This window comes from Segatella baroniae DSM 16972 = JCM 13447 (genome assembly GCF_000426585.1).
GTDB lineage: Bacteria > Bacteroidota > Bacteroidia > Bacteroidales > Bacteroidaceae > Prevotella > Prevotella baroniae.
Window position 1 is genome coordinate 230,687 of the sequence record NZ_AUFQ01000003.1, and the last position, 57,671, is coordinate 288,357.

45 protein-coding genes and 1 tRNA gene (1 of these 46 cut by a window edge) are annotated in these 57,671 nt (G+C 51.7%); 15 read left to right on the forward strand and 31 right to left on the reverse strand.

Features of this window, described 5'->3' with window-relative positions; translation table 11 throughout:
* The 8 genes from gyrA to K334_RS15005 form a co-directional block, all read right to left on the reverse strand.
* Positions 1-947, reverse strand: partial view of a DNA gyrase subunit A gene (gyrA, locus tag K334_RS0104020; RefSeq protein ID WP_025880446.1) — the beginning only. It extends 1,690 nt beyond the left edge of the window; only the first 947 of its 2,637 coding nucleotides appear in the window; its start codon is at positions 945-947; the stop codon falls past the left edge of the window.
* A 299-nt stretch (positions 948-1,246) separates the two neighbouring features.
* Positions 1,247-2,515 (reverse strand): NADH:ubiquinone reductase (Na(+)-transporting) subunit F, encoded by a 1,269-nt coding sequence (gene nqrF / locus K334_RS0104025; protein ID WP_025880445.1) that lies wholly within the window; start codon positions 2,513-2,515, stop codon positions 1,247-1,249.
* A gap of 17 nt (positions 2,516-2,532) precedes the next feature.
* Positions 2,533-3,159 carry an NADH:ubiquinone reductase (Na(+)-transporting) subunit E gene (nqrE, locus tag K334_RS0104030; protein WP_021588530.1) on the reverse strand — a complete coding sequence of 209 codons (627 nt, stop codon included), beginning with the start codon at positions 3,157-3,159 and terminating at the stop codon, positions 2,533-2,535.
* A gap of 3 nt (positions 3,160-3,162) precedes the next feature.
* Positions 3,163-3,786, reverse strand: coding sequence for an NADH:ubiquinone reductase (Na(+)-transporting) subunit D (locus tag K334_RS0104035; RefSeq protein ID WP_021588556.1), 624 nt, complete (start codon positions 3,784-3,786; stop codon positions 3,163-3,165).
* Positions 3,787-3,812: 26 nt separating this feature from the next.
* Positions 3,813-4,451, reverse strand: coding sequence for an FMN-binding protein (locus K334_RS0104040; RefSeq protein WP_025880444.1), 639 nt, complete (start codon positions 4,449-4,451; stop codon positions 3,813-3,815).
* 11 nt (positions 4,452-4,462) lie between these two features.
* The gene (locus K334_RS0104045; protein WP_025880443.1) at positions 4,463-5,614 is read right to left on the reverse strand and encodes an NADH:ubiquinone reductase (Na(+)-transporting) subunit B; all 1,152 of its coding nucleotides are present in this window, start codon (positions 5,612-5,614) and stop codon (positions 4,463-4,465) included.
* 5 nt (positions 5,615-5,619) lie between these two features.
* A complete protein-coding gene (locus tag K334_RS0104050; protein ID WP_025880442.1) occupies positions 5,620-6,972 on the reverse strand; it encodes a Na(+)-translocating NADH-quinone reductase subunit A in 1,353 nt (450 codons plus the stop codon).
* Between the two features lie 1,124 nt (positions 6,973-8,096).
* The gene (locus tag K334_RS15005; protein ID WP_161625372.1) at positions 8,097-8,312 is read right to left on the reverse strand and encodes a hypothetical protein; all 216 of its coding nucleotides are present in this window, start codon (positions 8,310-8,312) and stop codon (positions 8,097-8,099) included.
* Between the two features lie 21 nt (positions 8,313-8,333).
* Between K334_RS15005 and K334_RS0104055 the strand changes: the two genes are divergently transcribed.
* Together K334_RS0104055 and K334_RS0104060 are read left to right on the forward strand one after the other, a co-directional pair.
* Positions 8,334-11,588 (forward strand): translocation/assembly module TamB domain-containing protein, encoded by a 3,255-nt coding sequence (locus tag K334_RS0104055; RefSeq protein ID WP_161625373.1) that lies wholly within the window; start codon positions 8,334-8,336, stop codon positions 11,586-11,588.
* Between the two features lie 449 nt (positions 11,589-12,037).
* A complete protein-coding gene (locus K334_RS0104060) occupies positions 12,038-12,418 on the forward strand; it encodes a rhodanese-like domain-containing protein (RefSeq protein ID WP_025880441.1) in 381 nt (126 codons plus the stop codon).
* A gap of 11 nt (positions 12,419-12,429) precedes the next feature.
* Here K334_RS0104060 and K334_RS0104065 read toward each other — a convergent pair whose 3' ends face one another.
* Both K334_RS0104065 and K334_RS0104070 read right to left on the reverse strand, forming a co-directional pair.
* Complete coding sequence (locus K334_RS0104065) at positions 12,430-13,104, reverse strand: Crp/Fnr family transcriptional regulator (protein ID WP_025880440.1); 675 nt, start codon at positions 13,102-13,104, stop codon at positions 12,430-12,432.
* A gap of 30 nt (positions 13,105-13,134) precedes the next feature.
* Positions 13,135-14,619: a glycoside hydrolase family 10-like protein gene (locus K334_RS0104070; protein WP_025880439.1), complete on the reverse strand. Its 1,485-nt coding sequence runs from the start codon at positions 14,617-14,619 to the stop codon at positions 13,135-13,137.
* A gap of 77 nt (positions 14,620-14,696) precedes the next feature.
* On the opposite strand from K334_RS0104070, the gene K334_RS0104075 reads away from it, so the two are divergent.
* From K334_RS0104075 to K334_RS0104085, 3 genes are read left to right on the forward strand one after another with little or no spacing between them, the layout of a single operon-like run.
* A complete protein-coding gene (locus K334_RS0104075) occupies positions 14,697-16,799 on the forward strand; it encodes a DUF5686 family C-terminal domain-containing protein (RefSeq protein WP_027444555.1) in 2,103 nt (700 codons plus the stop codon).
* Between the two features lie 21 nt (positions 16,800-16,820).
* On the forward strand, positions 16,821-20,003 hold the full coding sequence (locus K334_RS0104080) for a UvrD-helicase domain-containing protein (protein WP_027444556.1): 3,183 nt from the start codon (positions 16,821-16,823) through the stop codon (positions 20,001-20,003).
* A complete protein-coding gene (locus K334_RS0104085; protein ID WP_025880438.1) occupies positions 20,000-22,894 on the forward strand; it encodes a PD-(D/E)XK nuclease family protein in 2,895 nt (964 codons plus the stop codon). The genes K334_RS0104080 and K334_RS0104085 overlap by 4 nt, the downstream gene beginning before the upstream one ends.
* On the opposite strand, the gene K334_RS0104090 is transcribed toward K334_RS0104085, so the two are convergent.
* The 4 genes from K334_RS0104090 to K334_RS0104105 form a co-directional block, all read right to left on the reverse strand.
* Positions 22,861-23,550, reverse strand: coding sequence for an HAD family hydrolase (locus K334_RS0104090; RefSeq protein WP_027444557.1), 690 nt, complete (start codon positions 23,548-23,550; stop codon positions 22,861-22,863). The two genes, K334_RS0104085 and K334_RS0104090, sit on opposite strands and share 34 nt — an antisense overlap.
* Positions 23,547-23,879, reverse strand: a complete 333-nt coding sequence (locus tag K334_RS0104095) for a cupin domain-containing protein (RefSeq protein ID WP_025880437.1) — start codon at positions 23,877-23,879, stop codon at positions 23,547-23,549. The genes K334_RS0104090 and K334_RS0104095 overlap by 4 nt, the downstream gene beginning before the upstream one ends.
* 144 nt (positions 23,880-24,023) lie before the next feature.
* Positions 24,024-25,652, reverse strand: a complete 1,629-nt coding sequence (groL, locus tag K334_RS0104100; protein WP_021588500.1) for a chaperonin GroEL — start codon at positions 25,650-25,652, stop codon at positions 24,024-24,026.
* Between the two features lie 60 nt (positions 25,653-25,712).
* The gene (locus K334_RS0104105; RefSeq protein ID WP_021588508.1) at positions 25,713-25,982 is read right to left on the reverse strand and encodes a co-chaperone GroES; all 270 of its coding nucleotides are present in this window, start codon (positions 25,980-25,982) and stop codon (positions 25,713-25,715) included.
* Positions 25,983-26,686: 704 nt separating this feature from the next.
* Between K334_RS0104105 and sppA the strand changes: the two genes are divergently transcribed.
* The 7 genes from sppA to tatC all read left to right on the forward strand — a co-directional run bounded on the left by sppA (position 26,687) and on the right by tatC (position 32,790).
* The gene (sppA, locus tag K334_RS0104115; protein WP_025880435.1) at positions 26,687-28,456 is read left to right on the forward strand and encodes a signal peptide peptidase SppA; all 1,770 of its coding nucleotides are present in this window, start codon (positions 26,687-26,689) and stop codon (positions 28,454-28,456) included.
* 13 nt (positions 28,457-28,469) lie between these two features.
* Positions 28,470-29,651, forward strand: coding sequence for a tetraacyldisaccharide 4'-kinase (gene lpxK, locus K334_RS0104120; protein WP_025880434.1), 1,182 nt, complete (start codon positions 28,470-28,472; stop codon positions 29,649-29,651).
* Positions 29,536-30,345, forward strand: coding sequence for a purine-nucleoside phosphorylase (locus K334_RS0104125; protein WP_081658022.1), 810 nt, complete (start codon positions 29,536-29,538; stop codon positions 30,343-30,345). The genes lpxK and K334_RS0104125 overlap by 116 nt, the downstream gene beginning before the upstream one ends.
* Positions 30,346-30,383: 38 nt before the next feature.
* Positions 30,384-31,448, forward strand: a complete 1,065-nt coding sequence (gene thiL, locus K334_RS0104130) for a thiamine-phosphate kinase (RefSeq protein ID WP_027444558.1) — start codon at positions 30,384-30,386, stop codon at positions 31,446-31,448.
* Positions 31,449-31,589: 141 nt separating this feature from the next.
* Positions 31,590-31,662, forward strand: a tRNA-Phe gene (locus tag K334_RS0104135).
* A gap of 127 nt (positions 31,663-31,789) precedes the next feature.
* The gene (locus tag K334_RS0104140; protein ID WP_021588522.1) at positions 31,790-31,996 is read left to right on the forward strand and encodes a twin-arginine translocase TatA/TatE family subunit; all 207 of its coding nucleotides are present in this window, start codon (positions 31,790-31,792) and stop codon (positions 31,994-31,996) included.
* Entirely contained in the window at positions 31,996-32,790 is a 795-nt protein-coding gene (tatC, locus tag K334_RS13455) for a twin-arginine translocase subunit TatC (protein ID WP_025880431.1), read from the forward strand. Before K334_RS0104140 ends, tatC begins: the two co-directional genes overlap by 1 nt.
* Positions 32,791-32,801: 11 nt before the next feature.
* On the opposite strand, the gene tsaA is transcribed toward tatC, so the two are convergent.
* The 15 genes from tsaA to K334_RS0104225 form a co-directional block, all read right to left on the reverse strand.
* Positions 32,802-33,485, reverse strand: coding sequence for a tRNA (N6-threonylcarbamoyladenosine(37)-N6)-methyltransferase TrmO (tsaA, locus tag K334_RS0104150; RefSeq protein ID WP_025880430.1), 684 nt, complete (start codon positions 33,483-33,485; stop codon positions 32,802-32,804).
* Positions 33,482-34,147 carry a phosphatase PAP2 family protein gene (locus tag K334_RS0104155; RefSeq protein WP_025880429.1) on the reverse strand — a complete coding sequence of 222 codons (666 nt, stop codon included), beginning with the start codon at positions 34,145-34,147 and terminating at the stop codon, positions 33,482-33,484. The genes tsaA and K334_RS0104155 overlap by 4 nt, the downstream gene beginning before the upstream one ends.
* A gap of 9 nt (positions 34,148-34,156) precedes the next feature.
* Positions 34,157-35,992 (reverse strand): LTA synthase family protein, encoded by a 1,836-nt coding sequence (locus K334_RS0104160; RefSeq protein WP_025880427.1) that lies wholly within the window; start codon positions 35,990-35,992, stop codon positions 34,157-34,159.
* A 13-nt stretch (positions 35,993-36,005) separates the two neighbouring features.
* Positions 36,006-36,857, reverse strand: a complete 852-nt coding sequence (locus tag K334_RS0104165) for a patatin-like phospholipase family protein (RefSeq protein ID WP_027444559.1) — start codon at positions 36,855-36,857, stop codon at positions 36,006-36,008.
* 405 nt (positions 36,858-37,262) lie between these two features.
* Positions 37,263-39,206 (reverse strand): NAD(+) synthase, encoded by a 1,944-nt coding sequence (locus K334_RS0104175; RefSeq protein WP_314826599.1) that lies wholly within the window; start codon positions 39,204-39,206, stop codon positions 37,263-37,265.
* 15 nt (positions 39,207-39,221) lie between these two features.
* Positions 39,222-40,421: a DUF2027 domain-containing protein gene (locus tag K334_RS0104180; protein WP_025880423.1), complete on the reverse strand. Its 1,200-nt coding sequence runs from the start codon at positions 40,419-40,421 to the stop codon at positions 39,222-39,224.
* Between the two features lie 21 nt (positions 40,422-40,442).
* A complete protein-coding gene (locus K334_RS0104185; protein ID WP_027444561.1) occupies positions 40,443-41,699 on the reverse strand; it encodes an S-adenosylmethionine:tRNA ribosyltransferase-isomerase in 1,257 nt (418 codons plus the stop codon).
* A 28-nt stretch (positions 41,700-41,727) separates the two neighbouring features.
* On the reverse strand, positions 41,728-42,423 hold the full coding sequence (locus K334_RS0104190; protein WP_021588512.1) for a phosphatase PAP2 family protein: 696 nt from the start codon (positions 42,421-42,423) through the stop codon (positions 41,728-41,730).
* Between the two features lie 12 nt (positions 42,424-42,435).
* On the reverse strand, positions 42,436-45,021 hold the full coding sequence (locus K334_RS0104195; RefSeq protein ID WP_027444562.1) for a BatD family protein: 2,586 nt from the start codon (positions 45,019-45,021) through the stop codon (positions 42,436-42,438).
* 33 nt (positions 45,022-45,054) lie between these two features.
* Positions 45,055-46,749 (reverse strand): VWA domain-containing protein, encoded by a 1,695-nt coding sequence (locus tag K334_RS0104200; protein WP_025880421.1) that lies wholly within the window; start codon positions 46,747-46,749, stop codon positions 45,055-45,057.
* An 11-nt stretch (positions 46,750-46,760) separates the two neighbouring features.
* Positions 46,761-47,759, reverse strand: coding sequence for a vWA domain-containing protein (locus K334_RS0104205; protein ID WP_025880419.1), 999 nt, complete (start codon positions 47,757-47,759; stop codon positions 46,761-46,763).
* Between the two features lie 20 nt (positions 47,760-47,779).
* On the reverse strand, positions 47,780-48,844 hold the full coding sequence (locus K334_RS0104210; protein WP_036889935.1) for a BatD family protein: 1,065 nt from the start codon (positions 48,842-48,844) through the stop codon (positions 47,780-47,782).
* A gap of 11 nt (positions 48,845-48,855) precedes the next feature.
* A complete protein-coding gene (locus K334_RS0104215; RefSeq protein ID WP_025880417.1) occupies positions 48,856-49,725 on the reverse strand; it encodes a DUF58 domain-containing protein in 870 nt (289 codons plus the stop codon).
* The gene (locus K334_RS0104220) at positions 49,725-50,720 is read right to left on the reverse strand and encodes an AAA family ATPase (protein ID WP_025880416.1); all 996 of its coding nucleotides are present in this window, start codon (positions 50,718-50,720) and stop codon (positions 49,725-49,727) included. Before K334_RS0104220 ends, K334_RS0104215 begins: the two co-directional genes overlap by 1 nt.
* Before the next feature lie 265 nt (positions 50,721-50,985).
* Positions 50,986-51,537, reverse strand: coding sequence for a 30S ribosomal protein S16 (locus K334_RS0104225; RefSeq protein WP_025880415.1), 552 nt, complete (start codon positions 51,535-51,537; stop codon positions 50,986-50,988).
* A 207-nt stretch (positions 51,538-51,744) separates the two neighbouring features.
* Here K334_RS0104225 and K334_RS13465 point away from each other — a divergent pair, with 207 nt between their 5' ends.
* On the forward strand, positions 51,745-53,061 hold the full coding sequence (locus tag K334_RS13465) for an MATE family efflux transporter (protein ID WP_025880413.1): 1,317 nt from the start codon (positions 51,745-51,747) through the stop codon (positions 53,059-53,061).
* Here K334_RS13465 and coaW read toward each other — a convergent pair.
* Positions 53,058-53,891, reverse strand: a complete 834-nt coding sequence (gene coaW, locus K334_RS0104235) for a type II pantothenate kinase (RefSeq protein ID WP_025880411.1) — start codon at positions 53,889-53,891, stop codon at positions 53,058-53,060. The two genes, K334_RS13465 and coaW, sit on opposite strands and share 4 nt — an antisense overlap.
* A gap of 153 nt (positions 53,892-54,044) precedes the next feature.
* Between coaW and ligA the strand changes: the two genes are divergently transcribed.
* Positions 54,045-56,018: an NAD-dependent DNA ligase LigA gene (gene ligA, locus K334_RS0104240; protein ID WP_036889937.1), complete on the forward strand. Its 1,974-nt coding sequence runs from the start codon at positions 54,045-54,047 to the stop codon at positions 56,016-56,018.
* Here ligA and K334_RS0104245 read toward each other — a convergent pair.
* Entirely contained in the window at positions 56,015-56,770 is a 756-nt protein-coding gene (locus K334_RS0104245) for a nucleoside-specific channel-forming Tsx family protein (RefSeq protein ID WP_025880408.1), read from the reverse strand. The genes ligA and K334_RS0104245 overlap by 4 nt on opposite strands.
* Positions 56,771-56,879: 109 nt before the next feature.
* Here K334_RS0104245 and trmD point away from each other — a divergent pair, with 109 nt between their 5' ends.
* Positions 56,880-57,566, forward strand: a complete 687-nt coding sequence (gene trmD, locus K334_RS0104250; protein WP_021588503.1) for a tRNA (guanosine(37)-N1)-methyltransferase TrmD — start codon at positions 56,880-56,882, stop codon at positions 57,564-57,566.
* The last annotated feature ends 105 nt before the right edge of the window (positions 57,567-57,671 follow it).

A 57,671-nucleotide genomic window follows, 5' to 3' on the forward strand; every position in this document is an offset into this window, starting at 1 on the left:
TTTGCATTGGCTTCCCGCTTGACATCTATGACGATACGCATGCCTTGACGGCCCGACTCATCGTTCGCGTTGGAAATGCCATCAAGCTTTCCTTCTTTTACCAATTCTGCAATATACTCTATCAGTTGTTGCTTGTTGATGCCGTATGGGATTTCCGTAATGACAATCTTATCGTGGTCTTCGCCGCTCTCAATGTCGGCAGTAGCCCTGATGATGATTCGCCCCCGCCCTGTCTCATACGCATCCTTGACGCCTTGAAGCCCATAAATCGTTGCCCCTGTAGGAAAGTCGGGGGCGGGAATATACTGCATCAAGCCATCTGTGTCAATATCAGGATTGTCAATGTATGCACAGCAGCCATCGATGACTTCACCGAGGTTATGGGTGGGAATGTTCGTCGCCATTCCCACGGCGATACCGTTTCCTCCATTGACCAACAAATTGGGGATTCTCGTGGGCATGACCGTCGGCTCCTGAAGCGTGTCGTCGAAGTTGTTGGTCATATCCACGGTATCTTTTTCAAGATCGTCCATGATATGCTCGCCCATCTTTGACAATCGGCACTCCGTATAACGCATGGCTGCGGGAGAGTCTCCATCCACGGATCCAAAGTTTCCTTGTCCATCAACAAGTTTGTAACGCATGTTCCAATCTTGCCCCATCCGGACTAAAGCCCCATACACGGAGCTGTCTCCATGGGGATGATATTTACCAAGTACTTCTCCAACGACACGGGCGCATTTCTTGTATGGACTCGTACTGGTGTTGCCAATTCCAAGCATTCCATACAGGATACGTCGATGAACAGGTTTGAATCCATCACGCACATCAGGAAGAGCACGGGCAACGATGACGGACATGGAATAATCTATGTATGAAGATTTCATCTCTTCCTCGATGTTTATCTTCAAGATGCGGTCTTGGTCAATTGTCTGATTTTCGTCCATTTATTTTTTCTTTTTTCTTATTTAAGAGCTCGCCCTAAATACATAAGAATCTCTTTTAAGCACATTTCCTTTTGATTTAAGACGTTTTACTAATTTTTCAAGTTGCTAAATTATACAAAATAACTGGTATATTCAAATTATTGGAATTAATTCACGCGAATTTACAAATTATTTGCAGCTTATGATAATGTGCAAGAAGCGGAATCATAAAAAAGGAAGCTAAAATTTTAGCCTCCTTGCATTCGGTTGGTTCTTATACGCCCTTTGGCCAACAACCCTTGCTCAAGATTGAAGAATGATCAGCCAAAGTTGTCATACATGATTGCATCTTGTTCAACGCCAAGGCTGTCAAGATAATCAGTAACGGTCTTAATCAGCATTGGGGGGCCGCAAAGATAGTATTCGCAATCTTCGGGAGCCTCGTGGTCTTTAAGATACGAATCTCTAATGCAGTTGACGGCGAAACCTTCATAGTATTTCACTCCTTGCTCGTCAGCGACAGGATCCTTCCTGTCAAGCGACAGATGAAAGTGGAAATTGGGGAATTCCTTTTCCAACGCCCAAAAGTCTTCCAGGAAAAAGGCCTCTACCAAAGCACGTGCGCCATAGAAGAAGTGCATTTCTCTGTCTGTAGTGTGCAGTGTCTTTGTCATGTGCATGATTTGGGCTCGCAATGGTGCCATTCCAGCGCCTCCGCCTATCCATATCATTTCTTTTCCAGAAGTGAAGTTAGGATGGAAATCTCCGTAAGGCCCGCTCATGAGCACTTTGTCGCCAGGCTTTAAGCTGAAGATATAAGAAGAACCAATGCCTGTCGGTACGTCCTGAAATCCAACTTGCGGTCTGGGCAAGAAGGGTGTGCTTGCAATACGAACAGTCAATGTGATGATGTCTCCTTCCGCAGGATAGTTTGCCATGGAATAAGCGCGCACAGTCGGCTCGGGATTGTGCGCTTTCAGGGAGAACAAGTTGAACTTTTCCCATGTCCCTATATAATCTTTTCCTATGGCCTCTTTGTCAAAGTCTTTGTCATAATCGATGCAATCGTATGCGGGTATCTTTATCTGTGCATACGACCCTGGGATAAAGTCCATGTGTTCTCCTGCCGGCAACGCGACTTTAAACTCTTTGATGAACGAACTCACATTCGTGTTGGATATGACTGTACACTCCCACTCTTTTACCCCCATGACACTTTCGGGCACCTTTATCTTCAGGTCGCCCTTTACCTTGCATTGGCAACCTAAACGCCAATGGTCTTTTATTTGTTTGCGGGTGAAGTGCGAACGCTCGGAGTCGAGAATCTCTCCCCCGCCTTCCAAAACTTGAACCTTGCACTGGCCACAACTGGCTTTTCCTCCACATGCGGATGGAAGGAATATGCCGTTTTCATTTAGGGTGGACATCAATGAGCCTCCTTGTCCCACTGACAGTGTCTTGTCTCCGTTTATCTCTATACTTACGTTACCACTTGGACTTAAATACTTTTTTGCCACCAGCAAAACGATGACCAAGAGGATTATCGTAACCAAAAATACTCCGATACTTACTGATATAAATTCTGTCATAAAGAAAATCCTCCGCCTTAAAATTTCAATCCGCTAAAGCATAGCATGGCCATGGCCATGAGCCCTACCGTTATGAATGTTATGCCTAACCCTTGCAATGGTCGAGGGACATCGCAATATTCCATTTTTTCTCTAATGGCACCCATTGCGACTATAGCCAATGTCCAACCAAGACCGGAGCCAACAGCATAAGCAACACTGTCAAGCACACTCGTTATCGCCTGCGTATTAGAGGGTTCCATCAAAATACGTTGCTGCATGAACAATGAAGCCCCCATGATGGCACAGTTCACGGCAATGAGCGGTAGGAATATACCCAAGGCACTGTAGAGAGATGGCGAATATTTTTCCACGACCATTTCAACCAGTTGGGTAATACCTGCTATAACTGCAATGAACAGAATGAAACTAAGATATGACAAATCGACTCCCGGAACGATACAATCAGGTCCCAAGACTTTGGTTTGAAGGAGATAATCGACAGGTACGGTAATCAGTAAAACAAACGTTACCGCCAAGCCCAATCCCAAAGAGGTCTTTACATTTTTAGATACGGCCAGATAGGAGCACATACCCAAAAAATAAGCAAAGATCATGTTGTCAACAAAGATTGAACGAAAGAATAAATTAACCAAGTGTTCCATGTACTATTTCTCCTTATAAAAAAAAGCACGATGCACCCAGATAACGCAGCCCACAAGAATGAGGGCCATTGCAGACATTGTCATCATACCATTATTCATATAACCAACTTCATACGCGCTTTCGGGAATGATTTGGAAACCCAACAAACTGCCGCGTCCCAACAACTCGCGCACGGCACCTACGATTACGAGAATCATTGCATAGCCCAAACCATTGCCAACGCCATCCAAGAAACTTGGCCAAGGTTTGTTGTTCATGGCAAATGCCTCCAGACGCCCCATTAAAATACAATTTGTTATAATCAGTCCTACATAGACGGAGAGCTGCACACTCACGTCATATGCCACCGCTTTCAAAACTTGACTTACTATCGTTACCAGAGCGGCAACAACAACTAATTGCACGATAATACGTATTCGATTGGGAATCGTTTTACGAATGGTCGCGATGATTACATTGGAAAATGCTGTAATAATCGTAACTGCAAGTCCCATGACAATGGCTGGCTTCAGTTGCGAAGTGACGGCTAAAGCAGAACAGATTCCAAGAACCTGCACCATTATAGGATTATCCAGATTTAATGGATTGCAGAAAGCCTCTTTATTTTGTTTGCTAAATAATGACATAATATTTATTTTCTATTTGCACAAAACTATTTTTCTGGAGACAATGCCGCTTCTGAGATAAGACGTGGAAGTTTATACTTCGCCAAGCAATCCTTTAACATTTCATCTACACCATTGGAAGTTAAAGTCGCTCCCGTCACGGCATCGACCTCATTTTCAGGATTCTTGACAACCTTCTTGACACCCAAGACAATATCAGAAGAGCCTACCTTGAAGACCTTTTTGCCTATAAACTTTTCTTGCCATGCTTGGTTATCCTTGATTTCCGCTCCAAGACCGGCAGTTTCACTTTCATGATTGAAATAGGCACCATAAACAGTATTCATATCAGAACCATCAATTGCGATGAAGCCGGATATGCCGCCCCATAATCCCATCCCCTTGAGTGGAAAAACATAAACAGTCTTATTCTTCACCTTGCATTCGTAATATACTAGACCGTCTTTATTCAAGGCCTTAACCGTTTGGTTATAAGTCTTTTCTGCTTCTTCGTTCGACAAACTACGAATATTCAAAGAATACAAAATCTGTTTCTTTTGATCCAAGGCCACATTGATGTCCTGCATCGGTTTTAGAGCCGTATAGACAAATGCCAACAGAAAAGCGACGACAACAACCAATACGGCAGAATAAACGACTGTATATGAGTTTGTGTTTGTTTTCATACTTTTTCTCCTTACTTAATACGATTTGCTCTGCGCGTGATATTTCTATCTACAACATAGTAATCTATGAGGGGCGCAAACATATTCCCAAAGAATATCGCAAGCATCATGCCCTCGGGATATCCGGGGTTCATAACTCTTACGATAATAGCCATCGCCCCTATCAAAAATCCATATATGTATTTGCCAGTTTCTGTTCGTGCAGAGGTTACCGGATCTGTAGCCATGAAAACGGCGCCAAAGCAGAAACCACCTAAAAAAAGATGTTCGTACCACGATATGGATGTCATCCCCATGGCTTTAAAAACAAGCGCCAACGCAATGCCGCCGGCAAACACGCTTCCCATTGTCTTCCATGATGCAATGCCAGTCCACAATAATATAATGGCACCGATTGCAATGGCAATGACGGAAGTCTCTCCAATAGAGCCAGGTATGAGTCCTATGACCATATCAGAGATGCCTGCATTCGGTGCAAGTCCCTGCCCTATTTGACTGAGTGGAGTTGCCATTGTAAAGCCATCAGCGAGATTGTTGCCCAATCCCAGGAGTGAGTTTTGCGCAACCCACACCATATCTCCTGTCATTTTTGACGAATAAGAGAAAAACAAGAACATACGTGCCCCGACGGCGACATTGAAGATGTTCATCCCTGTACCTCCGAAAATCTCTTTACAAAAAATCACGGCAAAAGCACAAGCTAGCGCGAGCATCCACAACGGCGTCGTGACAGGTATGATTAAAGGAATGATAATGCCAGACACCAAATAGCCTTCCTGTATTTCCTCGTGCTTCCATTGAGCCCAAGCAAATTCTATCCCCAAGCCAACGATGTAGCTGACTAAGATTTTAGGCAATACGGCTAAAAAGCCATAGCAAAAGACTTCCAGAAAAGAAGCACTTGCCAATGTGCCGGCTGCCAGATAGTTTTGATAGCCAACATTATACATGCCGAAAAACATGGCAGGCAAAAGTGCTATTACGACCATGCTCATGATACGCTTTGAATCGATGGCGTCATGGATGCTGGAGCCACTCTTCGAAGTTGTGTTCGGCACGTAAAGAAATGTTTCCAACCCATCAAATACGCTCTCAAATACGTGAAGTTTTCCTCCCTTTTGAAAGTTTGGTTTAATTTTATCGAGATATTTTCTTAAACTCATAGTCGTCATGCGTTTTCTTTTCGTAATGTGTTCAGTCCCTCGCGAACAATCTTTTGCAGTGGCATTTTCGAACTATCCACAAATTCGGCCAGGGCGAAGTCTTCCGGACTTACTTCATAAATCCCCAGCTGCTCTTGCCTGTCGATGTTACCGGCAATAATGGACTTTATAAGATACTCTGCATAAACATCCATAGGGAGCACGCTGTCGTATTCTCCGCTCATAATCATGTGACGCTTACCGCCCTTGACACGTGCGTCCAAATCATATTCCTTGTTTTTGCCAAACAGCCATGAAAAATAACTGCGTGAAACCGAGAAATTATTTAATCGGGGACTGATCCATCCTAAGATTTCATTTACATTGTCTCCCTCTGGAATACATGTGATTTCTGAAGTATGGGCTCCTACATAGTCTTCGAGGGAACTAACGTTTCCTGTCAACGGGTTGCCGTTAATGATTCGAATATGTTCACTATGCAACAATCGCCCTTGCAATATTGTGGAGAATGGTGCGCCGACAATGGTTTCGACATAGCAAGGATGGATAACTTCACTCCCTCCAATGGCGATGCGTTTTTGTAAATCGACCTTCCCCGTCAAAAATAGTCGACCAAAGAAAATCACAGACGCAGGATCCACTGTCCAAACAACTTCACCTTTATTAATAGGAAGAATATGATTGATTTGAACTCCAACGTTTCCAGCTGGACAGGGACCGTCGAAAGCATTGATTTCAACGTCTTTTGCGTTGAGCAATGCCGTGCTCTTTTGCTCAACGCTGACGCTCAAATAAACCTTGCCCATCGTGCTCAAGGCCGTCAGGCCTGTTTGAAACGCCTCCTCATTGCCTTCAAGCTCCGTTTCAAAGTCTGCTGCCAACGGCATGTCCCTAAATGCAGAAACAAAAATAGCCTTTGGCTCTGTTGTAGGGTTTGTGGAAATCGCGTATGGCAACTGATTGACATAACCAAACAAACCGGCTTCCAACAATGCTTCCTTGACTTTCTCACCACTCAAAGAAGAAACGTCCTTTTTCCCAAAGTCTATATAACCTTGCTCACTGTCAGTCTGCACTTTAATACAGAGGACTTTTCGTCTATCGCCCCTTATGATGGCTGTAACTTTACCACTAACAGGTGAGGCGAACTTTACTTCAGGAAAATTCTTGTTGACAAACAATGCACTGCCAGCCTGTACTTGCTCTCCCTCTTTAACGACCAGTTTAGGAACGACCCCCTCAAAAGCAGCAGGCACCAAAGCCACTTCCGCCGGCAGTTCGGTCGAAATCTTTTCCTTGGTAGCCTTGCCTTTAAGGTTTAAGTTTAAGCCTTTACGTAACTTAATGACATTCACCATAGTTTAGAAACTACATTTATTTAAATACTTCAAAATAATCAAACCATCTTTTTTGACATAAGACCCAAGATACATATTGCCCGAAATCTCGTGCAAATATAATCAAAATTAAATGTATGTAAAAATAAAACAACTTTTTATTTTAGTATTCACCATTTAAAATGTAATTTTGTAATACAAATTCAGAACGATTTCAGCTGAAAAGGATAGCTCATATATTAAATGGCTTTGTGTGGACTTTGGTATCAATCTACATCGCCTGTATTCTATTACTGAACATTCCAGTAGTACAGAATGCCATTGCTCATACGGCAAGTACTGCTTTAGAAAAGAAAATAGGAGCAAGAGTCGTCCTTAAACGTGTGGATTTGGGAATCTTCAACCGCGTGATTATCGACGGATTCGAAGTTTACGACCGCCATCAAAAGCCCCTGTTGAAGTCAAGCCGCTTGTCGGTAAAACTCTCTCTCTACGACCTGCTTTGTGGAAAGATAAATATAACATCCGCGCAATTTTTTAATATGTATGCAAATATATATAAAGAAACGGCGACTTCCGACTTGAACTGTCAGTTCATTATCGATGCGTTTAAATCGGATGAAGATGCGACAGAGACTTCCCTGAATTTCGACATAAAATCTCTGGTGGTACGAAACAGCGGGATAAAATTCGACAATTGGCATTCACCCGTTGACCGTACCCAACGGAAACTGGATTTCAACCATATAGACATTCGTCATCTAAACGCCCATCTGAGCTTCGCTGTCCAAAAGGATGGCAGTATCTCGGCCTCGCTCAAGAATCTTTCGTTTCAAGAACATTCAGGGCTTGTTGTCAAGGACCTCCATTTTGGGCTGTCTGCCAAAGCTGGGCATTGGCAGGTTCGGGATTTTACCTTGCGGCTGCCCGAATCCTTTGTCAAACTATCAGATTTCTCTCTGTACCATTCCACCACCGACCGCTCTTGGCATGCCATATCATTAAATAATAATGTGCAACTGAATGGTAAGGTTTTCCTACCGGACATGGGCTGTCTGATTCCAAGTTTGAAACAGGTTCGGTATCAATTCAACTTCTCCTCAAAATTTGGTTTCAGCAACCAAACGGCCACTATCCTAAACCTTTCACTCCATAGTCGACAAATGGGAGTGAGGCTGGCTGTTTCGGGAATGGTGAATTTCCATAAAAGGCAGAACAGCCCACACGCCGATATCAAATTGCATCTGCTTGATGTCAGACAGCAGGGGATTGACGAATTGATTGCGCTCGGATGGCTTCCCCTGCCTTTCAAAAGGCTTCATGCCCTCACGCTGCGTGGGCAAGCCAAGGGCCATGTGCATGATTTTTCGATAAACGGCTCCTTGTCGACTGATCTTGGGAAAGCAGATGTCAACTTCTCCAAAATCGGTACGCATGTGACAGGACAGATTACCGACGGACATTTCGATTTAGGAAGGCTGTTTGCCAAACCCGCATTAGGTTCTGTCAATGTGCAGGCATTCGTGAAAGGCGACTTGTCAAGGGGCAAACTTGATTTAAAAGGGCAAGGAAGTTTGTCCAACTTGGTTTACAACGGATACACTTATCGAAGTTTGGATTTTAACGGACGCTATCTCAAGAGTGCCTCCGATACGCATCTGGAGGCCTCTCTCGATATGGACGATCCGAATGGATCCATCAAGACAAGTGGAACTTATCTGACGAAAAAAAACATACCGACAATTGATGCAACCATTCAGGTCAAGCGATTCTGTCCGTCAGTCTTGAGATTGACGAACCGATGGGGCGATAGTCGTTTTGACGCAGATATAGCAGCCAATTTCTCTGGACGTTCACTGAACGAGGCTTTGGGATTTCTGAGGATATCCGATTTCTCCATGACAGGGCAAAAAGGGGATTTTGCTCTAAAAAGCCTGCACGTAGATATTGGAAAAGAGCAGGGCAAGAAAAATGTTTCTGTGACAAGCGACTTTGGAACTCTGAATCTTCGGGGCAACTTTGATTACACCCAATTGCCTTTTACGTTAAGCAACCTCGTCAAGAGCTACCTGCCCTCCATGCCCGGCCTGTCGGCGACAAAGACAGAGATGGGTGCAGATAATGATTTTAGCATAACGGCGCATTTGAACAATTCCGATTTCATATCAAAGTTTTTCACCATCCCCGTGAACATTTTTCAGCCGGCCGACTTGCAAGGTTATGTGCACGGCCGCCAGAAACAGGTTGCGTTGAATGTCAGTCTTCCACATTTTGAGTATAATGGCAATAGATTCAAAAACGGACACATTGTCGTTTCCTCACCTAATGACTCTCTGAAGATGGTCACCTCTTTCATTAGGGAAGAGGAAGAAGGCAAAGAACTTTCCGTAGCCATCAAAGCAGCGGCAGTCAAGGATTATCTGTTGTCCACAATAGAGTTCGACAACGGCAGGACAAAGCGGTTGCGAGGAGCCCTCAACGCACAGACATCCTTCTTCTTCAATGAGAAGAAACAAGCCACCGCACACGTGAAGGTATTGCCGTCGCACATATTTGTGAGCGATTCAACGTGGAATATCGAACCCTGCGACATTGTTTATTCAAAAGACAATTTGATTGTCGACCATTTCGCCGTTGAGCACAACAAACAACACATCATTGTTTCCGGGCTGGCTTCGCGAAACAAATCGGACAAGCTCATACTGGATTTGAAGGAGGTCGATGTCGGTTACTTGCTGAATCTACTCAATTTTCACGCCGTTTCTTTCGGCGGAGAGGCAACGGGTGTCGCAAGTATATCTTCGATTTTTCACCATCCTGAGATGGAAGCGCAATTGAGCGTTGACAAATTCAAGTTCCAAGAAGGCAATCTGGGCCTCCTTCGGGCAAAAGCAGTTTATGACAGCAACGAAGGCAAGATCAATATAGACGCCGTTGCAGAACAAGATGGCGACCGAAAGACTCTGATCAACGGATTCGTCTCGCCTTTACACGACAATATAGACCTGACCATTCGAGCCCAAAAGACCAACATCAAATTTCTGAAAAGCTTCTGCGGCAGTTTCATGGACGACATCAATGCTTCCGCAGTGGGAGCAGTCCGACTTGCCGGCCCGCTGGGTGCGATGAACTTGACAGGAGAGTTGGTAGCGGACGGAACGATAAGAATCATTCCGACCAACACCACATATCGGTTAGCCAACGACACGATAAGGATGATTCCCGACCATATTATCCTATCCAGAGACTCCGTATACGACAGGAATGGCAATTTGGGGATTGTCAATGGCGTTTTGCGACATCAGAATTTGACCCAATTAACATACGATTTGAATATAACGGCACGGAATCTGCTTTCTTACGACACCCACGAATTTGGCGACAACACTTTCTACGGGACCGCCTACACATCAGGCACCTGCCATGTCTACGAGCACAATGGAGAAATATCCTTGGACATCGACGTAACTCCTGAGCGGGGGTCGCAGTTCGTTTACAATACCGCAAGCCCTGGCGGAGTCGGCAACCAAGAGTTCATTCATTGGAGGTCGCCCCTCCCCCCCACGCTCCAGCAACATGACAGTTTATCTGTCGGTCATGTTGCCGATTCGGACGAGAAGGAGGACACTCCCTCGAATATGCGAATCAATTTCCTCATCAACATGACGCCCTATGCCTCACTGAAGCTGTTGATGGATGACAAAACAGGAGATTATATATCTTTATATGGAAATGGCGTGCTTCGTGCCAGCTATTTCAACAAGGGTCGCTTTGAGATGTATGGCAATTATGTCATAGACCATGGAACATACAAACTCACCATACAGAACATTGTCAAAAAAGAATTTCTCTTCAATCAAGGTGGAACCATCGCCTTCGGAGGCGACCCTTATGCGGCAGCACTCGACCTAAAGGCTCAATACACGGTTCCTGCGGTAAGTTTAGCAGACCTGAACATGGGACAGAGCTTTACGACCAACAATGTGAAGGTGAATTGCTTTATGAACATTTCCGGAACACCGGCCAATCCCAGGTTGGATTTCTCTCTCGACATCCCAACGCTCAACAACGAGGCGAAACAAATGGTCTATAGCGTTATCAACAGCGAAAACGAGATGAATCAACAGGTGTTGTATCTGTTGGCTGTCGGAAGATTCTATTCGCAGAACAACCAAAATGCCGAAGACATGCCGAGAGGGATGCAGCAGAGTCAGACCAGTCTCGCCATGCAGAGCATTCTGAGCGGAACGGTCAGCCAACAAATCAACAATGTACTTTCATCTCTCACGAAGAATGACAATTGGAATTTTGGCGCCAACATATCCACGGGCAACGAGGGGTGGAACAATGCCGAGTATGAGGGATTGCTTTCCGGTCGCCTCCTCAACAACAGATTGTTGGTCAACGGCCAGTTCGGCTATCGGGACAACCCGGCAACCTCCACCAGCTTCATTGGCGATTTCGAGGCCAAATACCTGCTTACGCCGAATGGAAACTTTTCCATTCGCGTGTACAACCAGTCCAATGACCGATATTTCACCCGCAACAGCTTGAACACACAGGGTATAGGGCTTGTCATTAAAAAGGAATTCAACGGCTGGAAGCACCTTTTCAAGAAGAAGAAAAAGAAGAAGTGACAGCCTGAAGCGCTCCCCAGAAGACGTGCGCGATTGTCGTTGGATTATTTTGGACTCCATCCACTGCTCCTGAAACTCTTTACCTTGTTCATCAGACCATTCACATGAAATAAGGTGTTGCCTTCATTTATTCCCTTTTCAAATCCGACAGCCATACTCTACCCTTGAAAGTTTCTCTGCGAATAATTCATCAGCGAAATCATTTGTCCGAGCGGAAAGGCTGCGATTGCGTGATGAAAGCTGTGCTTCGGGCGAGCGGAAAGGCTGCGATTGTGTGATGGAAGCTGTGCTTTTAGCCCATGAAAGCAGTGCTTTGGGCTCCTGAAAGCAGTGCTTTGGGCGGACGAAAAGGCAGCGGTTGGAAATGAGCGGCATGCTTTTGCACGGTTCATGCGGGTTTGTCGGCAATTATTCGTACATTTGCAGCACGTAAATTAAAGAGAAACGAAATGAAAAAGAACATCATAGCACTCATCGGCGCCATGGCTTCACTCTGCGGTTGCGGCAATCCCAACATCAAGACGGTGGACGCCGACCAGTTTGAGAGCCTACTGCTACGCCACAAGATACAACTGGTGGACGTGCGCACACCCGAGGAATTTGCCAACGGCTTCATACCGTCGGCCGTCAACATCGACGTGAAGCAGGACGGATTCAGCGAAAAAGCCGAGCAGATTCTGAGCAAGGACAAGCCGGTCGGCGTTTATTGCCGCTCGGGCAAGCGGAGTCTGGTGGGCGCCAACATGCTGGTGAAGTCGCAGTTCAAGGTGGTCAACCTGAAAGGTGGCATTATCGAGTGGATGGAAAAAGGCAAAAGAATACAAAAATAAGGGGAAACGGCCTACAAGGAAAGCCGTTTCCTGTCCAATATCCTAATCTCCTTGCCCTTGACAAGGATAATGCCTTCTTTCTCCAAGTCGGCAAGCACGCGGAGCAAGGAGAACTTCTGAATGCCGAACGAATCGGCGATGGCCTGGCGCGAATGGTGGAGATGGATGGTGTCGCCGCCTTGCTCGCCCGCCGTCTCCAACAGGAGACAGGCCACTTTCTCACGGATGGTGAAGAGACTCAGCACCCGCATCTTCCGGGTGAGGAAGACGTCGATGTTGCTCAATATGCGTATGAAGTTCATGCGGAGCGTCTCGTCGACGTCAATCAGGCGTTGGAGGTCGGCCGGCCGCAGGCGCAAGACGGTGACCTCGCTGTCGGTCTCCACGCTCACGGGCATGGCATTGTCTTTCGCGAAGACGAAAGCCGGGGCCACCAGGTTGCCCGGCCGGAGCCTGCTGACCTCTATTTGCTTGCCCGACACCGACGACATGCGACAGACAAGCGTGCCCGTCAGCACGATGTCGGCCCACTCGCAGGGCATGCCGGCCAAGGCGTAGACGTCGTGGCGGGCGAACCTGACGAGCTTGTAGTCGACACCGCCCAACGCAAACGCTATCCCAGCGGGGGACAGTCCGGCGAACAAGGGACATTTCGCAAGGGCTTCCATCAATTGTTCGGACGACATACGATGCTATGAAAACAATGATTCATCTACTTAAAAACGCACTTTTCGTTTGGCGCCCTTGCTCTCGTTGCTCATCCGGTCGAGGGCGGTGACGACATAGACGCTGCGGCCCTGAAGCGCGGAAGCCGGCAGTCGGTACATCGGGCGGTGCGTGATCTCGACTATCTTGGAGGCGTCTTCCAGATTGACATGCTCCTTTGCGTCAAACCGATAGACGACATATTTGGCCGCCACATCATCCCACTTGCGGCCCTTCGGGGCCGTCCAGAAGAGCACCGGGCCGTCTTCGGTGTCCAGCAGCTTGAGCTTGCGCGGCTTCTTGGGTGCCTTTCCGTCGATGAAAGGCATGGCGGGCATGAGCGCGGGATACTTCCAGTAATAATCACGAAGCGTACTTCCGATGTTGCCGACGTTGTCGACGGCAGCCTTGGCATACCAAAGCACCGTTCCCTTCACGTTGCGCATCTGCTGATGGAGCTTGTGCTTGGCAGGCAACTGGTGGCTGGAGGGATTGGCGGGGTCGGCAAACTTGGCCGTCCTGACGATGTCCTCGCCGATGAACAGGGGGCGTCCGGCGGCATGGCGGTTCCACCAGGTGATGAGCGTCCGGTAGTCGGCGGCCTTGTTTCCTATCTCCCAGTAAATCTGCGGTACGGTATAGTCCACCCATCCCTTGTTGATCCAGAAGAGAACGTCGGCATAGAGGTCGTCGTAATTGGAGAGTCCGTTCGTGTCGCTGCCGTTGAGCGGGTCTTGTTTCTTGTTGCGATAAATGCCGAAAGGCGAGACGCCGAACTTGACCCATGGCTTGATGGAATGTATCGTGTCGTTCAATTGCCGGATAAAAAGATTCACATTGTCACGCCGCCAGTCGGCAATGTTCTTGAAACCGTTGTTGTATTGGCGGAAAGTCTCCTGGTCGGGAATCGGCAGTCCGGCAGCCGGATAAGGATAGAAGTAGTCGTCGATGTGGAAGCCATCTATGTCGTAACGGCGTACAATGTCGGCGGCGACCCGGCAAATGTAGTCCCGATTGGCGGGCAACCCTGGATTGAGAATCAGCTGTTGGTCGTAGCTGAACGTGCGTTCCGGGTCTGCCACGCCGACATGGTTGGCCGCCAAGAGGCCCGTCGACTTGGTCTTGGCCCGATAGGGATTGATCCAGGCATGCAGTTCCATGCCCCTACGGTGACACTCGTCGACCATCCATTCCAACGGATCCCAATAGGGAGACGGCACCTGGCCCTGCGTTCCCGTGAGAAAACGGCTCCACGGCTCGTAGGGGCTGGGATAAAGCGCGTCGCACTCGGCCCTCACTTGAAAGATGATGGCATTGACACCGTCGCGCCGCAGCTCGTTCAGCTGGTAAGACAATGTGGATTTCATCTGTTCGGTGCCCATGCCTTGGAACTGGCCGTTGACAATCTGAATCCAAGCACCACGGAATTCCCGCTTGTTCTGTGCGCCCAAAGGAAGCGCCAAGAACAAAACAAGGAACAAAAGACAGTTCTTCATCTTGCTATTTCTTATTTCGGCACAAAAATAAGTATAAATTTTGGGAATCTGAAAAAAAACTCTACATTTGTAACTAAATGAAAGTACGCCACATTCATCATAGAACACGCATCCATCTACTGCTGGGATTCTTGTCGGCAATGCACTTTCTGCCGTCGATGGGCGTCGAACGGCCCGACTTGTCCATGGTGAAACGCATCTTGAACTACGCCCAGCATGTCGACACGACAGGCTGCTACGGCACCACCACCTACGCCTATACGAAATACACGCTGAACGTCAGCCGCAGAAACGCGGCCCTGCTGGTGGTCCCCAGCATGTATGCCATCGCCCACGGGAAAAGGCGCAAGTACATCACGGAGACCTATGAGAAGGTGTGTCTGAAAGGGATTGGCAAATACGAGACGCGCAAGGTGCTCGACATCACGACCATTCCACACAGACGCCACAGCATGACGACGGTCTTGAAATACATGACTCCGGACTTATACCATGAAACCATCATAGAGAACAGCATATTCTCGCCCTTTCATGTCAACAACATCAGGTTCTACAAATACTATGTCACCTTTCTCTCCAACGGCACGGCGCGCGTCGCCTTCAAGCCGAAATACACCAACACACAGCTGGTTGTGGGGCAGGCCATCGTGAACGCGGTCGACGGCAGGGTCATCAGCGCGACACTGAGCGGCGAATACGACATGATCAGATTCAACATGAACCTGTACATGGGCGAAAAAGGCTTCCGCTCGCTGCTCCCCAAGGACGTCCGGCTGTTCTGCAACTTCAGCTTCATGGGCAGTCGGACGAAAGGCAGCTTCAGGGCGGTCTACAACTTGCCTGAAATCAAGCCTGAAGACATGGCCGGAGAAAGCGACGCGGAACGCATGGAGCAAATAAGACCCGTGGCTTTGAACATGGAAGAAACGGCCATCCTGTCAACCTACGAGGAAGACATGCGGAACAGCCGGGCCGCGCAGGACTCCATCAAGAGCAATACTCCCAAATGGAAAGAACGCCTCTGGGACATGATCGGCGACAACCTGATCAACCGCATCAAGAGCAACTACGGCAACAAGAACCAGGGATATCTCCGAATAAACCCCATCCTGAACCCGTTGTACATGGGCTACGACCACAAACGGGGCTTCACCTATAAGTTTGATGTAAGGACACAATACCTCTTCACACCCAACCGCGAACTGAACCTGCGCTTCAAATCGGGTTACGCCTTCAAACAGAAACAGTTCTATTTCACCCTCCCCCTCTATTTCTATTACAACAAACGAAGGAACGGCTACATCAATATGGAAGTTGGCAACGGCAATTGGACGCGCTACCAAAGGGTGACGAAGAAGGCGGAAGACATCATTGAAGACGACGCGAAGAGGCAACAGCGGACACCCGGCACCGACAAGGACGAGACAACGGTGCGCGAAGACCGGAAGGCTTTCTTCAAAGACACCCGCCTCAAGCTCTCCAACAACTACGACATCAGCGACAACTGGAGCTTCCAGGTGGGGCTCGTCCACCACAAGCGCACCGCTGTGGAAAAGGATTTCTACAGAAAAGCCAAGCTGCCCGCCGTCTATCAGTCCGTGGCGCCGACCATGGAGTGGCAGTGGCGGCCCACAGGGTGGCACGGCCCCTACATAACGCTGGACTGGGAGCGTGGTATCAAGAAGTTCCTGAACGGCGATATCAACTATGAACGGTGGGAGCTGGACGGCCAGTGGATACTGAGGCCGACGCGCCTGCACAGCATACAGATGCGACTGGGCACCGGATTCTACACACGAAAAGAGGGATATGCCTATTTCCTGGACTATTCCAACTTCAGAGAGAACAACATTCCGGGTGGATGGAGCGACGACTGGAGCTGTGACTTCGCACTGTTGAACAGCGACGAGTACAACACTTCCAATTGGTATGCCCGCAGCAACCTCACGTATGAAAGCCCCATACTGGTCGTTTCGCGCCTGCCATGGTTGGGAAATTTCGTCGAAATGGAGAGAATCTACGTCAACGGACTGTTCGCGAAAGACCTTCATCCCTATCTGGAAGCCGGTATCGGCTTTACGACCCGCCTGTTCAGCATGGGCGTATTCGTGAACAACAGCAACGGAAGGTTCAAGGAAGTGGGGTGCAAGTTCGGTTTTGAACTGTTCAGACGCTGGTAGAAAGGCAGAAAGGATAAAGAAATGGCAAGTTTGACGATATATAGAGCGAGTGCGGGGGCCGGCAAAACATTCACGCTGGCCGTCGAGTATATGACATTGTTGATCAACAATCCTTATGACTTCAAGCGCATTCTGGCCGTCACGTTCACCAACAAGGCCACGGAAGAGATGAAGCTGAGGATTCTTTCACAGCTGTATGCCCTGGCCTATCTCACCGGCGCGAAGAAAAACGACTATCTGTTGCAGATTCAAGACAAGACGGGACTGGGCGAAGGCGTCGTCAGAGAACGGGCGAAGATGGCCCTGCATCTCCTACTCCACAACTTCAACTACTTCAGGGTGGAGACCATCGACAAGTTTTTCCAAACCGTCTTGCGCAACCTGGCACGCGAATTGGAATTGAACGCGAACCTGACGGTGGCCCTGAACGATATTCAGATTGAAGAGAAGGCCGTCGACGAAATGATAGAGGAACTCGACGGCAAGTCTCCCGTGCTCCACTGGATTATGGAATACATATCCGATTCCATGCAGGACGACAAGTCGTGGAACGTGATTGACAAGATCAAGGACTTCGGAAGAAACATTTTCAAAGACGAATACAAGGCGAACGTTGCCGGAATCAATGAACGTTTTCATGAAAAAGGCTTCTTCAATGCCTTCAAAAAACAATTGAAAAGCATTGAAGAAGAAGGCGACCGACACATCAAGGAGCAAGGAGATGCGTTCTTCGAACTGCTGGAACAGCACGGGTTGCAGGAATCGGATTTCAAGAAAAACGCCGTCAATTATTTCACAAAGCTGAAGACCGGCAGATATGTGGACGAGGGAGAGAAGAACATTGTCTACAACAAATCCGCGCGAGAGGCGGCCGAAAGCGCGGACGGCTGGGTGCGGAAAGCCGACAAGACGGCGGGGAACGCAGCCTACGAATTGGCCGAGAGCCGGCTGGTGGAGTTCATTTCCGAGTCGGAAACACTAAGAAAAAGGCAGTTGCGGCAGATTCTCAGCGCCCGCATGATTCGACAACACATCGACCAGTTGCGTCTGCTGAAATACATCGAAGAGAAAGTCAGGGACATCAACAACGACCATAACCGTTTCCTCTTGAGCAACACGCAAACGCTGTTGCACGACTTGATAGGTCAAAGCGATTCTCCGTTCATCTTCGAGAAAATCGGTGTCATACTGGAACACATCATGATAGACGAGTTTCAGGACACGAGCAACATCCAATGGAACAACTTCAAGGTGCTCCTGAAGGAGTGCATGAGTCACGAAAACGCGTTCAACCTGATCGTAGGTGACGTCAAGCAAAGCATTTACCGATGGCGTGACGGCAACTGGCGGTTGCTGAACAAGCTGGAGCAGCAGTTCAATCCACAGCAAATCGAGTCGGAAACGCTGGCTACGAATTATCGTTCGGACGCCAACATCATTCATTTCAACAACAAATTCTTCATGTTTGCCCGGCAAGAGGAATACAATGCGCTCGCCAAAGACACGCCCGCAGAAGCCGAAGAACTGTTGAAAGCATATTCGGATGTGGCGCAACGGATTCCGCCAGGCAAAGACGTGCCGCGTGGTCTTGTGGAAATCAAATTGCTTGAAAGCAAATCCAACAGCTATGTCACGGAGACCTTGGAGCATGTGGGCCGAAAGGTGCAGGAGTTGTTGGACGCCGGAGCCAGGGAGAGTGACATTGCGATACTCGTTAGAAACAACTCGACGATTCAGGACATAGGCGATTACTTCATGGAACACATGCCCCATGTCAGGCTGGTCAGCGACGAGGCGTTTCACCTGGACGCCGCTTTGGCTGTGAACATGCTTGTCATGGCGATGCGGGTGATAGCCGACCCGACAGACCAGATAGCGAAGGCAGCCCTGCTGTTGAACCATCGCAAGAATATCAAAAAGACCGAAGAAAGAATCACCGACATCCTGATCAAGGGGAAAAGCGTGGACGAACAACTGCCGACGGCCTTCATACAGCACCTGGAGGAATTGTCCGTCATGCCTGTCATGGACATGGTGGAGAAAATATACCACATCTTCGACCTGAAAGATTTGGACAAGCAAAGCGCATACGTGTGCGCTTTCTTTGACGAGTTGGGGAATTTTCTCAACGAAAATGTGGCGGATGTTGTTTCATTCCTCAAGTATTGGGACGAAGACCTGCACAAGAAATCCATCCAGAGCAGCGAACAAAAGGGAATCAGGCTCATCACCATCCATAAAAGCAAAGGTCTGGAATTTGACCACGTCATCATGCCTTTCTGCGACTGGCTCTTGGAAAAGCGCAACACCATTTGGTGCAAGCCGACCGAAGCTCCCTATGACCAACTCAGCTTGATTCCCGTCGATTTCGACAAGAGCAAAATGCTCAACAGTATCTTTGCGCAGGACTACAAGATAGAGCATTTACAGAACATGGTGGACAATCTGAACCTGCTGTACGTTGGTTTTACACGTGCCAAGCGCAACCTTTTCGTGTATGGACAAAAGGGATGTTCCGACAAGAACAGGTCGAAGCTGCTTGAAGACTTCATAAAGGGAGACTCCTACTCTTTCGGAGAACTGGACATTCCTATGGAGAAAGAACAGGATGAGACCAAGACTGACAACATCTTTGAGGTCAAGCCGCAGGATGTTGCCATCCAAATAAAGAACTACAAGACCATCGTGGACTTCAGACAAAGCAACAAGAGCAAGGACTTTGTCAACGGTGAAGAGGACGACGAGGGCACACAACGACAATATATAAAGATGGGGAATGTATTCCATCAGATATTCGCGTCGATTGGAACAACGGCCGACATACCGACCGTGCTGGCGACGCTGGAGCACGATGGCGTCCTGTTCGACAACTATCTGACCTACGACAAGGTCAAGACAATGCTGCAAAAACGATTCGACAACCCGACGGTCAAGGATTGGTTCTCGGACAGGTGGGATTTGCACAACGAATGCTCCATCCTGCGCTACGATCCCATAGCGGGAAAATTGATGGAGCGCAGGCCCGACCGCGTGATGACCGACGGCCAGGAAATGATTGTCGTTGATTTCAAGTTCGGCACTCCGAAGGAAGAACACCGAAGACAGGTGAGCGAATACATGCAGCTGCTGAGAGAAATGGGACATACCAATGTAAAGGGTTATCTCTGGTATGTTTACACCAACAAGATAGATGAAGTAAAATGAGAACATTCTTATCAGATGTCGCCAACGACATGATACGCAAATATGGAACGAACCTATCCCGTATAGCGGTCGTATTTCCCAACAAACGTGCTTCGTTGTTTCTGAACCAATATCTGGCCCAAGCCGTGGACAAACCATTGTGGAGTCCTGCCTATATCACTATCAGCGACTTGTTCCGACAGCACTCCACCAAGACCGTGGGCGACCCCATCAAGCTCATCTGTGACCTACACAAGAGCTTCAACGAGGTGACGCTGCTGGACGAGAAGCTGGATCGCTTTTATGGATGGGGGGAATTGCTGCTTGCTGACTTTGACGACATTGACAAGAACATGGGAGATTCACGGCTCATCTTCTCCAATCTGAAGGACATCCATGAGATGGACAGTCTGGATTATCTTACGGAAGAGCAGCGCATGGCCCTCCGACGCTTCTTCAATAACTTTCAGGACGACCAGGATTCCGAACTGAAAAGGCGGTTCCTAAACCTATGGAGCCACCTGGAAGCCATCTATCAAGACTTCAAGGAGCGTCTGACAAAGCAGAATATAGCCTACGAAGGCATGCTTTATCGGGAGATTGTCGAGCAACAGAAACTCGATTTCAAATATGAGACCTACATCTTCGTGGGCTTCAACATGATGCAGAAAGTAGAACTGCTCTTGTGCGACAGGCTGAAGGAACAGGGGAAAGCCAAGTTCTACTGGGACTTCGACGACTTCTACATGCCGCACGAAAACGAAGTGGAAAAGGAAGCCGGACACTATATCGCCTCTTATTTGAAATACTATCCGAATGAATTTGACAACACGGACACCCTCCTCTACCACCACATGTCGGCCCAAAAGGACATCTCCTTCGTCAGCGCGGCGACGGAAAACATCCAAGCCCGCTATGTAAGCAGCTGGCTCAAGCAGAGGAAAAGGATGCAGGACGGCGCAAAGACGGCCGTCATCCTATGCAACGAAAGCCTGCTCCCGACCGTCATCCACAGCCTTCCACCCACCTATCAAGACAATGGGGAGAAGAAGTTGCAAGTGAACGTGACGACAGGCTATCCATTGCAGCAATCTCCCGTCTCTACGTTCGTCAAGCTGTTGTTCTCATTGCAGACGGAAGGCTTCAAGGCGGAAGCAGGAAAGTTCAGGTGGCACTGGGTGAAAAAAGTTTTGGGCCATCCCTATTCCTCCTTTCTGTCAGCCAGCCTTCAGGAGGCCGTTTTCCAACTCAAGAACAGCCATCGCGTATTGCTTTCAGAGAAAGAATTGGCTCTTGACGACGGACTTGCCCTCTTGTTCCGACACGCCGAGGGCAACAGGGCCATCTGTCAGTGGGCTTGTGAAGTACTACGGAGTGTCGGAATCCATTCTTCCCAACAAGCCGAGTGGACGCAAGCTGCCACAGACCCGCTGTTCCAAGAGTCTCTTTTCAGGATGTACACCCTGTTGAACCGCCTCTTGGGGCTGATAGATTCAGGTGACTTGGTGGTGGATGTAGCAACATTGCAGAAGCTCATCCAGCAACTCATCGCCTCCACCTCCATCCCTTTCCATGGAGAACCCGTCATCGGTGTTCAAATCATGGGCGTTCTTGAGACGAGAAACCTCGACTTCGACCACCTGCTCATTCTCTCCTGCAACGAAGGAAACATGCCGAAAGGGGTCAACGACGCCTCCTTCATCCCTTATTCCATCCGCAAGGCAAACCAGCTGACGACGATAGACCATAAAGTCAACATCTACGCCTATTACTTCTATAGGCTGATTCAACGTGCAAAGGATGTCACCATTCTCTACAACAACGCGGTCAATGACGGCCAGACCGGCGAAATGAGCCGGTTCATGCTCCAACTCATGGTGGAGAGCAGGCATGCCATCCGCCGCCTCAACCTCAATGCCGGGCAAGTTCCGCTCACCGTCGCGAGCACCAGCATTCCCAAAGATGAAAACGTAATGCACATCTTGGACGGCCTGACAAGGATTTCGCCCTCGGCTTTGGGGACTTACCTGCGTTGCCAACTTCGGTTCTATTTCCAATATATTGCGGGAATCAAGCAAAGCGATCGTGAGGACGAAGGTATCGACAACAGAATCTTCGGCAATATCTTTCATCGGGTGGCAGAACTGTTCTATCAACCTTATGCGGAAAGAAAGGTCACCATTCACGCGGAAGACTTGCGCCAGGCGAAGGAGAACACCATCGCGCTCAACCAGCTGGTGGACAGAGCTTTCAAGGAAGAACTCTTCAAGACGGCCATCCAAGAGAAGGTAGAATACAACGGCCTGGAACTCATCAACCGTCAAGTGATCTTGTCCTACTTTAAAAACCTGATTGAACTGGACATCCGCAAAGCCTCGTTCAATGTTCTTGGAACAGAGCTGGACATAGACAAATGGGTGGAGACCGAGACCGACGACGGCCCTAAAAAGATTCAGTTGTGCGGCAAGATCGACCGGCTTGACTTCAAGCCGGGGCAGGGATTGCAGGTCATAGACTACAAGACAGGACGGGCCGGACACGCGGGGGGAATCAACGGCGTTGAGGACATCTTCGTTCCGAAGAACATAGACAAGCATTCCGACTACTACCTACAGGCCATGCTCTACTCCGTCATGGTGAAAGAGAAGCATGACCTCAACCCCGACAACGCTCCCGTAAGCCCTTCTCTCCTATTCATTCAGAACACCTTCAACAAGGATTACAAGGCGACGCTGGCCTTGGGGAAGGATGAAATAGCCGACATTGCCGCTTTTCGCGATGAGTTCATGGCCCACCTGTCGACCCTCATGGCCGACATCCTGAATCCGTCCAAGCCGTTTGAGCCGACGGCAGAGACCGGCCGATGCACCAACTGTCCCTATCGGCAAATCTGCAAGAGTTCGGAAAAGTGACGAATCGTCACGAGATCGCTGTGCGTGAAGTCGTCTATCATCTCATGTTGCCAAGTTGTATGGAAAGGGATATGCACGGCATGTGCCCCTATCTCCAACGCCGGAATCACGTCGGAGCGGAGTGAGTTGCCCACCATCAGCAGCTCATCAGGGGCTATGTCCAGCTGTCGGCACAAGTCGAGAAACGCTTCTCGCGTCTTGTCGGACACGACTTTCACCAAATGGAAATGCTCCGAAAGCCCCGAACGCTTCAGCTTGTTCTCCTGATCCAGAAGCTCTCCCTTCGTAAACATGACCAGCCTGAACGACGTATGCTTGCGCAAATGGGCCAGCGTTTCCTTCACTTGGGGCAGCGGCGTGGCGGGAATACGCAACAGCGACTTTCCCAACTTGATGATTTCGGCTATCATGTCAGCCGAGATACGCCCTCCACTCACCGCAATCGCGTTCTCGACGAGCGAGATGGTGAAAGCCTTGCAGCCATATCCCAGCAGTGGCATGTTGCCGGTTTCGGTTTTAAACAAACTGTTTCCAACCTGTTCCGCCGCCGCATAAGGTGACAGAATCGAAGCATACCGCTCCTCCACCCTGTCGAAATGGGACTGACAGTCCCACAACGTGTCGTCCGCGTCGAACGCTATCGCCTTCAGCTTCATCGCAGTTCGGGGACTATGGCCAGATACTCTACAGCTTCGGGCGTCTCGTTGACGAAATGGTGCACATGTCCTTTGGGACAATAATGCACCTGCCCTGCTGCCACCGATTCCTTCTCACCATCGCAAAAGAACGTCATCACGCCCTTCAGGACATAGATGACCTCACAGTTTACTTCATGCAGATGGTCACCACTCGACGCACCCGGCGCAAGCGCGCTTCTCATGATCTTGATGTTCTCGTCCACATAATTGCGTGTCCGCAACTCTCCTTCGCCTCCCTTGAAGCCCATGATGCGGGCTTCCGCCATGCCATTGAAATCTATCACCATAATGATTGCATATTGGTTTGCAAGCGCAAAAGTACATAAAAATATGCTTTGAATCGGCATTATCCGAGAAGATAAAAACAAAAAGGCGGCAAACCTTTCAGGTTTGCCGCCTTTATTCCATGTGATAGTCCTACGACAGTCTGATTACATCATGCCGCCCATGCCTGGAGCCGCAGCCGGCATAGCGGGCTTGTCCTCCGGTTTGTCGACCATGACACACTCGGTGGTGAGCAACATGCCTGCGATGGAAGCGGCGTTCTCAAGCGCTACGCGGGCCACCTTGGCCGGATCGATGATACCGGCCTTGCGCAGGTCTTCGTATTCGTCCTTGCGGGCATTGTAACCGTAGTCTCCTTCGCCCTCGCGAACCTTGTTGACAACGACCGAACCCTCACCGCCCGCATTGGCGACGATTTGCCGAAGCGGCTCTTCGATGGCACGTTCGACGATGTTGATACCGGTCTGCTCGTCCTGGTTCTCACCCTTCAAGTCCTTCAGGTCTTCCAAAGCGCGGATGTAGGTGGTGCCTCCACCGGCCACAACGCCTTCCTCTATGGCTGCACGCGTGGCGCAAAGGGCGTCGTCCACACGGTCTTTCTTCTCCTTCATCTCCACTTCCGAGTTGGCGCCGACGTAGAGAACGGCCACGCCACCGGCCAACTTGGCCAGGCGCTCCTGCAGTTTCTCCTTGTCGTAAGAGCTTTTCGTGTTGGCAATCTCATTCTTGATTTGAGCCACGCGGTCGGCAATGCTCTCCTTCTGGCCAGCCCCGTCGACGATGGTGGTGTAGTCCTTTGAAACCGTCACCTTCTTGGCAGAGCCGAGCATTTCGAGCGTTGCCTGCTCCAGTTTCAAGCCCTTGTCCTCACTGATGACGACGCCACCGGTCAGAACGGCGATGTCTTCGAGCATGGCCTTGCGACGGTCGCCGAAGCCGGGAGCCTTGACGGCGCATATCTTCAGGCCGCCACGCAGACGATTGACAACCAACGTGGTCAATGCCTCCGAGTCAACGTCTTCCGCGATGACCAGCAGGGGGCGTCCACTCTCAGCGGCGGGCTGCAGAATGGGCAGGAAGTCCTTCAGATTGGATATCTTCTTGTCGTAGAGAAGGATGTAGGGATTCTCCATCACGCACTCCATCTTCTCGGCGTCGGTAACGAAATAGCCCGAGAGATAGCCACGGTCGAACTGCATACCCTCAACCACACCGATGTTGGTGTCGCGGGTCTTGCTTTCCTCGATGGTGATGACGCCGTCTTTCGACACCTTGCGCATGGCGTCGGCGAGGAGCTTTCCGATTTCAGGATCGTTGTTGGCAGAGACGGTTGCCACCTGTTCTATCTTGTCATAGTTGTCATCCACCTTCTCGGCATGGCTCTTGATGTGCTCCACAACGGCAGCGACAGCCTTGTCGATACCACGCTTCAAGTCCATCGGATTGGCTCCGGCGGTGACGTTCTTCAAGCCTTCGTTCACGATGGCCTGCGTCAGGATGGTGGCGGTCGTCGTACCGTCGCCGGCGTCGTCGCCGGTCTTGCTGGCCACACTCTTGACGAGTTGCGCGCCGGTGTTCTCAAACTTGTCCTCCAACTCGATTTCCTTGGCGACGGTCACGCCGTCCTTGGTAATCTGCGGAGCACCGAACTTCTTTTCAATCACTACGTTGCGTCCCTTCGGGCCGAGTGTCACTTTAACGGCATTAGCCAACTGGTCCACGCCTTTCTTCATCAAGTCGCGGGCGTCTACATCATATTTAATATCTTTAGCCATATCTTTTTTAATGTGAAATGTTGAATTTGAAATGTCAAATGGGGCCTGACGGCCGTCCATTTATTCTACAATTGCGAGAACGTCGCTCTGGCGCATCATCAGATACTTCTCACCGTCGTTCTCAAGTTCGGTACCGGCATACTTGCCATAGAGCACGACGTCGCCTTCCTTCAGTATCATCTGCTCGTCTTTCGTACCTTGCCCAACGGCAACCACCTTGCCACGCTGTGGCTTTTCCTTGGCCGTGTCAGGAATAATGATTCCTCCTACCTTCTCTTCAGCTGGCGCAGGAAGCACCAGCACTCTGTCTGCTAACGGTTTAATGTTCATAATTCTATGTTTTATAAGTGTTCTTTTAGCTTGTCACTGCCCCTTTAATGCCAAAAGCATGCCAAGCGACAAAACCCTGACAAAACTGTCAATGGGCTGACAAAGATGTCAGTTCATCTTTATGAAATTATTTGACATGAACCCCGTCGATGGCTGCAATATTTCCCACAAAAAGTTTTTTGCCAGCAAATACGCGAACTTTCAGCACGAATATAACCAACTCATTATCAACATTATACAACCAGACACCCACTCACCGTGCGCTTTTCATCGGCCAACGGCCATGCTTTCGCGTCCTTTCCACGGCTCTTTCGGCCTCTGAAAGTTGCGTTTTATGCCTGCAACGGCAATGCCCTGACACTCCAAAAGCACAGCCGTTGTTCCCGAACGGCTCACCCGTCATCCGCCATCCGGAAGTCCGTCGCCTTGTCTCCACGCTGGATTGGCAGTCTCGGAAGTGTTAAAATTCACTCTTCTTTCTTGACAAAAGCAGCGTCGCCGACAAGCTTTCGGCCCCCCATGGTCGAGCGGCCGGAAGCCTTTCGGGCCACAAACTTTGCCACATTATATTATAAAAAGGAGCCATTCGCTTTGCAAAATGTCAAAATTCTTTTATCTTTGCAACAATGTCGCAATGCGTCGAACCTCCTTAAAGGTGACGATCGCCCTGTCATTGAGACAATTCACAAACACAGCATACGTATATGAAAGATTTTTTCAAGCATGTTTTCGCCACCATGGTGGGCCTGTTTCTCTTCGGTTTTCTAATGACCGTGCTCGGCTTCATCAGCCTTGTCGGCATTCTCGCAGCCTCCGGAGGGAGTAACGAAATCAAGGACAATTCCGTCCTGGTGCTCAATCTGGACGGCGTCATGACCGAACGGACGGAAGACAACTTCCTCTACAAGCTCAACGGCATAGACGGCATGAGCTTCGAAGCCTATCAGCGGGCCATCCGAAACGCCACCGACAACGACAAGATAAAAGGCATTTTCATCCAGGCCAACAGCTTTGGAGCGGAAATGGCCCATCTGGAAGAACTCCACCAGTCGCTGGCCGACTTCAAGAAAGCGGGCAAATGGATCATCGCCTACGGTGAAGGAATGTCGCAAGCCAGCTACTATCTGGCGTCACTGGCCGACAAAATCTATTTGAATCCGGCAGGAGAACTGAACTGGATGGGCCTCGGCGGCGAAACGCAATACGTCAAACACATGCTGGCCAAGGTCGGCATTCGGGCCGTTCCCGTGAAGGTGGGCAAGTACAAGAGTGCCGTTGAATACTACACAGAGGACAAAATGAGCGACGCCAACCGTGAGCAGACCGAGCGATACCTGAACGGCTGGTGGAACAAAATCGTGACCGACGTGGCCGCAAGCCGCAAGATCAGCAAGGATTCGCTCAACGCCTACGCCGACCGCCTCATCACTTTGGAAGATCCGCAGCAACTGGTGAAGGCCCGCATGGTCGACGGTCTCATCTACAACGACCAGACGAAAGGCGTCGTTGCCAAGATGTTGGGGCTGGACAAGGACGACGACATCAACCAGGTGGCGGTCGATGACCTGCAGGAAGAGCCTGTCGATGGGCTTCGAAGCCAGATTGCCGTCTACACGGCCGTGGGCGAAATCGTCGACAATGTCAGTCCGCAGAGCCTGTTCCAAGGCAACAGCCAGATTGTGGGGGACGACTTCTGCAAGGACATGCGCGACCTGGCCGACGACGAGAACGTGAAGGCTGTGGTGCTGCGCATCAACTCGGGAGGCGGTTCGGCCTATGCTTCTGAACAGATGTGGCACCAGATCATGGAACTGAAAAAGAAGAAACCCGTCGTCGTCTCCATGAGTGGAGCCGCTGCTTCGGGCGGTTATTACATCAGCAGCGCGGCCAACTACATCGTGGCCGACGCCAACACCATCACGGGAAGTATAGGAATCTTCGGCATACTCAAAGACCACAGCAAGCTGTACACCCAACTTCTGGGCATGAAATTCGACGAGGTGAAGACCAACCGCAACTCGGTGATGGATGCACAGGGCCACTTCCTCACCGACGAACAGTTCAACATGGTGCAAAGAAGCGTGGAGCGGGGCTACTGGTTGTTCAAGAAACGCGTGGCCGAAGGCCGTCGCATGACGATGGACCAGGTGGAGGCCATCGCACAGGGACATGTCTATCTGGGGTCGGACGCGCTCCGCATCCGTCTGGTCGACGCCCTGGGCAACCTCGACACGGCCGTCAAAAAGGCGGCCCAGTTGGCCAAACTTGACGACTACGGCGTGACGCGCCACCCTGAAGAGCAGGGATTGCTGGAGCAACTGCTCGACATGGACGACAGCGTGGACAACTATCTGAACGGCAAGCTCAGGCTTCTGCTGGGCGACATGTACGAACCGCTGAAGATGAAGCACGACCTGGAGGCGATGGACCGCGTACAGGCACGCTTGCCTTTCTTCGTTTCGCTCGTCAAATAAGACAGGAACCCTCATGAGAACCGAAGGAGATTTCATCAAGATCAACGAATGGTTGCTGCCCTTCAGCTGGCTGTTCGAGACGGCGGTACGGCTGCGCAACGCGCTCTTCGACATGGGAATCATCAAGAGCCGGGCCTATGACGTGCCGGTAATCTCCATCGGCAACATCACGGTGGGTGGCGCCGGCAAGACGCCCCACACGGAATATCTGGTCAGACTTCTGAAAGACCACATGAAGGTGGCCGTGCTCTCCCGGGGCTACAAGCGCAAGACGCGGGGCTACCGGCTGGCCGACAGCCGGTCGACCATGCGGGAGATAGGCGACGAACCGATGCAAATGAAGACGAAGTTTCCCGACCTGACGATAGCCGTCGACGGCAACCGACGACGAGGTATCGACCGACTGACCCACGACGAGGGCACCAAAGGCACCGACGTCATCCTGCTGGACGACGCCTTCCAGCACCGCTACGTGAAGCCGGGAATCAACATTCTGCTGGTCGACTACCACCGACTGATCATCTACGACAAGATGTTGCCGGCGGGAAGGCTGCGTGAACCGCAGTCGGGAAAGAACCGGGCCGACATCGTGATTGTCTCCAAATGCCCCAAAGACCTGAAACCGATGGAGTTCCGTGTGCTGACCAAGGCGATGAACCTATACCCTTACCAGTCGCTTTACTTCTCGACAATCGACTACAACGACCTGGTTCCGGTCTACGGGGACGACAAAGCCCCCCTGCCCCTCCACACGATTCAGGACAGAAACATCCTGTTGCTCACCGGCATAGCCTCCCCCGACCAGCTGATTGTCGACCTGAAGGGCTATCAAACGCAAATCACGCAGTTGGCCTATGCCGACCACCACCATTTCAGTCGCAAGGACCAGGAACATATCAATGCGGTCTTTCAAGCGATGGAAGGGCCTAAAATGATCATCACGACAGAGAAGGATGCGGCTCGACTGCGCACGGCGGAACAGCTGTCGCAGGACGTGCGCGACGCCATGTATGCCCTTCCGATCCAAGTGAGATTCCTTTTGAATCAAGAAGAGAACTTTAACAATCAAATCATAAGCTATGTACGAAAGAATTCAAGAAACAGCATCCTGGCTAAAAGAAAGGATGACCACAAGCCCAAAGACGGCAATCATACTGGGGACAGGCCTCGGACAATTAGCTTCAGAAATAACTGACAGCTACTCATTTGCCTATTCGGAAATCCCCAACTTCCCCGTATCGACGGTAGAAGGACACGCCGGCAGGCTCATCTTCGGCAAGCTCGGCGGCAAGGATATCATGGCCATGGAAGGACGCTTCCACTATTATGAAGGCTACTCGATGAAGGATGTGACTTTCCCGGAGCGTGTCATGTACGAACTGGGCATTACGACACTGTTCGTCAGCAACGCTTCGGGCGGCATGAACCCCGACTTCAAGATCGGCGACCTCATGGTTATCGACGACCATATCAACTTCTTCCCCGAACACCCGCTGAATGGCAAGAACTTCCCCACGGGCCCACGGTTCCCCGACATGCACGAAGCCTACGACAAACAGCTGCGCGACTTGGCCGACACGATTGCACGGGAAAAGGGTATCAAGGTGAACCACGGCGTCTATGTAGGCGTCCAGGGACCGACCTTCGAGACCCCGGCGGAATATCGCATGTACCGTTTGATGGGGGGAGACGCCGTCGGCATGAGCACCGTTCCCGAAGTCATCGTGGCCCATCACTGCGGTATCAAGACGTTCGGAATCAGCATCATCACCGACCTCGGTGGCTTCGACGTGCCCGTTGAGGTAAGTCACGAGGAGGTGCAGAAGGCCGCCAACGCCGCCCAACCGCTGATGACGGAAATCATGCGCGAGATGATTCGACGCTCATAAACAAGCCTCTATATATAAAATAGGTAAAGAAACAAAGAATGGAAATAGCGAAATTGGGAGAGTTCGGACTCATCGAAAGACTCACAAAAGACATCAAGCTCAAGAACAACTCTACCCGATATGGTGTCGGCGACGACTGTGCCGTGCTCCATTATCCCAACTCTGAAGTGCTCGTCACTACCGACATGCTGATGGAAGGGGTGCATTTTGACCTCACATACATCGATATGGAGCACTTGGGGTACAAGGCGGCAACGGTCAACATCAGCGACATCTTCGCCATGAACGGCACGCCCCGCCAGCTCATCGTGAGCATTGCGCTCAGCAAACGCTTCACCGTGGAAGATATGGAAGCCTTCTACGCGGGTCTCAACATGGCTTGCGAACGCTGGGGGGTGGACGTTGTCGGCGGCGACACGACGTCTTCCTACACGGGCCTGGCCATCAGTATCACTTGCATCGGTGAAGCCCGGAAGGAGGAAATCGTCTATCGCAACGGTGCCAAAGAGACCGACCTGATCTGCGTGACGGGTGACTTGGGGGCCGCCTACATGGGCCTTCAGCTGCTGGAACGCGAGAAAGCAGTTTATTACCAGCAGGTGGAGGAGGCGCGGAAGAAGGGCGACCAAGCCGCGCTGAAAGACCTTCAGCACTTCCAACCCGACTTTGCGGGCAAGGAATATCTGCTCCAGCGGCAGCTGCAACCCGAAGCCCGCGGCGACATGATAGCCAAATTGCGTGAGATGAACATTCGCCCCACGGCCATGATGGACATCTCCGACGGGCTGAGCAGCGAGTTGCTGCACATCTGCAAGCAGAGCCATTGCGGCTGCCGGGTCTATGAGAACAAGCTGCCCATCGACTATCAGACCGCCGTCATGGCCGAAGAGTTCAACATGAACCTGTCGACTTGCGCGCTGAATGGCGGCGAAGACTACGAACTTCTGTTCACCGTGCCCATCGGCGACCATGAGAAACTGGAGTCAATGGACAACGTTCGCCAGATCGGTTATATCACCAAAGCCTCTCTCGGCTGCATGCTCATCACCCGGGATGACCAAGAATTTGAACTCCAAGCACAGGGATGGAATCCTCTAAAATAGGATTCCACTCCCCTGCAACCCACTTCCCAGTCCGTAAAAGCGAGCCTTTTTCGTTAATAAAGATTAACCAAACTCACTTTCCCTTGGCCACCATGCTGCAAATTGATAAATATTGCTACCTTTGCAACCGCAAAAGAAGATGGTGCCATAGCTCAGTTGGTAGAGCAAAGGACTGAAAATCCTTGTGTCCCCGGTTCGATTCCTGGTGGTACCACGCACAAAGCAGTCAGCAATGGCTGCTTTTTTGTTACTTGAAGTTTGCTTATATTTTGACATTTCCTTTTGATATTCCACCCGATTCCATTATATTTGCAAGCAGATAAACCAATAAACTAAAGAACATGTTAGGTACACAAGAAATCATTATCATTGCGCTCATCATCCTGTTGCTGTTCGGCGGCAAGAAGATTCCCGAACTGATGAAAGGTCTGGGCAAAGGCGTCAAGAGCTTCAAGGACGGCCTCAACGGCCTCGAAAACGACACGAACCCCACCGAAAAGGAAGCGAAAGACACGAAAGAAGTCACAACCAACGCCAATGACAAGTGATGGCTGAAAACGACGAGCTTTCTTTTTGGGACCATCTGGATGTCCTGCGAAGCGTCATTTTCAAAATCATCATCGTGGGAGGGCTTTGCGCCCTACTCGCATTCAGCTTCAAAGAAATACTATTCAAGGTTGTTCTGGCACCGAAAGACTGCGACTTCATCACCTATAGAATTCTGCAAACGGAGCCTTTTCGCATCACTCTCATCAACACGGGGCTCACCGAACAGTTTCTTGTTCATATGAAGGCAGCACTCTTCTTCGGCATTCTTTGCGCTTCGCCTTATATCATCTATCAGCTTTACAAGTTCATTGCGCCCGCCTTGTATGACAGCGAACGCAAATATTCCGTGCGCGTCATTGGCAGTGCCTACGCCATGTTCTGCGTGGGGGCGCTGGTCAATTATTTCCTGATATTTCCCTTGACGGTGCGCTTTCTCGGCACCTATTCCGTGAGTTCCGACGTCCAGAACATGCTGACCATCCAGTCCTACATGGACACTTTGCTCATGATGTCGCTGGTCTTCGGCCTCGTTTTCGAGATTCCCGTCGTGAGTTGGCTGCTTGCACTCATGGGCGTGCTCAAGCATGTGTGGATGAAACGCTATCGGAAACACGCCTTCGTGGCCATCGTCGTCGTCGCCGCCGTCATCACGCCGACGTCCGACGCGTTCACGCTGTTCATCGTTTCCCTTCCCATCTGGCTGCTCTATGAGTTCAGCATTCTCATCGTGAAAGTGACAGAACGCCGAAAGCAAGACGACACCAAGCTGGAATCGTCAGAAAACTCCAAGTAAAACAAAGGAAATCAAAGGCTTTCGTCAACCAGGTCGACGACCGTCAGCACGCCGTTCTCCACCCTGAACTTGACATCCCGGCCCGCAAAAGGCATTCCATACGTCTTTTGCGGGTCGTTCTGGTAATGGGGACGCGGATCCAATGACAGCACTTGTGTCAGCACCCGCGCTTCCTTTTCGCCCAACTTCGCCCGCAACGCTTCCGGAACGACGACACGCAGACGCTCGATGGGCGTTGTGTCTACAAAGCCGCTGCGGGCCTGTGGCTTGCAATCGGCATAGACCACATAGGGCTTGATGTCGAAGATGGGCGTGCCATCCATCAAGTCCGCCCCTTTGACAACGATGACAGGACCACGTGGTGTCTCCCATTCCACGTGGTCAAGCCGCACGCATGACAGGCCAATTCCATTGGGACGAAACGGACTGCGCGTGGCAAATACGCCCATCTTCTCATTTCCGCCGAGCAAAGGAGGCCGCACCACCGGGCTGACGGCCTGGTGGCTGTTGGCCGAAAAAGACCAAATGAGCCACAGATAGTCGAATCCTTCCATTCCTCGAAGGGCGTCGGCATTCCTGAATTTCGGTTCGAAGACAATCCGTCCTTCGAGTTCTTCAACCAGTCCGCTCTGCTTGGGAATACCGAACTTGGAGCGAAACGGCGACTCAAAACGGGCTATGGGTTCGATGGTCATACGCGATAGAAAATGGAAACGACAGCGATGCCGCCAAAGATGGCCAGTCCCATCCACGCCGGCCAATGGAAATCTCTCAGCTCACGGTCATGACAAGGGCAGTTGACGCACAGGAACATCTGGTAGGAAAGGGTCGACGCGAACAACGCGAAGAGCATTCCCACGAACACGTCGCCGAAATAATGCACGCCAAGATACATGCGCGAATAGCACACCAACAGCGCCCACACAATCATGAACACCGACAGCCACGTCCTCCGCAACAAATAACAGATGAAAAAACTCAACCCGAAACAGTTGCCGGCATGGGCCGATGGGAAGCCATAACGCCCGCCACGGACGCCGTCGACGATATGCACCATGCCGCAGATGGAGCTTTCCAGATTGCTGGGACGCAACCTACCGACAGCCGGGCGAATCACTTGTGAGGTGAGCGTGTCGGTGAAGAGAATGACAAGACCTATCGCCAGAAGGATTTTCAACACCACGACATAACTGAAGTTGCGCAGCAAGACAAACAGCAACGTCACGTACAGGGGAATCCAGATGACCTTTCCACTGACCAAGAACATGAATGAATCCCAGTAGGGGGCGTGCATTCCGTTGATGGAAAGAAAGATACGGCTGTCCATATCGATCAGATATTGCAATAATGTTTCCATCTTTCCCTCCTATAAATTGCCAATGGTGTCATACAACTTCTGCAGCCAGGCCTTGCCCATGCGCAGCGGCCGGTCGGTATCTCCGCGGCGGTTCACCACCTTTTGCAACTTGTTGTCATAAATGACGGCCCCCTCTTCCGTCACCATACCCAGCAGATCGGGCACGGCGAACCAGGCGAACGCCGGCGTCGTGGGGTCGAGCATGTCCTTGCTGAACGTGAATGCGCTGTGGTCGAGCCCCAGCTGGGCCAGCAATGTGGCCGCAATGTCATTCTGACTGCCCAGGCGGTCGATGCGGGCGGGGCCGTCCAGGGCGCCTCCCAAGAAGAGCAACGGAATCTGATAGCGGCCGAAATCGGTATTTTGAATGTCCTCGGGATAACATCCCAGATGGTCGGGCACCAGCACAACGAGCGAATGTTGCCAGCGGCGGGTCTGCTTCAGCTGGGCGATGAACCTGCCGATGCAGTCGTCGGTATAGGCAAAGGCGTTGAGCCGCTTGTTCTTCAGCCGATGATAGGGCACCTCGAAAGGTTCATGCGAACTGGAAGTCTGCAACACGCGGAGCATGGGCCGCCGGCCCCGATAGGCCTTCACGTCGGCAATCAGCCGTGCGAAGACCAGATGGTCGTGCACGCCCCACTTGCTCAAGCGGTCCTTCACGGGGAAGTCCACGTCGGATACAATCTTCTCATAGCCGCTGTTGACCAGATACGAGCGCATGTTGGTGAAGTCGGCGTCGCCCCCGTAATAGTAGTCGGTGCCATAACCGGCCTGTCGCAGCACACCGGCGACGGACGGCAGATGGGCCGTCTTGCGGGGATATTTCATCAGGCTCATCGTGGGTTGGGCGGGAAAGCCGCTCAATACGGCCACAAGTCCGCGGTCGGTGCGGAAGCTGTTGGCATAGAAACGGGTGAAGAGCACGCCCTCGGCGGCCAAACCGTCCAGGTTGACCGCCACATTGGGCAGGCCGCCGAGCGTCTTCATCAGCTTGCTGGAGAAGCTCTCCATCACGATGATGTACACGTCGGGCCGCGTTTCGCCCTCTTTCAGCAGCGACCGATGGGCCGGCGACGACTTCGTCTGCACCATGCTCCTGAATATCCGGTCGGCCTCCGCCTCGTCCATCATCCGATATTGCTTGGCAAAATCCTCCTGATGGGCCAGACTTTCCATCAGGCTGAACATCGGATTGACGGCCGCGTGGTTGAGTTCCTGCTGTCCGCTGAAATACACTTTGCCCGTGTTGGTGGTCGAAACGGTGACGCCGCCACGGATGGGGATGATGAGCAAGCCCGTCAAGACCAGCTGCAACAGCGTCGTCAACAGCCGACGGGACGGCTGCCGGCAGTCCTCCTGCGGCGTCACCAACCAACGGCGTGCCGCCAGGAAGATGGCCGCAGCCACACCGGCGACGGCCAACAGCCCTCCCATGACGAACCACAGGCTGACACTGGCAAAGGCGTCGGCGGGCGAAGTGAAGAAATAGAAGACCGGCATGGCGTCGAGCGGGAATTTCCAAAAGTCATACAGCCCGATGTTGACGACGAAAGTCAGGGCCACCAGCAGGGCGGCAATCCCGTAATAGGCCTGCTCCGCCACTCGCCTCCACGCCCCTTGCAGCCAAATCCCCACCAGGGCGATGAGCATGGGGACGGCCGACAGATAGGCCGACAGCGAGATGTCGAGCGGCAACCCGTGGTAAAGCACGGCCAGCCAGTCGCGCCATGAGTTGCCGGCAAAGCTGCGATGGTACCACAGCATGAACAAAGGCTTCTGCAAGAGCATGACGCCCAGCCAAAAGAAATAGTTTCGAAATAGAGTTAAGACTGCTTTTTTCATACAGCGGCTGCACTTATTTGGATTGATAGAGTTTCAAGATGTCGGGCAACTTGGCCAGCGCGGCCGCCCTACCCTGCTGATAGACGGCTTCCATTTCGACCGGATCGTGCGAGATGTGGGCAATCGACAAGGTGGCCTCGGGCTGGATGACGACCGTGTCGCCCTTCCGTTCTTCGGCCCTGACATAGGCCAACTGCTCGTTATACATCACATGGCGACGGGCTGCCGCCTCCAGAAAGCGGGGATAACGGCGCAGCTGCCAGCGCATGAGCGGCATGAGCCGATTGGGCTTCTTCACGTAATCGGCGGGCTGGGTCAGCACGACCACGTTGCGGTCGTAGCCCTTCCGCTGGAAGAACGCCAAGGGAATGGAGTCGGAAATGCCGCCGTCGAGCAGCTCCCGGCCTTGTATGCGCACCACCTTCGAGGCCAAGGGCATGGACGCCGACGCCCTGATCCACTCATAGCATTCGTCGCCATGCTCCATCAGCAGCTTGTATTCGGGCTGCCCGGTGTTCATGTCGGTGCAAACGGCGTAAAACTCCATCGGATTGCGGTCGAAAGTTGTGGTGTCGAAGACGTCGAGTTGGGTGGGCATGACATGATAGCAAAAGCGGCCGCCAAACAAATCGCCGGTCGTCAGCAGCGACCTGAAGCTGCAATAGCGCCAGTCGTGGGCGAAAGCCTTGTTGTAACGAATGGCCCGACCGGGCTGGTTCGACTTGTAATTGCAGCCAAAGGCGGCGCCGGCCGACACGCCGACAAGGCCGTCTATCTGTATGTGGTTCTCCATCATCACGTCGATGACGCCCGCGGAGAACAGCCCCCGCAGGGCGCCGCCCTCCAAAACCAATCCCTTCTTCATGCCGCAAAGTTACAAAAAAACGGAGACTTTCCCCTTGCAACGACCTTTTTTACATGCTGCCGGCAGGCTTTTTAACGGAATGAAAGCCTTGTTTTCATTCCGGTTTTACGGAAACGAACCCATCGTTGCGTGCATTTTCATCCTCCAAGGGACAGCCTGCACCCGCCAACGCCGCCTCGCCGTTTTCACACAAGCACGTGGTCGCAAAACCATTTGCCGCAAACCACACGCCAACCGCAGCCCTTTCAGCCGCCCAAAGCAGCCCTTTTGCAACCTCATCGCTGCCCTTTTGCACGCCAACCGCAGCCCTTTTGCAACGCGAAAGCGCAGCGGTGTCAACGCAAAAGAAAAGAGGACATGGAACCCCATATCCTCTCTTCCCGTTTCAAAAGCCGACCACGCCGTCTACAACGACTCGCACTGCTTGACCCACAGGGCGCTGACGGCGTCGCTGGGCATGCGCCAGTCGCCGCGAGGGCTCAGGCTCACGCTGCTGACCTTGGGGCCGTCGGGCAGACAAGAGCGCTTGAACTGCTGGCTGAAGAAGCGGCGATAGAACGTCGTGAGCCAATGCTTGATGGTGGCGGAGTCGTGCTTGCCGGCAAATGCGTTGCACGCCAGCATGTAGATTTTGCGAGGACTGAAACCATAACGCAGCACATAGAAGAGGAAGAAATCGTGCAACTCATACGGCCCGACAAGGTCTTCCGTCTTCTGCCGGATATGCCCCTCGGCGTCGGCGGGCACCAACTCGGGGCTGATGGGCGTGTCCACGACGTCGCGCAGGATGGCGGCGGCGTCTCCTTGCAGCCAGGATTCGGCCGCATAGCCCACCAGACAGCGGATGAGTGTCTTGGGAATGCCCGCGTTGACGCCGTACATGCTCATGTGGTCGCCGTTGTAGGTGGCCCAGCCCAGGGCCAGTTCCGACAAGTCTCCCGTACCGACGACGATTCCTCCCAGCTCGTTGGCGAGGTCCATGAGTATCTGCGTGCGCTCACGGGCCTGCGCGTTCTCATACGTCGCGTCGTGCTTGTCCATGTCGTGACCGATGTCTTCGAGGTGCCGGACGACACTCTCGGCGATATTGATTTCCCTGACGGTCACCCCGAGGTCGGCCATCAGCTTCAAGGCGTTGTGGTAAGTGCGGTCGGTGGTGCCGAAACCGGGCATGGTGACGCCCACGATTCCCTTGCGGTCGTAGCCCAACTTGTCGAAAGCACGCACGCAGGCCAGCAGCGCCAAGGTGCTGTCGAGCCCGCCGCTGACACCCAGGACAACCCTTTGGGTCTGCGTGTGGAGCATGCGCTTGACCAATCCCATCGACTGAATGCCGAAAATGGTCTCGCAAGTGTCGTCCATATCGCTGTCATCGGGAAGGAACGGCATGGTGGAGATGTGACGGTCGAGCGCGAACGGCTTGGGATCCACCTCCTGGCAGTCGATGACGACAGCCTCGGTCATAGCCTCGTTGGCGTCGGGACGCTGGGCGTTGACAAAGGTGGTGTTCATTCTCCGGTTGGACCGAAGGCTCTCTATATCGACTTGGGCGACAACCATTTGGCTGTCGAGCATGAACCGTTTGCTTTCAGCCAGCAGCGAACCGTTCTCATAAATCAACGCGCTGCCCGCATAGACGACATCCTGCGTGCTCTCGCCAAAACCGCAACTGCTGTAGACATAGCCCGTGGCCGTTCGGGCGCTCTGCTGGGCCACCAGGCTCCTCAGGTAGTTGTGCTTGCCAATGAGTTCGTCGCTGGCGGACAGGTTGAAGATGAGGTCGGCGCCGGCCAGGGCCAACACGTTGCTGGGGGGCGTGGGGCCCCACACGTCTTCGCAGATTTCGACGCCGAAGAGGGCACCGCCCACCGTGCGGAACAACTGCGGACTGGAGGTCACCAGGACACGGTTGCCCGCATAGCGAATCTCGCGCGGACGCAAGTCCTGCGCCGAGGCGAACCAACGCTTCTCATAGAACTCACTGTAGTTGGGCAGATAGACCTTGGGAACCATCCCGAGCAGCTTGCCGCGCTGGATGACGGCGGCGCAGTTGAGCAGCAAGTCGCCCACCACGACGGGCAGACCGACGATGGAAATGAGGTCGAGCTGGCGCGAATGGTCGAGCAGGGCAACCATCGCATGTTCGCAAGCGTCGATGAGCACCTGCTGCCGGAAGAGATCCTGACAAGTGTAGGCCGTGATACACAACTCCGGAAATACGATAATCTCTACGCCGGCTTCCTCCGCCTGCCCCATCAGGGCTTCGATCTGCTGCCTGTTGTAATCGCAATCCGACACGCGAAGGGCCGGCACGGCACTGGCAACTTTAATAAAACCATACTCCATGATAGAACGAAACTTTAATTATTTAATGGTTACTTGTGTGGCCCCATATCCATACTCGCGGAAAGAGGCGTCTTGATAAACATATTGCTTGTAGCGATAATGCAGGTCGTTGATGATGGCATGGCGCAAGACGCCCTCGCCCTTGCCGTGGATGAAGACGATTTTCTGCCCTTTCCTGTCGGCATGGGCGGCCAATGTCTCCCTGAACTTCTTCAACTGATAGTTCAGAATGTCAATCGGCTGCATGCCTGCCATGGAGTCGAGCAGGGCCTCGGCATGCAGGTCGACGACAACGATGTCGTCGCCGTCGCGCCTTTTCGTGGTAAACGGGTCGCCCTTCTTGCCAGGTTGGTCATAGCGACGGACGTAGGTGTCGGCGTCGGAAGCCGACGATTCGTCGGGCGCATCGGGCACGTTGGGCGCGAACATCTGCTGCTTGAGGAGCTTGGCGTCGATGACCAGCGGCTTGGCCGGTACGTCGTTCACAACAATGTCGTAGAGCAACGCGGGCTGCTCGAAGAACTCGTTGGGCTGGAACGTATGCAACTTGTAGAACTTGACGGGGTCGATGCGGAACTGGGCTTCGAGCAATGGCTTGAGGATGAAGCTCTTATCCGTCTTGTAAGCTATCATCTGCACGGCCACCTTGCCCAGTTCATTGAGCACGTCGCGGCCAAACTCCTCGATGAAAAGCTTGGTGTTGGGTTCGAGTTCGCCATGCGCACGAAGTGTCCAGCTGTTCCCTTCGGCCACCAGGTAGGTGTAATGGAAACTGTAATTGCTGTCGTTGACGAGATAGGTCTCGAACCGCGTGTTGGCAACCTCCTTGACATCGACGGGCACAAAGGCCAGATAGGCCGAGAGCGCGTTGCCTCCCTTGCGCTCCTGCGCGGGCCGTTGGAAAGCGATTTCACGGTCGGAAGGGTCGTCGTCCACTTCCAGAGCCATCTCTTCGGTCCCGTCATGCAGCATGGCCTTCACGCTGCGCCGGTCGTCGCCCAACGCGGGCGCGTCGCTTGGCTGCGGCTTGCCCAACTTGCTTTCGACGATTCGGGAAGTACTGTAGTCGTCCGTATTGACAACCACGACCTCGTTGATGGGCGTGGGAATCTGAAAACCGTCCCCATCTTCCACCAACACGATATTCTTACCTTGGAAACCGGCAACCTTTCCGCCACCCGTTTCGCTGAGGAATCTTACTTGATCACCTATTTTCATATAATTATTGCAGATTGGAATTTATGGAATGAGCAAAGAACTGTCGCCATAACTCAGAAAACGGAAGTCATGTGACAAGGCGTAATCGTAGATTTTGCGCCAATCTCCCTTGACGAAAGCGCTGACCAAAAGGAGCAACGTGCTCTTGGGCTGGTGGAAATTGGTTATCAGCATCGTGACGATCTTGTATTCGTAGCCCGGCGCAATGATGATCTGCGTGCTGCTGTGAAGGGCCTCAAGCCCATTGCGGTCGAGCCAATCCACGATATTCCGAATGGCACGGACGGGACCAATGCCGTCGACCAGGCGGCCATCGCGCCCATCTTCGTAGGGCACCCACTGATTAACATGCAGTTCTTCCTCTTGCGCCTGGGGGTGCTTCTCCAGGTAGACGCCCATGTAATAGAGACTCTCGAGGGTGCGGACGCTCGTCGTGCCGACGGCGATGGTGCGGCATTCGTGTCGCAACAGCTTTTCCAAACTGTGCCGGTGGACGCAGATGAACTCCGTGTGCATCCGGTGTCCGTCGATTTCTTCAGACTTCACGGGCTTGAATGTGCCGGCACCGACATGCAGGGTGACTTCCTCGCGGTCGATTCCGCACCGGTCGAGCGCGGCCAAAACGTTGTCGGTGAAGTGCAGTCCGGCCGTGGGAGCGGCCACGCTTCCCTTCACTTTGGAGTAGACCGTCTGGTAAGTCACCTTGTCGCTCTCCTGCGTTTCGCGGTTCAAATAAGGCGGAATGGGCAGCTCGCCCACAGCTTCGAGTATCTCGGCAAAGCTCACCTGGGCGTTGTCCCAACTGAAATCGACCCAATAGTTGGTGCCCAACCTGCTCCCGAGCGCCTCGTCTTGAGCCACATTGCGCCGGGCGCAGAGCGTCAGCCGACGGCCTTTGATTTCGAACTCGCGCTTGAGTTGGCCCTCTTTCCACTTCTTCAGATTGCCGATCATGCACAGCCACGAGCACTGTCCGCTGGTCTGGAACATCTGTTCATAATCCGTCGGGGCAGCCGGCTCCATCAGAAAGACCTCTATCAAGGCCCCGGTTTCCTTGCGGAAGTGCATCCGCGCCTGGATGACGCGCGTGTTGTTGAAGACCATCAAGGCCCCTTGAGGCAGGTAACGAGGCAGTTGGAAGAACAGGTCGTCGGAAAGCTTGCCCCGATTATAGACCAGCAACTTGCTGTGGTCGCGCTCCGCCATGGGATATTTCGCGATGCGGTCGTCGGCCAAAGGATAGTCAAAATCACTGATATGAATATGTCTTGTTTCCATGATTACAAAAAAAATAGGACTGCGACGCTCAAAGATGGCAGAGCGAATAGAAAACCGAAAGCACGAACAGGAATGCCATCACGGTGAGAATGACGTCGATGTCGGCCAGACTGTAGCCTGAAGAAGTATATTGCGTCGACACAAAACCGGCACGCGGAATCATCCGGTTGTAGACATAAAGGTACAACCGATAGGAAAAACAGCCCACCGAGAGGCCGAAAATGATTCCAACCAGAATGTCGGACGGATAGTGCATGCCCAGATAGAGGCGCGTGTAGCACGAGACCGCGGCCCACAGTCCCAGGCCGATGGAGAGCCGCCAGTCGCGCATCAGCAGGCTGAAGAACGTTGCCAGGGAACAAAGGTTGGCGGCATGGGCCGAGAAAAAGCTGAAGTTCTTGTCCGACACGCCCGAAACGGTGTCGACAAGATACTTGATGGACAAGTCGTTGCATGGCCGAAGGCGGCCGACAAGCGGCTTGACGATTCCCTCCGTCACACCGCCGGCAATCAGGATGCAGAGAAGCGCCCCGCCGACGGTCAGCATGATCTGGGCCATCGTGTCGTTGTTCTTGACAACCACATAGAAAAATGCCAGATACAACGGAGCCCAGAACCAGCCCGACGTGAGCATCGTCATCACGCCGTCCAGGAAAAGCGAATCGCTGCCATTGATTTGCAGGAGCAATTGCTTGTCAAACTCTATAATTGCAGACAAATCCAAAATGCAAATCGATTAGATTTCCTCCAACGTCCCCACAAGAACCCACCCGCTGCGGCCGTCTCCTGTCTGGACGGCCCGCCAGCCCGGCAACGTCTTGTCGACAACTTCCACGCGCGTGCCTTCATGCAGGATGAAAGCCTCGGAAGCCGACTTGCCCGGCGTTGCCTTGACCGACACGGACGAACTGACGACGATGGCGCCGGTGCGGTTGTCGTATTGCGACTTCTGTTGCCAGGCAAAGAGGTTGCCCAACAGGAAAAGCATGAAAAAGAAACAGGCCCCGAAAAAGCCCACTTTGCGGTAAACGGCTCGTGAACCGAACAGATAGACCAGCAGCAAGACCAATACCGCGCAGATGGAGAACACGGCAATGGAAGCCCAACGGTCGACACTGGCACTGTTGACAACGGCCTTGTACCAGGTGACGAAGAACATCTCATCGGCCGGAACAATCTTGTCGATGGTCTTGCTGCGGGCAAACTGGAGGTTGAAACGAATGTCCCTGTCGGCCGGATTCAGCATGAGGGCGCGCTCGTAATTGAGAACGGCCTTCGTGATGTTGTCCGTGCGATAGTAGGCGTTGCCCAGATTGTAATAGAGTTCGCTGCTGACGCCCGACTTCAAAAGGGTTTCGTAGTCTTTGATGGCTTGCTGATAGTTGCCCTTCTTGTACTCCGCATCGGCATTCTGGCGGGTCAGCGCCCACCCCGGCATGCCGACCGAGAGCAGCGAAAGGGAAAGGAAAAGTCGGACGACAGCGGCCCGAGACGTTTTCCTACGACGTTTCATCACTTCTTCTATTCTCATAATGGCGGTCATCGCGCTCTCGAACGTGCGGTTCATGTTGCCGGCCGCGTCTCCGGGCGCATAGCGTTCAAATTCACATTCGTCGATGGCTGTCACAAACAATTCGATGGTTTCAGTATCTACAGCATGCTTGGCCAGGGTTTCCGTGATGTTGTCGCGCGACAACTGCTCCACAGGCATGTTCAGCTTGTCGCCCATATATCCCCACAGGGCATGCAACACTTCGTCATAGAACTCGTTCTGCCGCCCTTCCAACATCAGCCGGTTGGCCTTGCGCAGCCGACGGGTGGCCATCTTGCTGGCCTTCCTGCCACGGAGCTTCACCATATCGGCATTGTCGATGGCACGCCGACGGAAGACGATCAGCAGAATGACGAAAGCCACAAACGGCAACACGTTGGCCAAGATGTAGCCCACCGAGCCGAAGAAGAAATCGTTCAAGGCATGCTGCGACATGTCGGTCTGGTGGATTCCACGAATATCATTGTCCTTGTTGGTCATGAAATCGGCCACACGATCCGTCTTGCCGTCGCCCGGAGCGACATTGATGGTAAAGGACTGCGTCTTCACCGTCCGATAGCTGTTGGCCGACGTGTCGTAATAGACAAGCGCCACGGGGGGAATGACATAGCGTCCCTGGTTCTGGGGCACGGCCAGATAATCGTAGACCATGTTGCCTTCCAGTCCGTTGGCCGTCAACTTCGTCTTGTCGGTCACCTTGGGGTCGTATTTGTCAAAGTCCTTTGGAAAAGCAATGGTGGGCTGCTTGATTAGCTTCAGGTTGCCCGCGCCTCCGACAACGACACGCAGTTGGAGCGGTTCGCCGGCTTTCACTTCGGTCTTGTTCAATGAAGCGGAAATGTTAAACTTCCCCACTCCACCGGAGAAGTTGGCCGGTCTGCCAGGCAAGGGGTCCACCTGAATCGTCATGCCGGGTGCTTCGATGTTGCGTTTCACCTCGATATAGCCCGAACCGCCGTTGAAGAATGCCTCAAAGGGGTTCACGTTCCGGTTCTGCTGCACCACAATGCCTTTGAAGGTAATGCTCGGAATCTTCAACTTGCCGGTCATCTGGGGATACATCACATACTGGCTCCATGTGACGCAGCGGTAAGGACGCCCATTGACGGTCTCCACATGAAAGCTCTTCTGCTGAGGCAGCTTGATCTCCTGCGTATGGAACCCCGTCAGGTCGGGCATTTTGCCTTCCAGCTGCGTGAGTTCTACCAATGTATAGACCTTGTAGGTGAGCAGAATCGGCTCTTGTTCATGCACCCGCTTCTTGTTGGCACTCACCTTGATGAACAGGTCGTTGCCGGAAATGGTGGAGCCTGCGTCGCGCACACGCGGAGAACCAGCGTCGTTGTGCATCCCGGGGGCACCGCCATTCGTTTGCGCATGACCGGCCACGACAATCTTGACCGCGCGCGAATTGACACGCTTTCCTTTCACGACAGCGTGGGCTTCGGGAATGGTGTAGGTGCCGTTTTTGTTGGCAAAGAGCGTATAAGTGAATGTGATGGACGACGAGCTGGAGGTATGCCCATTGACCATTTGGTAGCTGGACTGCTGCGATGTATAGGGACCGGCTATCACTTCGAGACCATTCGGGATGTTTCCAACCCTGAAGTCGTCTACGTCATCCGTGTTGATGGTGTACGACAATCGAAAATTCTCGCCCGCGGAAACCCTCGAAGGGGCCGACACGGATATGGATTGTGCCGATACGAAGCCCACTCCAAACAAGATGAAAAGGGCCAATAGGCTATAGTATTTGCAATAAGACCTCATAACAAAACCGTTTCTTAAACCAACAACGAACGATTACCAGTTCTTTAAAAGCCTGCGAGAGCGTGGGGCCGACATGGCTTTCTTGAGCCGCTGCTGGGTATTCTGCTCCTCCTGCATGGCGGCATTCAGCAACTGCTCGGCATTCTCCTTGCTCATTTTTTCTTGAGAAGGCTTGTTTTGTTGCTGGTTTTGCTTGTTTTTATCTTGCTTATCCTTTTGATTATCCTTGTTTTTGTCCTTCTCTTTCTTGTCATCCTGCTTGTTCTGCGGCTGCTTTTTGGGCGGTTGTTTCTTCTGCAAGTGCTTGCAGAGCGCAAGATTATAGCGCGTCTCGTTGTCGGCCGGATTGTTCCGAAGCGCCTCCTTGTAGGCTTCTATGGCCTCGCCATACATCTGATGACGCTGAAAGAGCACGCCGATATTGTGATACGACTGCGCCTTGCGAAGTTTGGAAGTCTCCAACCGTCCGGCTTTCTCATAATAGACGTTGGCCAGAGAATCCTTTTGCTGCATTGTCAAGGCACACCCCAAATTATAGAGGGCCTGCGGATTCGCGCCATTCTTCGACAGAGCCTTCCTGTATTCCACCTCGGCCTTGGCATAATTCTGTTGATGAAAAAGACGATTGCCCGAGCGGATATAATGCCTGTCCGTCTGTGCGTGGACGGAAACAAAGCCTATGACGGCGAACAGGGCCAACATTCCAAAACGCTTTCCAAACAAATGGATCCGCTTTATCAAAGGGTTGCGACTGTCCATGATACAAATCTCCAACACAAGCAGGAGTATCAAGATGAGTCCGAAAGCCTGAAACTGCTCATTGTACTCGCTATAGACAACGCTGGAAGTCTGTCCGTTTTGGAGTTTCGTCAGCTCGTCGTTCAGCTGTTCCTGTGCCTTGTTCGTGTTGTCGACATGAATGTATATCCCGTTGCCGGCCTGCGCAATCTGCCGGCACATGTCTTCATTCAAGGCGGACATGACCGTTTGGCCGGCATTATCCCTGATATAGCCTCCCTGTCCATCGGGAATAGGAGCGCCTTTGGGGTTGCCGACACCCAGGACAAACACGTTCATTCCTTTTTGATGAGCGTCTTTGGCCGCCTGCATGGCTCCGCCTTCATGGTCTTCGCCATCGGTGATGATGATGATGGCCTTCCCCACTTTGTCCTGTTGCGTGAAACTGGAAGCCGACAGCTTGATGGCCCTGGCCAGGTCGGTGCCTTGCAATTGAATCAGGGAGGGGTCTATGTTTTGCAAAAACATCTTCGCCGAAACATAATCGCTCGTGATGGGCAACTGGACGAAGGCGTCGCCGGCAAACACGACCAAGCCGATTCGGTCGTTGGTGAAGTGGTCTACAAGATTCTCGACCAGCAGCTTGCCCTTTGCCAAGCGAGAGGGCTGGACGTCTTCTGCCATCATCGAATTGCTGATATCCAAGGCTATGATGGTTTCAATGCCCGAACGTTTCTCATGACTGATCTTCGTTCCCATCTGCGGACGCGCCAACATGCAGACCAAAACCACAAGCGCAAGAAGCAAAAGGAGAAACTTGACGAGTGGCCGAAACCTGGAAACATCGGGCATTAGCTGCTCCAACAAAGCGGGGTCGCCCAACTTACGCATCTTCTTTCGTCGCTGTCTCCAAGCGAGAAAATAGATGACCAACAATACGGGAACAACCAGTAAGAGCCAGAAATATATCGGATTTTCAAATCTTAGCATGTCATAACGAATTAAGGAATGCGTCTTAAAACAGTAAAACGCAACACTATTTCCAACAACAATGTGACAAGTGCCAACAAAGCGAATGGCTGATAGGCTTCATAGCGTTTGGAGAACGTCTTCACATTCATCTTTGTTTTCTCCAACTTGTCTATATCTTTATAAATCTGCTTCAACTGCCGATTGTTCGTTGCCCGATAGAAATTTCCGTCTGTCGTTGCCGCGATGTCACTCAACGTCTTGGTGTCTATCTCTACAGGAATATTCACATACTGGACTCCACCGGCAACGGGCATTGGATAGGGAGCTACCTTGTTCGTGCCGACACCTATCGTATAGACACGGATACCCAGGCTTTTTGCGATTTGCGCAGCCGTCATCGGGGAAATGTCGCCCATGTTGTTGCTTCCGTCAGTCAGCAGAATGACAACCTTGCTCTTTGCCTTCGAGTTTTTAAGACGGCTCACCGCATTGGCCAAACCCATACCCACGGCCGTCCCGTCACTGATCAGTCCCCTTGCCGCAATGTCGGTACGGACACCCTGCAACATGTTGACCAAAGACGAATGGTCGGTCGTCATGGGGCACTGCGTGAATGCTTCGCCCGCGAAAATCGTCAAACCGATGTTGTCGTCGGGGCGGTCGGAGATGAACTCGGTGGCGACCGCTTTTGCAGCCTCAATCCGATTGGGTTTCAAGTCCTCGGCCAACATCGACGTGGAGACGTCCATTGCCAACATGATATCAATGCCTTCCACCGACCGGTTATCCCATGAATTGCGTGTCTGGGGGCGTGCCATCACGATAACCACCAAGACAAAAGTGATGCAACGCAAAAGCATTGGCAGGTTGATGATGCGCATGCGCCAGCTCTTATAGCCGAAGCGATAGGCATAAGTGTCGCTTAGCCGCATCGTCGGTTCGCTCTTCTTTCGATAAATAAAATACCATAAGATATAAGGTATCAGCAAAAGAAGCAGTAAGAAGTATTCCTTATTTGCAAATTCCACTTTTCTATCCCTTTATTACATTAGCCCAGCACCAGAAACAGACACCAGCAAATGGCCAATAGAATACAAATGATCAAGCCCGCAGATACATATAACAAGGTTTTTATCGTGACCCTGTTCTTCCTTACTTTCTGTTCGTCTGAACTCAGCTCAGGAACGACTCGTTCTTCCGTAGGCTGAACATCCTGTTTGGTCTGATCTATAAAGTTGACGGCATTCACCAGATTCAAGTCATTCTCATTGATCAACGTAGAATACTTGGCGAATTTCACCAAGTCAGCTGTAGCGAACAATTCCTTCAGCTCGTCGATCATCTTCCGGTCACCCGCCTGTTGCAGGCTGTAGATGATTTCCGAGCTCGTCATTTCCATGGCATTAAAGCCGAAACGCTCCTGAATATACTTTCGCAGCACGTCGGTCAGCTGGGTATAATATACTTTCTGATTTTCAGAAGTGATCAGTTTATCCGACTTTATCTTCTCTATCGAATCCAAAGCCTTCTGGTGTGCGGGGATATGGCGCACGATTCTGACACGTGCTATGATTGGTTTGTTTTGCTTAAGTCTCATCCATAGATAAAGTGTTACTCCACAGATGAATAGCAAGAGAATGCTCAACAGAAATGGCAGCGTCCATTCTGACGCCAGAAAAGGATTGTCCTGTACGTCCTTGGGAGGGAAAAACTGATTTGGATGCAAAGTGTCAACATCAACGGTAAGCACTTTCAAAGCCAAAGTAGAACCTTGATACGGTTTCCCATTCACCTTTACCGTCAAGGCGGGAATCGGATATAAATGCTCGTCAAAACTCGTCAGCGTGTAGATTTGACTTGTTCTGACCTGTCCATCTACATTTGCCGTGTCGCCTTTCTTGTCGACGATCTCCAAGCCTGGGACCAAGTAATGTTGCTTTTCCAATTTAGGGAACACCACCTTCGCCCCCTTTGGCGCCGTGACGCTAAGCGTCATGTCGACTTGCTGTCCAATAAATACTTGGACAGAATCTATTCTTTGTTCAACCTGCACCTGCGCACAGACGGTCAAGAAAGCCAAAGATATCAGCAATATTGTAAATATTCTCTTCATGAACAATGCGTCTATGCTCTTTTCTTAAACAACATCATCAGGGCCTTCACGTAGTCGTCATCCGTTGCTATTGAAGTCCAGTCAACCTGACTCTTACGGAAAGTCTGTTCCAAATAGTCCTGCCGTTCCATCCAATAGTGCGTATGGGCATGTCGCAACTTCTTCGAACTGGTGTCAATAATCATCTCATGTCCGGTTTCCGCGTCACAAACTTTCATCAAGCCCACGTCCGGTAACATTTTCGCGCTCCGGTCATAGACCTGAATCGCAATCATGTCATGCTTCCGGTTGGCTATCTGCATCTGCTTGGAGAAGTCCTGCCAGTCATAAAAGTCACTCAACAAGAATACAGTGCAACGCCTTTTGAGCATCCGGGTCAGAAACTCTACGGACGTTCCTACATCCGTCTTCTTGCTTTCTGGTTTAAAGTCGAGCAATTCCCGGATAATGAACAGGATATGCTTACGTCCCTTTTTGGGCGGTATATATTTCTCAATCTTATCCGAAAAGAAAATAACACCAATCTTGTCATTATTTTGGATGGCACTGAAAGCAATGGTCGCAGCGATTTCCACTATCATATCGCGCTTCATCTGCCTTACCGTTCCGAACTCAAGCGACCCGCTGACATCAATCAGCAGCATAGAGGTCAGCTCGCGTTCTTCTTCAAACACCTTGATGTAAGGACGATGGAAACGAGCCGTCACATTCCAGTCGATATCCCTAATGTCATCTCCGAACTGGTATTCACGCACTTCGGAAAATGCCATACCTCGCCCTTTAAACGCGGAATGATATTGCCCTGCAAAGATATTTTGGCTCAAACCGCGAGTCTTGATTTCTATTTTCCTGACTTTCTTTAAAAGATCCGACGTTTCCATCAAGGCACCTCTACCTTATTTATTATTTTAGATACGATTTCTTCCGAGGAGACATTGCTTGCCTCGGCTTCGTAGCTCAATCCGATTCTGTGGCGCAATACGTCATGGGCAACTGCCCTTACATCTTCCGGAACGACATATCCTCTGTGCTTGATAAAGGCATAGGCACGGCTTGCCTTTGCCAAATTTATACTGGCACGAGGGCTGCCTCCAAACGTAATCAGGTCTTTCAGCTCTGCCAAGCCATATCGTTCCGGGTATCGAGTTGCAAAGACAAGGTCTGCGATGTATTGCGCTATCTTTTCATCTATATACACTTGGTTGACAATCTCACGGGCACGAAGAATCTCTTCCGAAGAGGTGACGGGCGTTACTGTTGGCAATGCTCCATTCAAGTTCTCACGAATGATCTGCTTTTCCTCTTCCAAAGTCGGATAGCCGATGACCACCTTCAACATGAAACGGTCTACCTGAGCCTCGGGCAAGGGGTAAGTTCCTTCCTGCTCTATCGGGTTTTGGGTAGCCATCACCAAGAAAGGTTTCGGCAAATCGAACGTTTGTTCGCCGATGGTCACCTGATGTTCTTGCATCGCTTCAAGCAAAGCACTTTGCACCTTTGCCGGCGCACGGTTGATTTCATCCGCCAATAGGAAGTTGGCAAACACCGGTCCCTTCTTTACCAAGAACTTCTCATCTTTCTGCGAATAAATCATTGTACCCGTCACATCGGCAGGCAAGAGGTCCGGCGTGAACTGAATGCGGCTGAAATCCGCGTCTATCAACTGCGCAAGAGTCTTGATTGCCAATGTCTTGGCCAGTCCGGGGACACCTTCCAAAAGTATGTGTCCATCGCTCAACAATGAAATCAGCAGCGAATCGACCAAATGCTTCTGTCCGACAATCACCTTGTCCATCCCTTGGACAAGGTTGGTCACAAACCCACTTTGTTGTTCTATACGAATATTCAACTCACGTATATCTACAGCTTCTGCCATAATTATATTTTATTTGTATCGTTTTTATTTAGACGCAAAATTACAATAATTAGAAAGAAGTCTATAAGATAAGTGACTAAATTATATTAAAAAGGGGAGCCTGCCAAGCTATTTTAAGAAACTTTCAGCACCATGGCAACCCACACAGAAAAACCCACAAACAAGCCCCATGCACCCTTCGACCCATACTCCTCCTGCATGAAAAAGCAGAGGGATGATTGCCAAGCAACCACCCCTCATTGTTAGGATTCCAAAGTCTTGAAGATTAAGCCTCTGCCGGAGCCTCTTCTGCTGGAGCTTCCGCTGCATTCTCTTCTGTAGCCTGTGCTGCTTCAGCCTCAGCCTTGGCAGCTGCTTCGGCAGCCTTCTTGTCGGCCACCTTCTTTGCTATTTCTTCGTTAATCTTCTTTTCGGCTGCGAGTTCTGCGTTCATAGCGTCCTTCTTAGCCTTAGCCTCTTGTTCACGAACCACCTGGGCACCCTTCTCCTTTGCATCTTTCCATGCGTCGAATTTCTTCTGGGCGGCAGCTTCGTCAAAAGCACCTTTCTTCACACCTCCACGGAGATGCTTCATCAGGTAAACGCCTTTGTCCTTAAGGATGTTGCGAACCGTATCCGTCGGCTGTGCGCCGGTTTCCACCCAATAGAGTGCACGATCGAAATTCAAATCTACAGTAGCCGGATTGGTGTTAGGGTTGTAAGAACCAATCTTCTCAGTAAACTTACCATCACGTGGTGCTCTTGCGTCAGCGATTACAATGCTATAGAAAGCATAGCCTTTACGACCGCCGCGCTGCAATCTGATCTTTGTTGCCATTTCTTTTTTATTTAAATTAGGTTTGAATTAATGCCATCAACTCGTAACGGCGGTGCAAAGGTAGCATATTTCGATTGATATTCATTTTATTATAAACGTTCGACAACGACGCTTTACGTTTTTTTAACGCCACATCGCGTTTCCCGGCAGCATAGGGACACGCTGACAAGCCCATATTATATATAAAATACTTGTAACTTTGCAACCATGTTAAGCAAAACTGACAGACAAATCCTTCGTATCGCCCTGCCTTCCATCGTGTCGAACATCACGATACCTCTTCTCGGGCTCGTTGATATTGCCATCGTAGGACACATGGGCGACATCGTATATATTGGCGCCGTGTCTGTAGGCGCCATGATTTTCAACCTGATTTATTGGCTGTTCGCGTTTCTGAGAATGGGAACAAGCGGCCTGACCTCACAGGCCTTGGGGCAACGGAATCTCACGGTCGTCACCTCCACCCTACTTCGCTCTTCATCCATTGCACTCGGACTCGCCCTGCTGATATTGGTTTTCCAGTACCCCCTACTCACCATGATGCTTCATCTCATCGCCCCCAAGGATGATGTCGTTCCTTTTGTCAGGTCATATTTCGACATCGTCGTATGGGGAGCACCCGCCGTCTTGGGACTCAACAGCCTGACGGGCTGGTTCATCGGGATGCAGAACACCCGCTTTCCCATGATCATTTCCATTACGCAGAACATCATCAACATCATTGCCAGCCTCACGTTGGTCTATGGTTTCGGCATGAAGATAGAGGGAGTCGCCACGGGCACCATCATCGCCCAATACGGAGGACTGCTCGTCGGCGGCTTTTTATTGACCATGCACTACGGCAGACTGAAAGCCTATTACCAAGCGCGCCGGCTCTTCGTCAAGAAAGAGCTGGCTAAATTCTTTTCCATCAACAGGGACATCTTCCTCCGCACGGTCTGCATCGTGTTCACAAACCTCTACTTCACCTCCATGGGCGCACAGCTGGGAACGCTCTTTCTCTCGGCCAACACGGTTCTCATGCAGTTCTACCTGCTGTTCTCCTACATCATGGATGGCTTTGCCTTTGCCGGCGAAGCACTCGGAGGGCGGCTTTACGGTGCCGGGAATGTCAAGGCATTCAGGCACACGGTCAACCGGCTCTTCGGCTGGACGTTCCTCATCACAACCGCCTACAGCTTATTATATATAATCTTTGGAATAGACTTCATTCATCTATTGACCGACGAAAAAGCCGTCATCAACATGGCGCAAACATACATTCACTGGATTTGGGCCATCCCGCTTGCCGGTGCCGCCGCGTTCATCTGGGACGGCATATTCATCGGCACCACGGCCACCAAGGGCATGCTCCTCTCAGCTTTCACGGCGGCGGTCTGCTTCTGGCTCATTTGCATCGGCACAAAAACGACATTAGGCAACCACGGTCTTTGGCTGGCCATGATTGCCTATCTGGCTTTGCGGGGAGTCATACAGACGCTGCTGTATTTCACCGCAAGCAAATATCGCGGCATGACGAACTAACGGTTCTTCAGATAATAGTCCAACGCCGCCCCTATGGCCGTGCAGAACTCGCTGTATTTGGGAATCCGGAAATGTACGTTGTACAATTTCTCCATGGCCGGATAGACCTCCTTGCATTGCGGAAGCAAAGTCAGGTTGCCTATCATCACAAAGTCGCGAATGCCACTTCCCAAACTTGAGAGGATGCAACTACTGCCGATTGTCTGCAACACCGTGTAGATCAATCCGAGCGCGATGTCCTCGCGCGACGCGTTGGTCTTGGCATTGCCGAACAACGACGCCGTGGCGTTCATCGGAAGTCCCGGCAACGGTTTGGCGCTGATGTCGCCTATATGCAGGTTGATGTTGTTGATGTCGCCCTGCATGGCCATGCTCGCCAACTGCTTGATGTCATCCGTCTTGAGCATGATGCGGCTCAAGCCGGCCAATGTGCCGCCGCCGATACCGACACCACCGATATGGCAAATGTCATCGCCCTCGCATTTCACCAGACTGGTGCCCGTTCCCATGCTGACCACTATCATCCTGTCCAACTTGCTTTCATAACGCGCGCCCAAACCATCGGCGACAAATTCCTCGCTTTTGGCTGTCGGCAGACCATAGATGGGCGTCTCGATATAGGCCGAGCCTACGCCCGTGACCATCACCTGCCTGACATCGCCCAACTGAATCTTGTTGTCATACAAGTATTTGCCAAAAGCGCCATACAAACTGGTGATGGGATCTGTAGCCTTGATACGAAAAGGATTGATTACCATGCCGTTTCCGTCGATACCGACAATCTTTGTCGTGCTGATACCAACGTCTATTCCGATTACAATATTCTTCATATAAGGGAAATGATTGAGTCGCAAAAGTAGCAATTAATTGCAAATTCTCAAAAATTAAGCCCCAGTTTTTGCCCTTTCCTACCAATTGGGCTATCTTTGCAGACAATCAACAGAATGCTTCTACGGCATGATTCATCACTAATATTCGAATGAATGGAACAGAAAATCCAGGAAATGCAAGCACTCGTCAACCTGTTGAACGAGGCTTCCACCTATTATTATAGTGGCAAAGGCGAACGCATGACCGACTACGAATGGGACGCGGCCTTCGACAAGCTGCGCCTTCTGGAGGAAGAGACGGGCACCGTGCTGCCCGACAGTCCTACCAACAAGGTGTCTGAAGAGGCCATCGTCGGCCAGAAAGAGGAACATGAGTTTCCCGCCCTGTCACTGGCGAAGACCAAGAACGCGCAAGACCTCGTGAAATGGGCCGACGGAAAGGCCATCTGGATTTCATGGAAACTCGACGGCCTGACGCTGGTTGTCACCTACGACGGGGGCAAACTCAGCAAGGTTGTGACGCGCGGCAATGGGCACATCGGCACGAACATCACCCATCTGGCCCAAGCCATCAAAGGAATACCCGACAGAATCAATGACAACGGGCATGTCGTCATCCGCGGCGAATGCGTCATTTCGTATGCCGACTTCGACCAATTCCTCCTCGAAAGCGGCGAAGACTATGCCAACCCGCGCAATCTGGCGTCGGGGTCGCTGACACTCAAGAATGCCGAAGAGGTGAAACTACGCCACTTGCAGTGGATTCCCTTCTCGCTCGTCTATACGGAACAGCCCATCAACTCGTGGGGGGAACGCATGGATTGGATAGAAAGAAACGGCATGAAGCCCGTGGAAAGGGAGTGCGTAGAAGCGCCGACGCTCGAACATATCGAGGCTTCCATCGCCCGATGGACGGAAAAGGTGACGGCCATGAAGAACCCCTTCCCCGTCGACGGCCTCGTCATCTCATACGACGACTATGCCTATTCACAGACGGGAAGCGTCACCGGACACCATGCCACGCGCTCGGGCTATGCCTTCAAATGGCAAGACGAGTCGGCCACGACGACCCTCGACCACATCGAATGGAGCTGCGCGGCCAGCACCATCTCACCTGTCGCCGTTTTCCAGCCTGTCAATCTGGAAGGCACCGTGGTCAAACGCGCCTCACTCTGCAACATCAGCGAATGCCGACGACTGGGCATTGGCGGCAAAGACAGCCGCCTTGTCGTCATCAAGGCCAACAAGATCATTCCCAAAGTAATCAAGGTGGAGCAGAAAGTGGGCGATCTCTCGATTCCCACCCACTGCCCCGTATGCGACGCGCCGACCGAAATCAAGACGAGCGAAGCCAGTGGCACGCAGACCCTGCACTGCACCAACAGGCAATGTCCGGCCAAGCAACTGAAGAAGTTCGCCCGCTTCGTATCGAAGGACGGGCTCGACATCGACGGCGTGTCGGAGCAGACCATCGCCAAATTCATCAATCTCGGGTGGATCGTCCGCTACTCCGACATCTTCAACCTTCGGAACCATGCCGCCGAAATAGCGGCGCTGGACGGCTTCGGCAGCAAATCGGCCGCCAATATCTTGCAGTCTGTCGAGAAGTCGACCGACGTCGAAGCCCGCCGACTGCTCTACGCTTTGTCCATCCCCATGTGCGGCCAGGACGTCTGCAACCGCCTGCTGTCGACCTATCGTTTCGCAGAGCTGGCGGAAAAGGCGGCCACCACCGACGACGCCGAACACTTCGCCCACATCGACGGCATAGGCCCCGAGAAGTCGAAATCGCTGGTCAACTGGTTCCATCAGGAAGAGAACCACCGGGAGACCCTGCGCCTACAGGAAATCCTCCGCATAGCGGAACCCGACCTGAAGCCCCGGGGCAACCGCTGCGCAGGGCTGACATTCGTCGTCACCGGAGATGTCTTCCACTACAAAAACCGCAACGAACTGAAAGAATACATACAGCACCAAGGCGGCAAGGTGACCGGGAGCGTGAGCAAATCGACCAGCTATCTCATCAACAACAACCTGGAATCGACCAGCGGAAAAAATCAAAAGGCGCACCAATTAGGTACGCCTGTCATCTCGGAAGAGCAATTCATCGAAATGTTTGTCGACTAAAATGTCCATTTCAAAGCCAAGGTAGGGATGGCATAGAACTTGTCGTTCTCGCCTTTGTCGTTCCATACGAAATTGTTGCTCAGCTCGATTTCGGTACCGACACTCAGGTTTATGCCGTCCCAACCTCTCAACTTGTTCATGTTGAACCAGAGCTGAGGCTCCGACAAAAAGATCAGTTTGCCCTTCACGTTGGGGTCATACCACAAGTCGGCAAAGCCGCTGCATGTCACCCTTCCATCAGCCAACTGCACGCCCCATACGGCCGTCGTCTGAAAACCGTTGAACGGATGCGTGCCGGTGTGGCTGTTCTTGAAGTAATATTTGTACATGGCCTGCAAGGAGAAGGTGGTCGAGAAATCGGCGTTATGCCAGTTCCAGGCGCCTCCCAACAGGACGGCGTGCTGGTAGCGCGAGCCATAATACTGGCCGGTAGAGGTCTCTCCGGTGCCTGCGCCGCCGTTGTATTCGAAGTGAGCGGCAAACTGCTTGTTGTGAGACACGTTGAACTCGCGGGCTATCTCCCAGTAAGCGCCCATCACACCGTCACCCTTATAGTCTATGTCCGTAAACAAGAACGTACTGCCCCACTTGTCGGGCTTGAACATCTCCACCGTCGTCGTGACCGATCCACGCGTGGTGAGGTCGTGGTCGAGGGCATGCCCCAAATCATAATGCAGCTGTACGTTCTGGGCATGCACCCCAAACCAGGTTGCCATCAGCAAGGCGAAGGCAAAAGAAACACGTTTTTTCATAAATTCAAGTATCGTTTAATCAAGCGGCAAAGGTAGTTCAAATCGTCACAACGGCAAAATATAAAAGTATTATTTTCGCCATCGAACTATTTTTACTACCTTTGCCCGCATGAGAATCGATATAATCAGCGTCTTGCCGGAGATGTTCGCGGGCTTCATCAACGAGTCGATACTGGCCCGTGCGCAGAAAAACGGAATTGCGGAAATCCACGTCCACAACCTCAGAGACTATTCCTTGGACAAATGGAGACGTGTGGACGACTATCCTTACGGAGGAAGCGCCGGCATGGTGATGCAGTGCGAGCCGATAGACAGGTGTCTGTCGGCCCTGACGGCAGAACGCGACTACGACGAAATCATATACACCAGCCCCGATGGCGAGCAGTTTGACCAGCACATCGCCAACGAACTCTCGCTCAAAGGCAACATCATCATTCTTTGCGGACACTACAAAGGCATTGACCAACGGGTGCGCGACCACCTGATCACGCGTGAAATCAGCATTGGCGACTATGTGCTGACGGGGGGCGAACTGGCCGCCGCCGTGATGGCCGACGCCATTGTCAGACTCATTCCCGGCTCCATCAGCGACGAGCAGAGCGCCTTGAGCGACTGCTTCCAGGACGACATGCTGGCGGCGCCCATCTACACCCGCCCGGCGGACTACAAAGGATGGAAGGTGCCCGACATCCTGCTGAGCGGACACGAAGCCAAGATACGCCAATGGGAACTCGACCAGGCCATGGAAAGGACGCGACGGCTGCGCCCCGACCTGCTCCAAAGAAACAAAGGCTGACAAACCCCATTGCAACAGCTGGCCTTTCAGCTTGCAAAAGCTGCCCTTCCGGCTTGCAAAAGCAGTGCTTTGAGCGCGTAATCGCTATCCTTTTACGCCCTCAAA

Excerpts from the sequence above, each read along its gene's own strand:
- K334_RS0104220 (WP_025880416.1), bottom strand. The coding sequence starts at position 50,720 with ATGGCAGAAGCTGTAGATATACGTGAGTTGAATATTCGTATAGAACAA.
- K334_RS0104105 (WP_021588508.1), bottom strand. The coding sequence starts at position 25,982 with ATGAACATTAAACCGTTAGCAGACAGAGTGCTGGTGCTTCCTGCGCCA.
- ligA (WP_036889937.1), top strand. The coding sequence starts at position 54,045 with ATGGAACAGAAAATCCAGGAAATGCAAGCACTCGTCAACCTGTTGAAC.
- K334_RS0104070 (WP_025880439.1), bottom strand. The coding sequence starts at position 14,619 with ATGAAGAACTGTCTTTTGTTCCTTGTTTTGTTCTTGGCGCTTCCTTTG.
- groL (WP_021588500.1), bottom strand. The coding sequence starts at position 25,652 with ATGGCTAAAGATATTAAATATGATGTAGACGCCCGCGACTTGATGAAG.
- K334_RS0104210 (WP_036889935.1), bottom strand. The coding sequence starts at position 48,844 with ATGAAGAGAATATTTACAATATTGCTGATATCTTTGGCTTTCTTGACC.
- K334_RS0104080 (WP_027444556.1), top strand. The coding sequence starts at position 16,821 with ATGGCAAGTTTGACGATATATAGAGCGAGTGCGGGGGCCGGCAAAACA.
- K334_RS0104045 (WP_025880443.1), bottom strand. The coding sequence starts at position 5,614 with ATGAGTTTAAGAAAATATCTCGATAAAATTAAACCAAACTTTCAAAAG.
- K334_RS0104180 (WP_025880423.1), bottom strand. The coding sequence starts at position 40,421 with ATGAAAATAGGTGATCAAGTAAGATTCCTCAGCGAAACGGGTGGCGGA.
- nqrF (WP_025880445.1), bottom strand. The coding sequence starts at position 2,515 with ATGACAGAATTTATATCAGTAAGTATCGGAGTATTTTTGGTTACGATA.
- tatC (WP_025880431.1), top strand. The coding sequence starts at position 31,996 with ATGGCTGAAAACGACGAGCTTTCTTTTTGGGACCATCTGGATGTCCTG.
- trmD (WP_021588503.1), top strand. The coding sequence starts at position 56,880 with ATGAGAATCGATATAATCAGCGTCTTGCCGGAGATGTTCGCGGGCTTC.
- K334_RS13465 (WP_025880413.1), top strand. The coding sequence starts at position 51,745 with ATGTTAAGCAAAACTGACAGACAAATCCTTCGTATCGCCCTGCCTTCC.
- K334_RS0104040 (WP_025880444.1), bottom strand. The coding sequence starts at position 4,451 with ATGAAAACAAACACAAACTCATATACAGTCGTTTATTCTGCCGTATTG.
- K334_RS0104065 (WP_025880440.1), bottom strand. The coding sequence starts at position 13,104 with ATGTCGTCCGAACAATTGATGGAAGCCCTTGCGAAATGTCCCTTGTTC.
- K334_RS15005 (WP_161625372.1), bottom strand. The coding sequence starts at position 8,312 with ATGCACATGGCCCTTGGCTTGCCCACGCAGCGTGAGGGCATGAAGCCT.
- K334_RS0104185 (WP_027444561.1), bottom strand. The coding sequence starts at position 41,699 with ATGGAAACAAGACATATTCATATCAGTGATTTTGACTATCCTTTGGCC.
- K334_RS0104085 (WP_025880438.1), top strand. The coding sequence starts at position 20,000 with ATGAGAACATTCTTATCAGATGTCGCCAACGACATGATACGCAAATAT.
- K334_RS0104125 (WP_081658022.1), top strand. The coding sequence starts at position 29,536 with ATGTACGAAAGAATTCAAGAAACAGCATCCTGGCTAAAAGAAAGGATG.
- thiL (WP_027444558.1), top strand. The coding sequence starts at position 30,384 with ATGGAAATAGCGAAATTGGGAGAGTTCGGACTCATCGAAAGACTCACA.
- coaW (WP_025880411.1), bottom strand. The coding sequence starts at position 53,891 with ATGAAGAATATTGTAATCGGAATAGACGTTGGTATCAGCACGACAAAG.
- K334_RS0104245 (WP_025880408.1), bottom strand. The coding sequence starts at position 56,770 with ATGAAAAAACGTGTTTCTTTTGCCTTCGCCTTGCTGATGGCAACCTGG.
- nqrE (WP_021588530.1), bottom strand. The coding sequence starts at position 3,159 with ATGGAACACTTGGTTAATTTATTCTTTCGTTCAATCTTTGTTGACAAC.
- K334_RS0104035 (WP_021588556.1), bottom strand. The coding sequence starts at position 3,786 with ATGTCATTATTTAGCAAACAAAATAAAGAGGCTTTCTGCAATCCATTA.
- K334_RS0104095 (WP_025880437.1), bottom strand. The coding sequence starts at position 23,879 with ATGGTGATAGATTTCAATGGCATGGCGGAAGCCCGCATCATGGGCTTC.
- K334_RS0104215 (WP_025880417.1), bottom strand. The coding sequence starts at position 49,725 with ATGGAAACGTCGGATCTTTTAAAGAAAGTCAGGAAAATAGAAATCAAG.
- K334_RS0104050 (WP_025880442.1), bottom strand. The coding sequence starts at position 6,972 with ATGGTGAATGTCATTAAGTTACGTAAAGGCTTAAACTTAAACCTTAAA.
- K334_RS0104160 (WP_025880427.1), bottom strand. The coding sequence starts at position 35,992 with ATGAAAAAAGCAGTCTTAACTCTATTTCGAAACTATTTCTTTTGGCTG.
- K334_RS0104200 (WP_025880421.1), bottom strand. The coding sequence starts at position 46,749 with ATGCTAAGATTTGAAAATCCGATATATTTCTGGCTCTTACTGGTTGTT.
- K334_RS0104165 (WP_027444559.1), bottom strand. The coding sequence starts at position 36,857 with ATGAAGAAGGGATTGGTTTTGGAGGGCGGCGCCCTGCGGGGGCTGTTC.
- K334_RS0104075 (WP_027444555.1), top strand. The coding sequence starts at position 14,697 with ATGAAAGTACGCCACATTCATCATAGAACACGCATCCATCTACTGCTG.
- lpxK (WP_025880434.1), top strand. The coding sequence starts at position 28,470 with ATGAGAACCGAAGGAGATTTCATCAAGATCAACGAATGGTTGCTGCCC.
- K334_RS0104225 (WP_025880415.1), bottom strand. The coding sequence starts at position 51,537 with ATGGCAACAAAGATCAGATTGCAGCGCGGCGGTCGTAAAGGCTATGCT.
- K334_RS0104195 (WP_027444562.1), bottom strand. The coding sequence starts at position 45,021 with ATGAGGTCTTATTGCAAATACTATAGCCTATTGGCCCTTTTCATCTTG.
- K334_RS0104060 (WP_025880441.1), top strand. The coding sequence starts at position 12,038 with ATGAAAAAGAACATCATAGCACTCATCGGCGCCATGGCTTCACTCTGC.
- K334_RS0104090 (WP_027444557.1), bottom strand. The coding sequence starts at position 23,550 with ATGAAGCTGAAGGCGATAGCGTTCGACGCGGACGACACGTTGTGGGAC.
- K334_RS0104140 (WP_021588522.1), top strand. The coding sequence starts at position 31,790 with ATGTTAGGTACACAAGAAATCATTATCATTGCGCTCATCATCCTGTTG.
- tsaA (WP_025880430.1), bottom strand. The coding sequence starts at position 33,485 with ATGACCATCGAACCCATAGCCCGTTTTGAGTCGCCGTTTCGCTCCAAG.
- K334_RS0104155 (WP_025880429.1), bottom strand. The coding sequence starts at position 34,147 with ATGGAAACATTATTGCAATATCTGATCGATATGGACAGCCGTATCTTT.
- sppA (WP_025880435.1), top strand. The coding sequence starts at position 26,687 with ATGAAAGATTTTTTCAAGCATGTTTTCGCCACCATGGTGGGCCTGTTT.